The 57,671-nt window shown below is 57.8% G+C and carries 47 protein-coding genes, 3 tRNA genes and 2 rRNA genes (1 of these 52 running past the window's edge); 20 read left to right on the top strand and 32 right to left on the bottom strand.

Annotated features, from left to right (window positions below; genetic code table 11):
* Positions 1-1,269, top strand: partial view of an aminoacyl-tRNA deacylase and HDOD domain-containing protein gene (locus QZ534_RS11325; RefSeq protein ID WP_296934591.1) — the 3' portion only. Its footprint begins 96 nt before the window's first position; only the last 1,269 of its 1,365 coding nucleotides appear in the window; its start codon lies off the left edge, out of view; its stop codon occupies positions 1,267-1,269.
* A gap of 342 nt (positions 1,270-1,611) precedes the next feature.
* Here the strand turns inward: QZ534_RS11325 and QZ534_RS11320 are convergent, their stop codons facing one another.
* The 9 genes from QZ534_RS11320 to rpsU form a co-directional block, all read right to left on the bottom strand.
* On the bottom strand, positions 1,612-2,067 hold the full coding sequence (locus QZ534_RS11320; protein WP_296934590.1) for a DUF2489 domain-containing protein: 456 nt from the start codon (positions 2,065-2,067) through the stop codon (positions 1,612-1,614).
* Between the two features lie 18 nt (positions 2,068-2,085).
* On the bottom strand, positions 2,086-4,380 hold the full coding sequence (locus QZ534_RS11315; protein WP_296934589.1) for a molybdopterin-dependent oxidoreductase: 2,295 nt from the start codon (positions 4,378-4,380) through the stop codon (positions 2,086-2,088).
* Positions 4,381-4,536: 156 nt separating this feature from the next.
* Complete coding sequence (locus QZ534_RS11310; RefSeq protein ID WP_296934588.1) at positions 4,537-7,764, bottom strand: Ig-like domain-containing protein; 3,228 nt, start codon at positions 7,762-7,764, stop codon at positions 4,537-4,539.
* A gap of 12 nt (positions 7,765-7,776) precedes the next feature.
* Positions 7,777-9,114 carry an alkane uptake protein AupA gene (gene aupA / locus QZ534_RS11305; protein ID WP_296934587.1) on the bottom strand — a complete coding sequence of 446 codons (1,338 nt, stop codon included), beginning with the start codon at positions 9,112-9,114 and terminating at the stop codon, positions 7,777-7,779.
* A 289-nt stretch (positions 9,115-9,403) separates the two neighbouring features.
* Positions 9,404-10,003, bottom strand: a complete 600-nt coding sequence (locus QZ534_RS11300) for a PEP-CTERM sorting domain-containing protein (protein ID WP_296934586.1) — start codon at positions 10,001-10,003, stop codon at positions 9,404-9,406.
* 200 nt (positions 10,004-10,203) lie between these two features.
* Positions 10,204-10,280: transfer RNA gene (locus tag QZ534_RS11295), tRNA-Ile, on the bottom strand.
* A 96-nt stretch (positions 10,281-10,376) separates the two neighbouring features.
* Positions 10,377-12,221, bottom strand: a complete 1,845-nt coding sequence (gene rpoD, locus QZ534_RS11290) for an RNA polymerase sigma factor RpoD (protein ID WP_296934585.1) — start codon at positions 12,219-12,221, stop codon at positions 10,377-10,379.
* A gap of 119 nt (positions 12,222-12,340) precedes the next feature.
* Positions 12,341-14,068 (bottom strand): DNA primase, encoded by a 1,728-nt coding sequence (dnaG, locus tag QZ534_RS11285; protein ID WP_296934584.1) that lies wholly within the window; start codon positions 14,066-14,068, stop codon positions 12,341-12,343.
* 149 nt (positions 14,069-14,217) lie between these two features.
* Positions 14,218-14,433, bottom strand: a complete 216-nt coding sequence (rpsU, locus tag QZ534_RS11280) for a 30S ribosomal protein S21 (protein WP_007153483.1) — start codon at positions 14,431-14,433, stop codon at positions 14,218-14,220.
* A gap of 238 nt (positions 14,434-14,671) precedes the next feature.
* Here rpsU and tsaD point away from each other — a divergent pair, with 238 nt between their 5' ends.
* Positions 14,672-15,727 carry a tRNA (adenosine(37)-N6)-threonylcarbamoyltransferase complex transferase subunit TsaD gene (gene tsaD / locus QZ534_RS11275; RefSeq protein WP_296934583.1) on the top strand — a complete coding sequence of 352 codons (1,056 nt, stop codon included), beginning with the start codon at positions 14,672-14,674 and terminating at the stop codon, positions 15,725-15,727.
* Between the two features lie 3 nt (positions 15,728-15,730).
* Here tsaD and plsY read toward each other — a convergent pair whose 3' ends face one another.
* Complete coding sequence (gene plsY, locus QZ534_RS11270) at positions 15,731-16,321, bottom strand: glycerol-3-phosphate 1-O-acyltransferase PlsY (RefSeq protein ID WP_296934582.1); 591 nt, start codon at positions 16,319-16,321, stop codon at positions 15,731-15,733.
* A gap of 140 nt (positions 16,322-16,461) precedes the next feature.
* On the opposite strand from plsY, the gene folB reads away from it, so the two are divergent.
* Together folB and folK (QZ534_RS11260) are read left to right on the top strand one after the other, a co-directional pair.
* A complete protein-coding gene (gene folB, locus QZ534_RS11265) occupies positions 16,462-16,818 on the top strand; it encodes a dihydroneopterin aldolase (RefSeq protein ID WP_296934581.1) in 357 nt (118 codons plus the stop codon).
* On the top strand, positions 16,818-17,342 hold the full coding sequence (gene folK / locus QZ534_RS11260) for a 2-amino-4-hydroxy-6-hydroxymethyldihydropteridine diphosphokinase (protein ID WP_296934580.1): 525 nt from the start codon (positions 16,818-16,820) through the stop codon (positions 17,340-17,342). The genes folB and folK (QZ534_RS11260) overlap by 1 nt, the downstream gene beginning before the upstream one ends.
* On the opposite strand, the gene pgi is transcribed toward folK (QZ534_RS11260), so the two are convergent.
* The 10 genes from pgi to dksA all read right to left on the bottom strand — a co-directional run bounded on the left by pgi (position 17,325) and on the right by dksA (position 29,201).
* Positions 17,325-18,986 carry a glucose-6-phosphate isomerase gene (gene pgi / locus QZ534_RS11255; protein ID WP_296934579.1) on the bottom strand — a complete coding sequence of 554 codons (1,662 nt, stop codon included), beginning with the start codon at positions 18,984-18,986 and terminating at the stop codon, positions 17,325-17,327. The two genes, folK (QZ534_RS11260) and pgi, sit on opposite strands and share 18 nt — an antisense overlap.
* 22 nt (positions 18,987-19,008) lie before the next feature.
* Entirely contained in the window at positions 19,009-19,857 is an 849-nt protein-coding gene (panC, locus tag QZ534_RS11250; RefSeq protein WP_296934578.1) for a pantoate--beta-alanine ligase, read from the bottom strand.
* Positions 19,854-20,648 carry a 3-methyl-2-oxobutanoate hydroxymethyltransferase gene (gene panB / locus QZ534_RS11245; protein ID WP_296934577.1) on the bottom strand — a complete coding sequence of 265 codons (795 nt, stop codon included), beginning with the start codon at positions 20,646-20,648 and terminating at the stop codon, positions 19,854-19,856. Before panB ends, panC begins: the two co-directional genes overlap by 4 nt.
* A gap of 59 nt (positions 20,649-20,707) precedes the next feature.
* Positions 20,708-21,205, bottom strand: coding sequence for a 2-amino-4-hydroxy-6-hydroxymethyldihydropteridine diphosphokinase (gene folK, locus QZ534_RS11240; protein ID WP_296934576.1), 498 nt, complete (start codon positions 21,203-21,205; stop codon positions 20,708-20,710).
* Complete coding sequence (gene pcnB / locus QZ534_RS11235) at positions 21,202-22,569, bottom strand: polynucleotide adenylyltransferase PcnB (RefSeq protein ID WP_296934575.1); 1,368 nt, start codon at positions 22,567-22,569, stop codon at positions 21,202-21,204. The genes folK (QZ534_RS11240) and pcnB overlap by 4 nt, the downstream gene beginning before the upstream one ends.
* Before the next feature lie 666 nt (positions 22,570-23,235).
* On the bottom strand, positions 23,236-24,639 hold the full coding sequence (locus QZ534_RS11230; RefSeq protein ID WP_296934574.1) for a sigma-54 dependent transcriptional regulator: 1,404 nt from the start codon (positions 24,637-24,639) through the stop codon (positions 23,236-23,238).
* Positions 24,640-24,646: 7 nt separating this feature from the next.
* The gene (locus QZ534_RS11225) at positions 24,647-27,610 is read right to left on the bottom strand and encodes an ATP-binding protein (RefSeq protein ID WP_296934573.1); all 2,964 of its coding nucleotides are present in this window, start codon (positions 27,608-27,610) and stop codon (positions 24,647-24,649) included.
* The gene (locus tag QZ534_RS11220; protein WP_048497702.1) at positions 27,600-27,776 is read right to left on the bottom strand and encodes a hypothetical protein; all 177 of its coding nucleotides are present in this window, start codon (positions 27,774-27,776) and stop codon (positions 27,600-27,602) included. Before QZ534_RS11220 ends, QZ534_RS11225 begins: the two co-directional genes overlap by 11 nt.
* Before the next feature lie 50 nt (positions 27,777-27,826).
* Positions 27,827-28,699 (bottom strand): tRNA glutamyl-Q(34) synthetase GluQRS, encoded by an 873-nt coding sequence (gluQRS, locus tag QZ534_RS11215; protein ID WP_296934572.1) that lies wholly within the window; start codon positions 28,697-28,699, stop codon positions 27,827-27,829.
* 61 nt (positions 28,700-28,760) lie between these two features.
* The gene (gene dksA, locus QZ534_RS11210) at positions 28,761-29,201 is read right to left on the bottom strand and encodes an RNA polymerase-binding protein DksA (RefSeq protein ID WP_008173182.1); all 441 of its coding nucleotides are present in this window, start codon (positions 29,199-29,201) and stop codon (positions 28,761-28,763) included.
* Positions 29,202-29,380: 179 nt separating this feature from the next.
* Here dksA and sfsA point away from each other — a divergent pair, with 179 nt between their 5' ends.
* A complete protein-coding gene (sfsA, locus tag QZ534_RS11205) occupies positions 29,381-30,112 on the top strand; it encodes a DNA/RNA nuclease SfsA (protein WP_296934571.1) in 732 nt (243 codons plus the stop codon).
* Here sfsA and QZ534_RS11200 read toward each other — a convergent pair.
* From QZ534_RS11200 to QZ534_RS11190, 3 genes are read right to left on the bottom strand one after another with little or no spacing between them, the layout of a single operon-like run.
* Positions 30,096-30,467: a Rieske (2Fe-2S) protein gene (locus tag QZ534_RS11200; protein ID WP_296934570.1), complete on the bottom strand. Its 372-nt coding sequence runs from the start codon at positions 30,465-30,467 to the stop codon at positions 30,096-30,098. The genes sfsA and QZ534_RS11200 overlap by 17 nt on opposite strands.
* A complete protein-coding gene (locus tag QZ534_RS11195; protein ID WP_296934569.1) occupies positions 30,464-30,832 on the bottom strand; it encodes a pentapeptide repeat-containing protein in 369 nt (122 codons plus the stop codon). The genes QZ534_RS11200 and QZ534_RS11195 overlap by 4 nt, the downstream gene beginning before the upstream one ends.
* Before the next feature lie 41 nt (positions 30,833-30,873).
* Positions 30,874-32,460 (bottom strand): bifunctional aminoglycoside phosphotransferase/ATP-binding protein, encoded by a 1,587-nt coding sequence (locus tag QZ534_RS11190; protein ID WP_296934568.1) that lies wholly within the window; start codon positions 32,458-32,460, stop codon positions 30,874-30,876.
* Between the two features lie 121 nt (positions 32,461-32,581).
* On the opposite strand from QZ534_RS11190, the gene mrcB reads away from it, so the two are divergent.
* Both mrcB and QZ534_RS11180 read left to right on the top strand, forming a co-directional pair.
* Complete coding sequence (gene mrcB / locus QZ534_RS11185) at positions 32,582-34,912, top strand: penicillin-binding protein 1B (protein WP_366935819.1); 2,331 nt, start codon at positions 32,582-32,584, stop codon at positions 34,910-34,912.
* Positions 34,909-35,490 carry a tetratricopeptide repeat protein gene (locus tag QZ534_RS11180; RefSeq protein ID WP_296934566.1) on the top strand — a complete coding sequence of 194 codons (582 nt, stop codon included), beginning with the start codon at positions 34,909-34,911 and terminating at the stop codon, positions 35,488-35,490. The genes mrcB and QZ534_RS11180 overlap by 4 nt, the downstream gene beginning before the upstream one ends.
* A gap of 59 nt (positions 35,491-35,549) precedes the next feature.
* Here the strand turns inward: QZ534_RS11180 and QZ534_RS11175 are convergent, their stop codons facing one another.
* Positions 35,550-36,491 (bottom strand): DUF4382 domain-containing protein, encoded by a 942-nt coding sequence (locus QZ534_RS11175; protein WP_296934565.1) that lies wholly within the window; start codon positions 36,489-36,491, stop codon positions 35,550-35,552.
* A 224-nt stretch (positions 36,492-36,715) separates the two neighbouring features.
* Here QZ534_RS11175 and QZ534_RS11170 point away from each other — a divergent pair, with 224 nt between their 5' ends.
* The 4 genes from QZ534_RS11170 (at position 36,716) to QZ534_RS11155 (ending at position 39,752) form a co-directional block, all read left to right on the top strand.
* Positions 36,716-37,303, top strand: a complete 588-nt coding sequence (locus QZ534_RS11170) for an RNA polymerase sigma factor (protein ID WP_296934564.1) — start codon at positions 36,716-36,718, stop codon at positions 37,301-37,303.
* A 10-nt stretch (positions 37,304-37,313) separates the two neighbouring features.
* Positions 37,314-38,006, top strand: a complete 693-nt coding sequence (locus QZ534_RS11165) for an anti-sigma factor (protein WP_296934563.1) — start codon at positions 37,314-37,316, stop codon at positions 38,004-38,006.
* Positions 38,003-38,377 (top strand): hypothetical protein, encoded by a 375-nt coding sequence (locus QZ534_RS11160; protein ID WP_296934562.1) that lies wholly within the window; start codon positions 38,003-38,005, stop codon positions 38,375-38,377. The genes QZ534_RS11165 and QZ534_RS11160 overlap by 4 nt, the downstream gene beginning before the upstream one ends.
* Before the next feature lie 136 nt (positions 38,378-38,513).
* Complete coding sequence (locus QZ534_RS11155) at positions 38,514-39,752, top strand: tetratricopeptide repeat protein (protein WP_296934561.1); 1,239 nt, start codon at positions 38,514-38,516, stop codon at positions 39,750-39,752.
* Between the two features lie 35 nt (positions 39,753-39,787).
* On the opposite strand, the gene QZ534_RS11150 is transcribed toward QZ534_RS11155, so the two are convergent.
* The 6 genes from QZ534_RS11150 to QZ534_RS11125 all read right to left on the bottom strand — a co-directional run bounded on the left by QZ534_RS11150 (position 39,788) and on the right by QZ534_RS11125 (position 45,989).
* Positions 39,788-40,708, bottom strand: a complete 921-nt coding sequence (locus tag QZ534_RS11150) for a triacylglycerol lipase (protein WP_296934560.1) — start codon at positions 40,706-40,708, stop codon at positions 39,788-39,790.
* Positions 40,709-41,035: 327 nt separating this feature from the next.
* On the bottom strand, positions 41,036-42,316 hold the full coding sequence (gene hemL / locus QZ534_RS11145) for a glutamate-1-semialdehyde 2,1-aminomutase (RefSeq protein ID WP_296934559.1): 1,281 nt from the start codon (positions 42,314-42,316) through the stop codon (positions 41,036-41,038).
* A gap of 15 nt (positions 42,317-42,331) precedes the next feature.
* A complete protein-coding gene (gene thiE / locus QZ534_RS11140) occupies positions 42,332-43,000 on the bottom strand; it encodes a thiamine phosphate synthase (RefSeq protein WP_296934558.1) in 669 nt (222 codons plus the stop codon).
* A complete protein-coding gene (locus QZ534_RS11135; protein WP_296934607.1) occupies positions 42,988-43,746 on the bottom strand; it encodes a hydroxymethylpyrimidine/phosphomethylpyrimidine kinase in 759 nt (252 codons plus the stop codon). Before QZ534_RS11135 ends, thiE begins: the two co-directional genes overlap by 13 nt.
* Before the next feature lie 41 nt (positions 43,747-43,787).
* The gene (gene hemJ, locus QZ534_RS11130) at positions 43,788-44,210 is read right to left on the bottom strand and encodes a protoporphyrinogen oxidase HemJ (RefSeq protein WP_296934556.1); all 423 of its coding nucleotides are present in this window, start codon (positions 44,208-44,210) and stop codon (positions 43,788-43,790) included.
* Between the two features lie 3 nt (positions 44,211-44,213).
* A complete protein-coding gene (locus tag QZ534_RS11125; RefSeq protein ID WP_296934555.1) occupies positions 44,214-45,989 on the bottom strand; it encodes a chloride channel protein in 1,776 nt (591 codons plus the stop codon).
* Positions 45,990-46,143: 154 nt separating this feature from the next.
* Here QZ534_RS11125 and argC point away from each other — a divergent pair, with 154 nt between their 5' ends.
* The 4 genes from argC to erpA all read left to right on the top strand — a co-directional run bounded on the left by argC (position 46,144) and on the right by erpA (position 48,842).
* Positions 46,144-47,181, top strand: a complete 1,038-nt coding sequence (argC, locus tag QZ534_RS11120) for an N-acetyl-gamma-glutamyl-phosphate reductase (RefSeq protein WP_296934606.1) — start codon at positions 46,144-46,146, stop codon at positions 47,179-47,181.
* 16 nt (positions 47,182-47,197) lie between these two features.
* Positions 47,198-47,938, top strand: a complete 741-nt coding sequence (locus tag QZ534_RS11115; protein ID WP_296934553.1) for a DUF6776 family protein — start codon at positions 47,198-47,200, stop codon at positions 47,936-47,938.
* Position 47,939: 1 nt separating this feature from the next.
* Positions 47,940-48,425 carry a polymer-forming cytoskeletal protein gene (locus QZ534_RS11110; protein ID WP_296934551.1) on the top strand — a complete coding sequence of 162 codons (486 nt, stop codon included), beginning with the start codon at positions 47,940-47,942 and terminating at the stop codon, positions 48,423-48,425.
* A gap of 63 nt (positions 48,426-48,488) precedes the next feature.
* Complete coding sequence (gene erpA / locus QZ534_RS11105; protein WP_296934550.1) at positions 48,489-48,842, top strand: iron-sulfur cluster insertion protein ErpA; 354 nt, start codon at positions 48,489-48,491, stop codon at positions 48,840-48,842.
* A gap of 12 nt (positions 48,843-48,854) precedes the next feature.
* Here the strand turns inward: erpA and QZ534_RS11100 are convergent, their stop codons facing one another.
* Both QZ534_RS11100 and QZ534_RS11095 read right to left on the bottom strand, forming a co-directional pair.
* A complete protein-coding gene (locus tag QZ534_RS11100) occupies positions 48,855-49,952 on the bottom strand; it encodes an anhydro-N-acetylmuramic acid kinase (RefSeq protein ID WP_296934549.1) in 1,098 nt (365 codons plus the stop codon).
* 7 nt (positions 49,953-49,959) lie between these two features.
* Positions 49,960-51,369 (bottom strand): peptidoglycan DD-metalloendopeptidase family protein, encoded by a 1,410-nt coding sequence (locus QZ534_RS11095; protein ID WP_296934547.1) that lies wholly within the window; start codon positions 51,367-51,369, stop codon positions 49,960-49,962.
* Between the two features lie 304 nt (positions 51,370-51,673).
* On the opposite strand from QZ534_RS11095, the gene tyrS reads away from it, so the two are divergent.
* The 5 genes from tyrS to QZ534_RS11070 all read left to right on the top strand — a co-directional run.
* Positions 51,674-52,876: a tyrosine--tRNA ligase gene (tyrS, locus tag QZ534_RS11090; protein WP_296934545.1), complete on the top strand. Its 1,203-nt coding sequence runs from the start codon at positions 51,674-51,676 to the stop codon at positions 52,874-52,876.
* Positions 52,877-53,349: 473 nt separating this feature from the next.
* Positions 53,350-54,889, top strand: a 16S ribosomal RNA gene (locus QZ534_RS11085).
* 241 nt (positions 54,890-55,130) lie between these two features.
* A tRNA-Ile gene (locus tag QZ534_RS11080) sits at positions 55,131-55,207 on the top strand.
* A 131-nt stretch (positions 55,208-55,338) separates the two neighbouring features.
* Positions 55,339-55,414: transfer RNA gene (locus QZ534_RS11075), tRNA-Ala, on the top strand.
* 324 nt (positions 55,415-55,738) lie between these two features.
* A 23S ribosomal RNA gene (locus QZ534_RS11070) occupies positions 55,739-57,671 on the top strand; the annotation flags it as partial.

Below are 57,671 nucleotides of genomic sequence, written 5' to 3'. Positions count from 1 at the left end.
CGAATGGTGTTGCTCAGTGATGATCAAGGGAACCTCCAGGTAATCTGCCGCCGCGACGATCTGATTGACCTGGAACAGCTGAATAAGCAACTGGGCCGTGACCTGCGCCTGATGAAACGACGTGAACAGTTGCGGGTTCGGGAAAGGGCCGGCCTCAAGGCCCTTCCTGCATTGCCATCACTGACGGGTTGGCCAACCGTGGTTGACGACCGGGTGGACGACCTGGCAGCGGTTGCCCTGGAGCTGGGCGAGCAGAATCTGGCGATGGTGATGCCCGCCGAGGATTTCCGTGCCCTCACCGCCAAGGCTGATCGGCGTTCCTTCGCCGTTGCTCCGGAATCCATTAACGTTAATCTTGATGACCACGGCAGGGATCGGGATCAGTTCCATTCCGCCATCAAGAAATTCACCGGTCTGAGAATACAGCAGCGACTGGAAGACACCCTGGAGTTGCCGCCGCTGCCGGAAACCGCCCAGCGCATCATCCATCTGCGGGTTAATCCTAACGCCGTCATGGGGGACCTCGTGGATATTGTCGAGAGTGACCCCAGCCTCGCCGCGCAGGTTGTAAGCTGGGCGTCGTCCTCGTTTTATGCGGCGGCAGGCCAGGTAAAATCGGTGCACGACGCGGTTTCCCGGGTGCTCGGTTTCGACCTGGTCATGAACCTGGCTATGGGGCTTTCGCTTGGCCGGGCACTCAAGCAGCCCCAGGATCATCCGGAGGGCTATGTGGATTACTGGCAACAGGCAATCTGGCAGGCCCAGTCAGCGGGTATTCTGGCCAGCATGATGCCCCGGGGCGAGCGGCCCGTGTTCGGTCTTGCCTACCTTGGCGGACTGCTCCATAACTTTGGTCATCTTGTTCTGGCGCAGGTGTTTCCGCCCCATTTCAAGCTGGTTTGCCGTTCTCTGGAAGTGAATCCTGATATCGATTCCTCGGTCACCGAACACTATTTGCTGGGGATCACCCGGGAACAGATCGCGGCCCAGTTGATGGAAAATTGGGGGATGCCGGACGAAGTCACCCTGGCGATCCGCTATCAGAAGAATCCCTCCTACGATGGCAGTCACAGCGTTTATGCCCGGTTGCTATGGCTGGGACGCCAGCTGTTAACCGCCCGGGGCGTGGCTTTGGGAGCGGGGGAAGAAGTTAGCCAGGCGGTTTATGACGAGCTGGGGCTCAATCGGGAGCAAGTGGAGGAGCAGTTTGACGAGCTGGTTAACAGCAAGGACAGTGTCATGGCCATGGCCGGTATGATGAGCCAGTAACGGCCCATTTCTTTCGAAATTCCCAAAAAAAGCCGGCCCAAAGGCCGGCAAGCTCACCCGCTTTATTGCAGTGTCGTCCAAACTTATCAGGAGAAAACAACGTTAGGTGGCACCTTCCGCAGATGATAGGTGCGTCCCTGTTTTCAATTTAGACCCTGATGGAGAAAAGAAAAGTCAATAGTTGTAACCGGGAAGGAATGAGGCGAGCGTCAATTTTTAAAGCCGCCAGAACCGTTTGATTTTTTGAGCGAAAATATCTGTTTTACTACTATTCCCGTTACAAACTGTTACAAAAATAAGGTCTGACCAGTTGCACTATGCACTGGATTGCCGGCGCGATGCCTAAAAGGAATGGTGTCGGACAGCGGTTGCGGCTCGGCGAATCGCGTCGGCGTGCTTTTGCTCAACCTCAAACCGTTCCTTGTCCATTTTATCCACGAACTTCGTTTCTGTTGCCTGCCGTGCCCTGTGGGTGGGCATGTGCTGCAACTGGTCATGCACCTCCTGGAAGACTCTGAAAGGCGCCTGCTCCAGTAACTCCGGAGCAATGTGGTCCAGCAGGCCCTTGAGCCTCAGGCAGGCTTCCGAGTATTCGATCTGATCCTCTTCAACCGCCATGGCAATGACACGAACACTCTGGATCATGTCTTTCCTGCGGTTCGTCTGGAACTCCTCGACCTTGGCCTGACGTTTGCGGTTTTCCGAAAGCAACCCTATCTGACGCCGGATGAAAATCACCAGCAGAATGATGGCGATGAGACCGGCAATAATCAGACTCCACTGCAGCCACTGGGGCATTATCGGCTCCTCTTTGAATCAGGCCCGTTTGCGTTGGCGCTCCGGGCGCCAGACTTTGACAGTAACGGATTGCCCATTCAATACGGAAGTGCCAGAGAGCGGATCAATGTTGCTGTCGCTGAGCACGTCATTGATGCTGGCGCCAGCGTGGGCAGCCGCCACCGACTGGCCGGTTCCGTCCCGGTCGTGGCCCCAGCCATGGGGAATAGACACCACGCCCGGCATAATATCTTCGGTAATCTCGACCGGTAACACAATCTGTCGGGACTCAGATGTTATCTCGGCTGAGTCAGCGGCCTGCAGGCCCAGCCGGCTGGCATCCCTGGGGTGAATCATCAGGGTGCAGCGGTCCTTGCCCTTCACCAGCCGCTGACTGTTATGCATCCAGGAATTATTGCTGCGCACATGGCGTCTGCCAATCAGTTGCAGGTTGTCTTCGGTCGGCGCAGCCAGGGCATCGTGCAGTCTGCCGAGATCGTCAAGGTAACGTCTGGGCGCAAGGTTGATCTTGCCATCGCGCGTAAACAGGCGTTCTGGCAAGGACGGCTGGAGCGGCCCGAGATCGACCCCGTTCGGGTTGTCCTTGAGCGCACTCAGGGATAACCCTTTCGGCAGTTCCTGCCAGTGGCGGTTCAGCGGGCTGAGCCTGGCCAGTCCCCGAAGTGGGTGTCGCTTCGGCAGAATGTCTAGAACCAGATCAACGGCAGGCTGCAGCAATCCCCGGGCGCGCCCGGCATCGGCGCCATAGGGGCCTGAGCGCAGCAGCAGATCGAGAATGGGATCCGGTCCAATCTGCTTGAATGCGCGCCAGCCCAGTTCCGTGCGCAAGGGCAGTCGACCGCCTTTCCGGAGCTTTTCCAGCCGGTGGGCCAGCTCCAGTAAAATTTGCCAGTCATGCCGGGTATCCGGGCCGGCATCGAACAATGCGTCACTGTATTTGGCGACATTGCGCACCGCAAACATGCTGAAAATCAGATCGTAGTGGCTGCGTTCCAGTGCCGCTGTCGGTGGCAGAATGATATCGGCATGACGTGTGGTTTCGTTCAGGTAATAGTCCACCGAGACCATGAAATCGAGGCCACCCAGGGCCTCGTCCAGACGTTTCCCGTTGGGGCTGGAGAGCACCGGGTTGCCGGCAACGGTGACAAAGGCCCGTATCTGCCCTTCGCCAGGCGTCTGAATTTCATCGGCCATGGTGCTGGCCGGGTACTCGCCGGCAAATTCGGGTAAGCCTTTCACACGGCTCTGGCGCTTGCCGAAGTGGCCTTTCTGGCCTGCCATGGCACCCAGTTCGATCAGATCAATCGCCGGCTGCGAGAACAGCACGCCACCCGGCAGGTCCAGCTTGCCGGTCAGGATATTGAGGCAGTAGGCCAGCCATGTTGCGACGCCGCCAAACGTCTGGGTGCTGGTGCCCATTCTCGTGTAGAGCGCCGCCTTTCGTGTGGTGGCCAGTTGTCGGATGAGGGCGCGAATGTCCTCGGCGGAAATGCCGGTATGCTCGCTGACCGCTTCCGGGGTGAAACTGAGGGCGGCCAGACGCAGAAGGTCTGCGTCTTTCACCAGTCTTTCGGCCGGGCCGGGATCTACCAAACCCTCTTCGAACAACGTATGCACCATGGCCATCATCAGCAGGGCATCGCTTCCGGGCCGGATGAAGTGAAATTCGTCGGCCAGCTTCGCAGTCTCGGTACGGCGGGGGTCCACGACAACCATCTTGCCACCGCGCTGTTTCAGGGCCTTGAGTCGCCCCCGAAAGTCGGGAACGGTCATCAGGCTGCCATTGGACGCCATGGGGTTGGCGCCGATGCAGATAAACAGATCCGTGTGATCGATGTCCGGAATCGGAAACAGAACCTGGTGCCCGAACATCTCCAGGCTGGCCAGCATGTGGGGCAGTTGATCGTTAGAAGTTGCTGAAAAACGGTTCTGGGTCCCGATGGCCCGCAGCAGTGGCATGGTGGCAACCAGAGAGCCATGGTTGTGGACGTTCGGATTGCCCAGGTATACGCCGATGCTGTTGCGGCCGTGATCCTGACGGGTCTGGTGGAGTTTTTCGGCAACCAGATCAAACGCCTCGTCCCATTCCATTTCCTGCCAGCCGGCCCCGGTTTTCCGTATGGGCTTCTTCAACCGGTTCGGATCCTCGTGCAGATCCTGCAGCGCAACCGCCTTCGGACAGATATGCCCCCGGCTCAAGGGGTCGTTTTCATCGCCCTTGATGGAGGCGATCCTGCCGCCCTTCATTTCAATAGCGACACCGCACATGGCCTCGCAAAGGTGACAGGTACGATAGTGGGTGCCGTTTTCCATGAGGAGCTCTCCTGGCGATTTGTTGTTTGGCTATAGCGGTTTCAATGTGCAACCAGATTAGCAGTAAATGACTTGGATGGGTAAATAGGCCCCGGTTGGACCCGGTGCAAAAGGGGCCAACCCGAAGGCTGGCCCTTTGCAGAAGTTTCAGAGCTTTTACTGCTCTGCCGGGATCTCTTTGACCGGGTTGGAGATGAAGTTGAGGTAGACGCCCTGTTCGGGAATCTGTAGGGGCAGATCAATCGTCACAATTTCACCCCCAGGAACTCCCAGGGCTCGAGCCCGAACGTTAATGTCCACGAGATTCGAGTTGCGTTGCTCAATCTGCATGCGCCCGTCATCGAAAAAGGTAATATCGCCTTCAAGTTCAAGTACGAATTCCCGCCCGTACAGATCGTGGCGGCCACCCAACGGAATTTCCATGTCGGGTGCATCGAGCATCAGCTCGGCGCGGGTCTTGAATACTGGTTGGCCGTTATCACCTTCGGTTATCACCCCGGGTATCAGCCCAGAACGGCTGCAGCCCGGGCCCGAACACGCCGGGTCGTCTTTGGCATAGCGCATGCGGAGGACCTGGGTATTGGTAATGGACTCTTCTTGAAGTGGGATAAATCCAAAAACCCGAAGCTCTGTAAACACACTGATCGATGTGGTTGCCAATTGCGTGGGATACAGGTTCACCAGAATCCCCTCATCGCCGGTTGGTTCATACACGCCAGGGCCGACAACTTCTGTGTTCAGGGCATAGGTCTGATAGATGAACTTATCTTTCGGGCACCGCTCGCCGGTTTCGCAGCCAACCCGGGCATCGGCAGTACTGGCCACAATCACTGGTGGAGAAGCAGACGCCTCGTTATTGCGCACCCTCAGTTTGGTTGAATTGGCTGAAGCGGCCCATCCATCAGCATCGCTGCCTTCGTGCTCAAAAGGTTCGAGACAGTCCGGGTTGGTATTGGAGTTGCAATCCACAAGGAAATTGGCGTTGGTATCGCGGACTGGCAGGTTCCGAAGCGGCGTGAACACGCTGTCCAGTGGCTCGGTTCCGGTGAAATAAATGACCAAGTCATCTGGCCCGTTGTTGCCATCGCCGTCATCCAACCCTTCAAGCAGATCGGTTTTCAGGGCCAGGCCATCGGAATCGCAAATCGAGGTATAGGCTCCAGCCGTGCAGGTTCCGGCATCTTCAGAAGACTTGAGCGTATACCGGTAGTGCGCGCCGGCCTCCCAGGGCTGGTCCGGGTAAAAGCGTATCCGTTGGAGGTTTTTTTCGAGCCGGCCAGGCACCTCGTTTTCAATAACCGTAACGGAGCCATTTGGTTCCTGGCTTACTTTTTCAACGATAAACGTGTTGCCCGGAATGATGGAATTCAGGTCCATGGACTTCGAGAAGACCACGGTAATGGGGCGATCTGACGGCATGGTGCTGACTGGCAAAGTGTCGCCGATACCACCATCCGAATAACACTGGCCAAGTATGCCGGCGGAGAGGTCCAGCAGGCTGTGGTCGGTCTCGCACGGGTAACCCGGATAAGTGGTCAAGGCGAGTGCAGGGCGTCTGGTTACAGAGGAATCGCCGATGTTATTCAGTGAAAACTGCAGAGGGGCGGTGGTGGCCGGGTTGCCGGCCAGATCGGTCAAACCATCAATGAGGACTTCGTAGTCAACGCCATGGCGCAAACCATCGCCAGGATTAAGGATGACGGCAGTTCCGTCCAGTCTTGTCTCAAGTGTCTCGACAGGAACGCCATCGGCGATCAGAGATACCCCCTGATTTATCGAGTCCGGGGAAAGTGGCTCGTCAAAGAACAGAATCACCGGGTCGCCGGGCCGCTGCATGGACTGGCGCGTATCGGGAATGGCGTTGGCCGGGCCGGGCATCCAGCTGACCAGGTTTGGTGCGGTGCTGTCCAGTTCACGGAGCATTTCGGCATCCAGTACCGAGTCGGCATCGGTGGCAGCCTGCAAGTGGAATGCGATGGTTGAGTCGGTGTACTCCTGTCCAAGCAGGTTGGGTTCCACCATGCCGATGGCGTCGATGGTCAGCACACCATCCTGCACCAGGGCGATACCGCGCAGCTCCACCCCCATCAGGTCCTGTGACAGGGCCGCGTTGGGCTGGCCATTTTCGGTATTCATGGAGACATCCATAAACAGCGTGATGTGTCTTGGCGCGTTCAGGTCGTCGGTATAGGGGTTGGGGCTGAGATAGCCGGAGGCGTCTGACAGCATGGTGACCTTGATATTACCCGTTGTCTGGAGTTGGCCGGTGGCGGCATCCAGAACAGGAACTTCCCCGCCCACAAGAACATCAAGGCTTGTGCTGTTTAGCACGCTGCCGCGCGCAATGCGCAAAGGCAAGGCTTCATCGGTTTCGAAAGCCGGCGCATAGGCCAACTCGGCAAACAGGTCGCCGCTCTGCTGAGAGGGGCCTGCTTCACCTTGTAACACCGAGTTGAGCGTGACGCCGTTGATGATCTGGCCATTCAGAACCGATCGGGTCGCGTCTTCTTCTGTCGAGCCTGTGGCAAGCCCTGAATCAACGGCAGACTGCTGCAGTACGACGGTGGGGCCGGTTTCGCGGGGCGTGAACGTGATCTCCTGGCTGAACCGGTCGGCCTGTGGGGAAGTCAGGCTGGCCAGGTTATCGAGCTGCAGTGTGTAGGTCTGGTTGGTGTCCAGAACGTCGTTCTTACTGCCACACTCCCTTGGGTCCTCGACTACACAGGGGTCAACCGTTATCCGGTTGCCTTTTACCAGTACCGTCGCCGGTACTTCATCGCCGTTGCCATCAAGAAGCTTGATTGAACCGCCCAGAGCCTGCCACTCGGGGTGGACGGGATGGGTCATCGCCATCCGGAAGGTGGAGAAGTTCATCACCTCGAAGGGGCTGTTGTTTGCCGGAACCTGCCAGGCAATACCAAAAGCCTCCGCCGAGTTGGTTTTGCTTGCCGGCCCAGAGAAACTGCCCCGGGTCTCGAACTGTATGCCGGCGTCACCCACCGCGTTGGGTATGTCTATCTTCCGACCGCCCTCGGCCATCAGTGGCTCGTTGAAGGTTACCGTGTAGGCGCCGAGCTGGTCGAGCTCCGAGGTGGGTGACAACTTCAGGCTTTTGCCCCTGTCTACCCGGCTGATCGAGAAGGCCACGGTCTGGCCCTGGGATTCCACCAGGATCTTGTTTTGCAGGTCCGCATCCTCATCGGTTATGGCATGGCTGAATCGCAGAACGATGTCGGCTTTCGGGCTGACATCCGCCTGCCCGTCGGCGGGGTAGGAGTAAACCACCGAGCCGGGTGAAGTTGTCTCATTCATAGTCTGTTCGTCGCCGCCACAGGCGGCCAATAACAGGGCGGGAACCAGTGCCAGTATTTTGTAGTGTTTCATGGCATGCCCTCCTTAAAACTTCAGGGTGATGGAGCCGCTGACAACGTGCACGTCGCCGTCTGCCGTAACCGGGGTCTCGTTGCCATCAAAATCGACCAGCGTGAAATCCCGCTCCTGGAGCTGCTGGTACTGATAGCCAATATCCAGGCGCACAGGGTAGGCCAGCAGGCGGGTGCGGTCGTAAGTGGCGCTCAGTCCCAGGCCGACCACAATCTTGTCGGTGTCGAGATAATTAATCTCCGGATTGCGGGTGGACTTGAGCGGTGATTCCTCATAGGCAACACCGCCGCGCACGGAAAAGTTCTTGTTAAGAGCATACTCGGCGCCGATCCGTGGAATAAGCACGTCGTCGAACTGAATCCGGCTGCCCGCTGCCACGGACTGCTGATCTTTGATGGTGTCGGAGGAAAACTCGTTCTCCAGCTCTGACCAGTTCTGCTGCTCAACGCTGCCACCGATCCGCCAGTTTTCGCCCTTGTATTGCGCGCCAACACCGAAGGTTTCCGGCTGGAAGGAATCAATGGTAGAAACCGCCAGGCTCAGGCCCGGATCCGGAATGGTTTGGGTCACAATGATGTTGGAGTCCACAGATGTGGAGGCTGCCGACTTGGTGCGATAGGTGAATGCGGTTTCCCAACCGTCCAGGAAACAGCTGCTGTCAGGGCAAAAGGTGCTGCCCAGATCGATATTGGTGCCCAGAATGGTTTTCAGAGAGGGCTCGGCATTCACCGAGAGCCGCTCGCGGCTGGTCTCGCCACCGAGGGTAGAGACGGCATCAAGGTTCGCCTGGGCATCCAGGGTGACACGCACCGACGCACCAGCGGAGATACCACGCCAGATCGGGGTTGCGCCACCGATGTTCAGGAACAGGGGCTCTTTTCCGTATTGCAGGAACTGGCCGTTCTCCGTGGTCTGTGAATCGAACGCCAGCATTTCCTTGCCGTATTTCTCGACACCGGCAATAAACCCGAGATAGATCGGGTGCTTGAAGCGGGTCAGCGAACCCAGATTGGTCTTCATGCCGATCAGAACGTGTTGGCTCGGTGAATTGGCCAGGATATCGCCATTGGCATTCGGGTTGGCGGAACGAAGCTCCTGCTCGGCGTGCAGAATGCCAGCCGTCAGCTCTCCACGCTCATCTTTGGTGAGATAGGCTGGGTTGTAATAGGTGGCTGACACCTGATCGTTGAACATGGACAGTGACTGGGCTGTGGCAACATCCACTGGCATGACGCCGTAGGTGGTGCCGAGGTTGCCCATGCTTGCATTAACCGAAACAGAGAAACCGACAGAGGCGGTGGTGATCGCAAGGGAAAGAGCCCTTGACCGGGAACGGGAGGAAAAAGCCATTGATACACTCCATTACTTCGTTGTTTTTATATACGGGCCGCACTGGTTGTGAGCGCGGCTGGTATTTTCGTTCAGGAGGTAGTGTATTCGGCTGGTCTTTTGGGGACGTTGGCTTTTTTGACAGAAATCAATGTCTGCAAAACCACGTTTCCCCTAGTAATCGGTCGCGCGAAACTTAAGTTTGATTGCTACGGAGGAAAGAAGAGTGGTTCTGGCAATGATTGTTTGATGCAAAAAAGGCTCCTCATGGAGGAGCCTGGTATTACCTGTAAAGAAATCTGACAAATTTTCAGGCAGCTTTGCCCCTTCTCCGGGCTATTGTCATGCTGACGAGGCCAAGGCCGAGCAAAGCAATTGTGCCCGGTTCAGGTACGGTGATATCGCCTTTTTTTCCGTAGAGGTTAACGTGCGATAAGCCGTCACCTCTCGTTCTCACATCAGAGCCTTCTATAAAGGCCCATGCTCCCGAGCTAACGAGAGATTGGAGAGAAAATACAAACCATTCGTCTGGCTGGTTGCCTGTTCCAAATTTAAATCCAAGCGCCCCTTCCGAGTAATCGTTCCAGAAGCTGGCATCGAATTCCCAAGTGTTAGGGTCACTGCCGTAGCTCAGATTGTAGGGGTTTTTGGTGGGCTCGTCGGACTTGCTTGCAAGCTCATAATCGCTTCCGACGCCCGAAATAAAAAGACTGTTATTGGGGTTTTCGGGGTTGCCGTTGATATTTCCTACCCCAGATGCAAGACATGCCGATACCTTTTCATCGGATATCTGCATGTAATTGACCGTTGGATCGGTGTTGCAGGAAATCATGGCGCCTTGTGCACTGGTGCTAAACATCAAACCAGTTAATATGCTTCCCGCTGCAAGTTTCAATTTGTTGAACTTCATAACCTAATACTCCCGATGCCTTCCGTGCGTTATGCTTTTAAGATTAAGCAGGTTCTAGGCCAGGATAGGCAATGCCCTTATATTCAGTCGGTTGGATTATCGGAGCGGGACTGCTGAGGTGGTGTGTGTAAATTAAGTTGACGGTTTAAAGCGGCTAGCTTTAACTACTCAGTGGTTGGTTTTTCTACAATCGAGAAATATGGTGGGCCCAGCTGGACTCGAACCAGCGACCAAGGGATTATGAGTCCCCTGCTCTAACCAACTGAGCTATAGGCCCGTTCAGCGAATGCTGTTTTGAAAGGTGTTTCCTGGGGGGAAACAAAGCGGGCGCCATTATACCGGTGAGGTGTGGCGCCCGCTACTGTTGTGGTGCTTATCCGTTGCCCTGATCGTCGATAAAGCCGCGCAGGTGATCGGAGCGTGACGGGTGACGCAGTTTGCGCAGGGCCTTCGCTTCGATCTGACGGATTCGCTCCCGGGTTACGTCGAACTGTTTGCCGACTTCTTCCAGGGTGTGGTCGGTGTTCATCTCGATACCGAAGCGCATCCGCAATACCTTGGACTCGCGGGCGGTAAGGCCGGCCAGTACCGAGCGGGTGGCTTCGCGCAGGCCTTCGGCGGTGGCGGAATCCACCGGGGATAGGGCCTGGATATCTTCGATGAAGTCGCCCAGATGGCTGTCCTCGTCGTCGCCGATCGGCGTTTCCATGGAAATCGGCTCTTTGGCGATCTTCAATACCTTGCGGATCTTGTCCTCCGGCATTTCCATGCGCTCGCCCAGCTCTTCCGGCGTGGGCTCGCGGCCCATCTCCTGCAGCATCTGGCGGGAGATGCGGTTGAGCTTGTTGATGGTTTCGATCATGTGCACCGGAATACGGATGGTGCGGGCCTGGTCCGCGATGGAGCGGGTGATGGCCTGACGAATCCACCAGGTGGCGTAGGTCGAGAACTTGTAACCCCGACGGTATTCGAACTTGTCGACCGCCTTCATCAGTCCAATGTTGCCCTCCTGGATCAGGTCCAGGAACTGCAAACCGCGGTTGGTGTACTTCTTGGCAATGGAAATAACCAGACGCAGGTTGGCTTCAACCATTTCTTTCTTGGCACGGCGAGCCTTGGCTTCACCGATTGAGACGCGACGGTTGATTTCCTTGATGTCGGCAACGTCCAGGTCCACTTCGGTCTGCACGTTCTGGATGCGCTTCTGCAGGCGAACAATCTCGTCGACACGCTCGGCCATGGGCGCCGCGTAAGGCTTCTTGCTCTTGACGATCTTGTCGGCCCAATCCAGGTTGGTCTCGTTGCCCGGGAAAGACTTGATGAAGTCCTTGCGGGGCATTTTGCACTCGCGAACACAGATCTGCATGATCGCGCGCTCATTCTCGCGAACCAGATCGTTGGTGGAGCGAACCACGTTGACCAGCTCGTCAAACGCCTTGTTAGCGAGCTTGAAGGGCGCAAAAACCTGGCCCAGCTCGTTCAGAGCTTCCTGGGTTTTCTTGTCGGAACGGCCGTGCTTGGCCAGGGCCTTATTGGCGGCATCCAGCTTTTCGTTCAGCAGTTCGAAACGAAGACGGGTCTCTTCCGGATCCGGGCCGTTATCGGTTTCTTCTTCCGAGGAGTCGTCGTCATCGTCGGAAGAGGAATCGGAATCGTCGGAACTCTCGGTGGTGGTTTCCTCGCCCATGAAGGGCTCGGCGTCGTCGGGATCGAGGAAGCCCGTTACGATGTCGCTGATGCGGCCTTCGTTTTCGAGAATGCGGTCGTAAGCCTGGATTACCGTACCGGCAGTGCCCGGAAAGTGGGCAACAGCGGCCATCACATCGCGGATGCCTTCTTCGATGCGCTTGGCAATGACAATTTCGCCTTCGCGGGTCAGCAGCTCGACGGTACCCATTTCACGCATGTACATGCGCACAGGGTCCGTGGTGCGGCCGGCATCGGTTTCAACGGCGGCCAGAGCGGCGGCGGCTTCAGCGGCGGCGGCTTCGTCAGCAGTGGAGTCGCCCTCGGTCATCAGCAGGGTATCGGCGTCTGGTGTTTCTTCACACACCTGGATACCCATGTCGTTGATCATGCGAATAATGTCTTCGACCTGATCCGGGTCGGCGATGTCTTCCGGGAGGTGGTCGTTTACCTCGGCGTAAGTCAGGTAACCTTGTTCCTTGCCTCGTGCAATGAGGTCTTTCAAACGTGATTTTTGCGAATTGCCTGACATAGACACCCTGTGAACTCGCTTTTAGACGGAAAAAAGTTAAACAGCCATTATAGCTGTCGCTCGGTCGCTCTGCCACCGAATGGTTAGATGGTGATCAGTGCGTCAAGTTTCAAGTGCTGTTAGTCCCCGGTGCCACCACTCAGGGCTCTCAGCTCCTGTCGTTCCTCGCTTGTGAGGTTGGACAGGTTTCTCAATAGTGTGGCAAGCCGTTGCTGGCGGGATGCCTCTTCGTTCGGGCTCAGCAGCTCTCGGGCGGCGGCCAAGGTACTCTCCCGCGCGGGAATGTGCTCAATCCCGTCAAACAGGTGGTAAAACCGCTCACGAGCGGCTGAATCCAGTGCCAGCGTGCGGACCAGTGTTTTCCGGTCCCGAATGTCGCTTGCCAGGATCCACTCGGCAAAATTTCGGGCCTGATTGAACTGCCGGGAGCTGCTTGCCAGGTCGGTCACTTCGGTGGCCAGGTCCGGCGCTTCCAGCAGGGCAAGGCACAGAATACTGTCCTTGCTGAGCTTCACATCAATGCGATCCTCGGAAACCCGATCCCGTCGCTCGCCGTTCCATCGGCCTTTCTGACCCTGTTGGCGGTTCTGCCACTGGTTCCGGCCCCCGCATAGACGGAGCATTTCGTGCCACATGGCATCCCGGAGGGTGCTTCTGGGCATCTTGTTGAGCAGAGGTTCAACCCTGGCTCGCAGTTCGCCCCGGTGCTCTGGTAGTTGCAGGTCCAGCCCTTCGCTCTGCCGGTCAAACAGGTACCGTGACAGAGGTGTTGCCCCTTCTATGCGCTTCTGGAATGCCTCTGGCCCCTCCTTGCGCACAAGGGTGTCCGGGTCCTCGCCCTGGGGGAGCATCAGGAACTGAAGGTGCAGGCCGTCGGCCATCAGTTCCAGCGCGTTCTCCATGGCCCGGTCGGCGGCCCGGAAACCGGCCTGGTCCCCATCGAAGCAGAACACAATGTGCCTTACCTGCTTCAGTAGTGCCTGTAGGCTGTCCTGGTTCGTGGCCGTGCCCAGTGTCGCAACCGCATAGTGAATGCCGTGCTGGGCGAGGGCAATTACGTCCATGTAGCCTTCAACCACCAGCAGCTTGTCCAGCTGCCGGATGGCCTGCTTCGCTTCAAACAGACCGTAGATCTCTCGGCTCTTGTGAAATACATCCGACTCCGGAGAGTTGATGTATTTAGCCTTGTCGTCGCCAAGCGTGCGGCCACCGAAGGCAACGGTCCTTCCGCGAGTATTCCGAATCGGGAACATGACCCGGTTGCGGAACAGGTCCCGGGGCCTGCCGTATTTGTCGGAAACCGTGCCGGTTTCAATCAGCGGGCGCTGCAGGTCTTTGCTGGCGGCATCAAACAGTGCGGTACCGGTTGAGGGGGCATAGCCCACCTGGTACTGTTCAATGATGTCGTTATCCAGCCCTCGTTGTTGGAGGTAGTCCCGGGCGTAGGCGCCCTGCTGGCCCTTGAGTGATGACTGGTAGAAGCGGCTGGCGAAGTCCAGAGCGTCAGTTAATGTCCGCGCCTGCTGGATTTCCTGCTTTGCCGCCCGGTCATAGGGCACTTCGAGACCAACCCGCTTGGCCAGTTCTTCTACCGCCTCGGTAAAACCCAGGCCTTCAAACTCCCGGACAAAGCTGATCGCATCGCCATGAGCGCCGCAACCGAAACAGTGATAAAAGCCCTTGTCCGGCCGGACATTGAACGAGGGCGTTTTCTCGTCGTGGAACGGACAGCAGGCCTTGTAGTTGGCCCCGGCCTTCTTGAGCGTGATGCGTGAACCGATCAGTTCTGCCAGGTCGATACGATCCAGCAGGTTTTCAACAAACTGTTGAGGGATCAGTCCGCTCATGGGGGCTCCACATCAGGCCGTCATCGGAGTTGGCCAATAGCCAAAAATGCCGCCGAAGCCAGGCCTCGGCGGCATTTTTGAGTCGCTCTGTGCAGCCTGCGGCTGTACAGGCAATCAGTGCTTTGCAGTCAAGCGGCGTCAGATAAAACTTAGTACAGACGCTCGAACTTGCGCTGTTCCCGCTGAAGCTTCTTGAGATGACGCTTAACGGCAGCGGCTGCTTTGCGCTTACGAACAGCGGTCGGCTTCTCGTAGTGCTCACGACGACGTACTTCAGAAAGTACACCCGCTTTTTCGCAGGAACGCTTGAAGCGACGCAGTGCTACGTCAAACGGTTCATTCTCTTTCACTTTAACAGCTGGCATTCGAAAATCACCTACCTGATAGATTCGGTTTCAATTTTGCCCGGCTGGCGTAGCCAGACCGGTTCTCGATCCCTGGTCAGATTGGCTAAAACTCGACCAGTGCATATTTTAGGGCGGCAATGATAGCGCCTGCGTTATAGCAAGGTCAATGTTTGTTCGATGAATCTGCCAGAGGGTTTCGGGTTTCTGCTAAAATGCGCGTCGTTTTCATTTCTGCCAACCAATGTGGCCCGACATTATGCTGATTCTAGGTATCGAGACGTCCTGTGATGAGACTGGCGTGGCGCTGTATGACACCGAAGCGGGATTGCTGGGACATGCCCTGTTCAGTCAGATCGACATGCACGCCGATTACGGGGGGGTCGTGCCTGAGCTGGCGTCCCGGGATCACGTTCGAAAGCTGCTGCCCCTGTGCGATCAGGTATTGTCAGATGCGGGCAAGCGTCGAGCCGACATAGAGGGTATTGCCTACACTGCGGGGCCTGGGCTGGTGGGCGCCCTGATGGTGGGCGGCTCGGTGGCCCATGCCCTGGGCTTCGCCCTGGGTGTTCCTGTGTTGGGCGTGCACCACATGGAAGGGCACCTGCTGGCGCCCATGTTGGAAGACAACCCGCCCGGGTTTCCGTTCGTCGCATTGCTGGTCTCGGGTGGTCATACCCAACTGGTAAGGGTTGATGGCATTGGCGAGTATGAGATGCTCGGCGAATCGGTCGACGATGCCGCGGGCGAGGCCTTCGACAAGACCGCCAAGATGCTCGGTCTGGACTATCCCGGAGGCCCTCGGGTGGCGGCGCTGGCGGAAAAGGGTACCGAAGGCCGTTACCGGTTCCCGAGGCCAATGACTGACCGGCCAGGACTGGATTTTAGTTTCAGCGGCCTGAAAACCTTCACCCTCAACACCGTCAATGCCGCGCGTGAGGCAGGCGGGCTGGATGAGCAGACCCGTGCGGATATTGCCCTGGCGTTCGAAGCCGCCGTGGTCGATACACTCACCATCAAGTGCCGTCGGGCCCTGGAGCAGACAGGTTGCAAACGGCTGGTCATTGCCGGAGGGGTCAGCGCCAATAAAAGGCTGCGGGCGGGCCTGGAGAAAATGACCGGCAAGCTCAAGGCTCACGTATTCTACGCACGGCCGGAATTCTGTACGGATAACGGTGCAATGATTGCCTACGCCGGGGCCCAGCGCATGAAGGCCGGCCAGCAGGACGGTGAGCGGATTGTCGCGGTGCCCCGGTGGCCGATGAATACCTTGCCACCGATCAACGAACCGCGATCCACCGGTTTGGTGGACTGATTGTTAGAGCCCTGCTTCGCGTCCCTGGGCCAGTCGGATCAGGTTGTTCCGGTGGCGAACGACGATCAGCAGCGCGAGCAAACCGAACAGGGGCAGGGTTTCCGGTTCGAGGAAGGCGCTGATAAGCGGGCCGCTGATAATCGCCACCAGCGAGGCGAGGGCTGAAATGCGCCAGCGCCAGATCACCAACATCCAGATAGCCGCCATCATCAACGTTGTGACCGGTGCCAGGGCAAGGCCGGCCCCGAGCGCGGTTGCGACACCTTTTCCTCCTTTGAATCGATAGAAGATCGGAATCATGTGGCCGGTGACGGCGCACAGGGCAACAACGGCCTGCACCATTACCGAAAGGCCGGCGGCATGGGCCAGCCACACGGGCAGCCAGCCTTTGGCCGCATCCAGCGCCAGAGTCAACAGGGCTGGCGGCCAACCGCCTGTGCGGTAGACGTTGGTGGCACCGGGGTTTCCGGACCCCTGGGCCCGCGGATCTGGCAGTTTCCAGAGCTGGCACACCGGCAGCGCAAACAGCACCGAGCCTGCCACATACGCGGCGGCGCAGAGTAAAACCGTTAATACCGGGTCACTGGGAAGCATGCTGTGGGCTCGGAAGCAAAGACGACTATGGCCAATATGTGCGAAAATGCCCGCCCTGAAAACGCGGGCCAGCTTGCTCACAGTATCCGCTGGTTGTGCGTTATTCAATCACCAAAGAGTGGAAGAACCCGGGAGCACCCTTGGCAGACACCGTATTGATCGAAGGCCTTGTTGTGGAAACTGTGGTCGGAGTTTACGACTGGGAGCGGGAAGTCACCCAGAGCCTGGTGATTGATCTGGAAATGGCCTGGGATAACAGCGTGCCGGGCAAGACGGACGATGTGGCCGACGCCCTGGATTACGCCGCCGTCAGTGCCCGGGTCGAGTCCTGCCTGCAGGCGCTCAGACCGAAACTGCTCGAACACGGGGCGGAGGTCCTGGCGAAAACATTGCAGGATGAACTCGGCATCAAGTGGTTGCGACTGGCGATACGCAAGCCGGGAGCCGTACCCGCAGCACAGGCTGTGGGCGTGCGCATCGAAAGGGGAGCACGGTAATGGCAGTGGCCGTTCGGGTTTACATCAGCATTGGCAGCAATGTGGACAGGGAGCGTTACGTCACAGCCGCGCTTGATGCCCTGTCTGCGTGGTTTGGCGAGTTGACTATTTCCCCGGTCTACGACAGCGAGGCAGTCGGATTTGACGGGTCTCCCTTCCTGAACCTTGTAGTGGGCGTGGATACGTCCTTGTCGGTTGCTGAGCTCTCTCGGCGGTTCAAGCAACTTGAAGCCGATAACGGCCGTCGTCGGGATGTGCCGAAATTCAGCGCGCGGACCCTTGATCTCGATATTCTCACCTATGGTGATGCGGTCGGCCGGATAGAAGGCGTGGAGCTTCCCAGGGGGGAAATCCTGAAAAACGCCTTCGTGCTTCGGCCATTGGCCGATATTGCGCCGGAGACGGTGCATCCGGTGTGTGGCAAAACCTACGGTCAGTTATGGCGGGAATACAACACCGGCCAGAAGCTCTGGCCGGTGGAGTTCAGCTGGCAGGGCCGCCAGATTTCACACGCTGCCGGTTGAACGGAACAGCTCAATGAGGTGATCGGTCGAACTGTCACTGGCCTGGTTGCCGTCTTGCTCGCCGAGCAGGCGCGGCAGAATGCCTTTGCCCAGTTGCTTGCCCAGTTCCACCCCCCACTGGTCAAACGAATCCACATCCCAGATAACCCCCTGAACAAAGGTGCGGTGCTCGTACAGAGCAATCAGCGCGCCCACGGTCTCCGGGGTAACCTTCTCCATGGTCAGTGTGTTGCTTGGCTTGTTGCCAGGGATCACTTTGTGGGGGGCAAGCTGTTCAATCTCGCTTTGGTCCCTTCCCTCGGCTTTCAGCTCCGCCCTGGCTTCTTCCAGGGATTTGCCGGCCATCATGGCCCGGGACTGGCTCAGGCAGTTGGCGAACAGGTCGGCGTGGTGGGTGGCCACCGGGTTGTGGGTTTTCAGGGGGATGATGAAATCGGCCGGAATCAACCGGGTGCCCTGGTGGATCAGCTGGTGATAGGCGTGCTGGCCATTGGCGCCAACACCACCCCAGATGACCGGGCCGGATTGCCAGGCCAGGGCGTCGCCACCCTGGGTCACGCTCTTGCCATTACTTTCCATGTCCAGCTGTTGGAGGTGATCCGGAAGGCTGCGCAGGTAATGATCGTAGGGCAGGATCGCGTGGGTCTCGGCACCCCAGAAGTTGTTGTACCAGACGCCCAGCATCGCCATGACCACAGGCAGATTCTCCGCCAGGGGCGCCTCACGGAAGTGCTGGTCCATGGCATGGGCTCCGGCCAGCAGTGCCCGGAAGTTGGTCATGCCAACGCTAAAGGCAATGGGAAGCCCGATGGCAGACCAGAGCGAGTAACGCCCGCCCACCCAATCCCACATCGGGAAGACGTTGTCCGGATCAATGCCGAAGGCCCGGGCGGACGGTACGTTGGCGGTCACTGCCATGAAGTGCTGCGACACCGCCTGGTCATCGCCGCAGTGATCAAGAAACCATTGCCGCGCCACCTTGCTGTTTTCCAGGGTTTCCTGGGTTCGGAATGATTTCGACTGGATCAGAAACAGGGTGGTTTCCGGATGTACCTGGCGCAGCGTCTCGCAGATTTCGGTGCCATCGATGTTGGCCACGTAATGGCACCGAATGCCGGCCTGGGCGTAGGGCTGAAGGGCTTCGCCCACGAGCTTCGGGCCCAGGTAGGAGCCGCCGATACCGATGCTTACCACGTCGGTGAAAGGCTTGCCGGTGTACCCGGTGCGGCGCTGACCCAGAACATCGTTGACCAGCGTTTCCATGCGATTGAGGGTGTTCTGAACCTCAGCGATCACGTCCTCGCCGTCTACTGTGACTACCTCGGTTCCCGGATTGCGCAGTGCGGTGTGCAGGGCGGGGCGGTCCTCGGTGACGTTCACCCGCTCCCCTTGAAGTAACGCTTCCCGCCTGGCTTCAAGGTTGCAGCTGCTGGCCAGCGCCAGCAATGACTCCAGCACCTCATCCGTAATCCGGTTCTTGGAAAAGTCCAGTGATAGGCCGGCGCCTTCGATAAAGTAGCGCTTTGCCCGCCCGGGATCCTGCTCAAACAGATCCTTCATGAGAACCCCGTCGAGGCGTTCTCGCTGCTCCTTCAGTGTCTGCCATTCGGGTTTCGAGGTCAGTACTGCAGGATGTGCGGGCATCAGAGGTTCCTTTTCTGTTGGCTTATCGGGTCAGGGAAAGATTGTCGATCAGACGTGTTTTGCCCAGGAAGGCTGCCACAAGGATGGTAATGTCCCGATCCTCAGCTGTGGCCGGTTTGAGCGTCTGGCTGTTAACGATGTTGAAGTAATCCGGCCTGAGGCCTGCCTCCCCGAGACTTTTCTCAGCTTCGCTTTCCAGCGCCTGAAAGTCTGTACGACCATCGTTGATCTTGGCCGCCGTGGCCTGCAGGGTCTGGTGGACCGCCGGCGCAATCTGCCGTTCCTGTGGGGTCAGGTAGCCATTGCGTGAGCTTTTGGCCAGACCGTCGTCCTCTCTAACCGTGGGTGCGCCCACCACATCCACAGGGATCATCAGGTCCCGGACCATTTTGCGGATTACCGCGAGCTGCTGAAAATCCTTCTCGCCAAAGACGGCAAAGTCCGGCTGCACCATGTTGAATAGCATGGTGACCACCGTGGCCACGCCTTCGAAATGACCCGGGCGGCTGGCACCACAGTGGCCATCGCTGACATCCGGCACAACCACCTGGGTCTGCTTGGCCAGCCCCTCCGGGTAGATTTCTTCGGCGCCGGGTGCAAATACCAGGGTGTTTCCGGCCAAAGCAAGCTTGTCCTGATCTTCGGCCAGTGTTCTCGGGTAGGTTTCGAGGTCCTCGCCGGCGCCGAACTGCATCGGATTCACGAAGATGCTGGTCACCACGACGTCTGCCATTTCGGCCGCCTTGCGAACCAGCGAAATATGGCCTTCGTGCAGGTTGCCCATGGTGGGAACCAGGCCGATGGTTTTTCCCTGCTGGCGATAGCCTCGGAGGATGGTTCTCAGTTCTTTCAGGGAATGTACGGTTCTCATGCCTTGAACGTATGCTCCTCAGCGGGGAATGTGCGCTCGCCTACGGCTTTCACATAGGCCTTGAGGGCTTCCTGTACTGAATCTGTTTCAGCCAGGAAGTTCTTGACGAATCGTGGTTTGCGGCCGGTGGTAATGCCGAGCATGTCATGCAGGACAAGAATCTGGCCATCAGTGTCCGGGCCCGCGCCTATGCCAATAACCGGAGCTTTTACGGCCTGTGCGATACGTGCCGCCAGGGGCGCAGGCACGCATTCCAGAAGGATGACATCGGCGCCGGCGGCTTCCAGTTCGCAGGCGTGCTCGATCATCATTTCGGCCGCCTTTTCGTCACGGCCCTGGACCTTGTAGCCACCAAATTTATTGACGAACTGGGGCGTCAGGCCAAGGTGCGCACAGACGGGCACGGCCCGCTCTGTCAGGGCAGTAATGGTTTCCTTCATCCAGTCGGTGCCCTCGAGTTTTACCATGTGAGCGCCGGCGCGCATCAGTTCGGCAGCATTTTCCAGGGCAGACTCAACGGTGCCGTAACTCATGAAGGGCATGTCAGCCATGATCAGGGATCCGCGGTTTCCTTTGGCCACGCAGCTGACGTGATACACCATCTGGTCCATGGTCACCGGCAGGGTGCTGTCATGCCCCTGCAGAACCATCCCGAGGGAGTCGCCAATCAGGATAACGTGAACGCCCGCTTCGCTGACCACCTGGGAAAAGGTGGCGTCATAGGAGGTAAGGGCAGCGAAGGCTTCGCCCTTCTGCTTGAATTCACGCAGGGTATTGATGGTAACAGCCATAGAATCCTTGCCTTTTGGGTGGATGGGCCTGGGCGTGCCGGGGTATCGGCGCTGAAGTGTTAAGGGTAATCCGCCGGTGGAAGCTTGCGCAAGCCGTTGTCGGGGCATCGGCTGCGCAGTTCGGCAACGGCGGTTCCATCAGGCAGAGCCAGATCGGCCTTCAGGTCCAGCAGGGGCTGGAGCGCAAAGTCCCGGTTCCGTAATTCCCGATGGGGGACAGTGAGGCGCTCGTCTTCCAGTACCTGATCGCCGAAGATCAGTATGTCCAGGTCGAGGGTGCGTGGTCCCCAGTGTCGGAGTCGCTCCCGGCCGTGCTTGTGTTCAATGCGTTGCAGTTGGTCTAGCAGCTGGTGCGGCGTCAGGGACGTTCTCAGCCACACAGCGCCGTTCACGAAGTCCGGCTGGTCCTGGGGACCGACCGGGCGGCTGGCGTAAAAAGGGGATTGGGCTACCAGAACCGTGTCCGGCAGGGTGGCCAGGGCGGAGACGGCCCGGGCCAGTTGGGTCGCCGGCTCTTTCAGGTTGCTGCCAAGACCGATAAACGCGTCTGTCATCATTGCTGGGCGGGGCGTTTGACCGGTTTGCGGCGGCGACGACGTTTTTTGGGCGCATCGCTGCTCAGTTGTGACAGCATCCGCTCCTGGCCCCTCTCGTCCTCTTGCTGGAACTCAGTCCACCATTGGCCCAACCCGGGTTCTATCTCGCCAGACGCCTCGCGAACCAGCAGGAAATCGTAAGCGGCCCGGAACCTCGGGTGACTCATGGTCGCAAAGGCCCGCTTGCCCTGGCGGCGGGGCAGGCGCATCTGGAGCTCCCAGATTTCTTTCATGGGGCCGGAAAAGCGCTTGGGAATGGAGGTTGCCTGCACCTGACGACCAATCACCTTTCCGATGGCGCCGTGCAGGGCGGGCTGGACCGGGTCACCATTGTCCTGCCTGCGATGCCACTCTGCCTGCAACGCAGGCCAGAGCATGGCGGCAAACAGGAAGTAGGGTGTAACCGACTTGCCCTGGGCAATCCGGGCATCTGTGTTTCTCAGGGCCTGGCGGATGAGCTCGTCCGGCTCTCCGGCCTCAAGGGCCCGGACGGTCTCCGGAAACAAGGGTTCCAGCAGGTTGTAACGGGTCAGCAGGTCGTACGTCGCTTCACCGTGGCCCGCGGAAAACAGTTTGAGCACTTCATCAAACAGGCGCGCGGGAGGGATGTGGCTCAACAAGGGGGCCAGTTCACCAATAGGCGCTTCTGTTTCCGGCTCAATGTCGAAGCCGAGTTTGGCAGCAAACCGGATAGCCCTGAGCATACGCACCGGATCTTCCCGGTAGCGGGTCTCAGGATCGCCAATGAGGCGCAGCTGCCGGTTGCGAAGATCCTCGATGCCGTTGGCAAAATCGATGACGGTAAAGTCGCGGATGCAGTAGTAAAGCGCATTGACAGTGAAGTCCCGACGCAGGGCATCTTCTTCCTGGTTGCCATAAACGTTGTCCCGCAGCAGCAGGCCGTGTTCACTGGTTCTGCGATCGTCGTCATCGGTGTCGGTATCCGCTTCCGTTGCGTTGCCCCGGAAGGTCGTCACCTCAATCACCTCGCGGCCAAACACCACGTGGACAATGCGAAACCGGCGTCCGATCAGCCGGGAGTTGCGGAATAGGTCGTGAACTTCCTCCGGTGTGGCATTGGTGGCAATGTCGAAATCCTTGGGCTTTCCGCCCAGCAGGATATCCCTGACGCCACCGCCCACGAGGTAGGCTTCATAGCCCGATTTGTTCAGGCGATGCAGGACTTTCTTGGCAGGCTCGCTGATCACCGAGCGTGAGACGTTGTGTTGGTCCCGGGGAATTTCCCGTCGCTGGTAGGTGCGGGCTTTCTTTTTTCCGTTGCCGGGCATGAAGGAACGGAGTTTATCGACGAGTCGTTTTGGCATTGAAATCCGTGGTTGCGATGAGCAAAAACCGAGAGTTTAACGGTTTGAGCAGGATTTGCACACGTTTGCCGTGGATTACCGTTCCGGAGCCCAGAAAATCAAAAGGCGGATCCGTTCTCACGAATCCGCCCTCAAAGCGTTGACGATCTGCATTGTTTTTGTTTTTGCCGGGATTTTTCTTGGTTTTTGTACCCCACTGCATATCCCCATTAGGGGCATCTCAGCAGTGCAAACGGAAAGCTTTGAATACACAGAGCGGTCAGAGACATCGGGCGGGTCTGGGGTAGCTGCAGCGTCACCTCAGAGGTGATTCTTCTCTACATCTACAACTCGCACGTGCCGTGGGACCACTAAAAAGCAAAGTACCCAAAACACTCAGTTCGCTCACGTTCTGTTGTTGTTTTTGTTACCGAACGTTTCCCGCAGCTTTTTGTTCTTGTTGTTGGCGCTGCTTTGTCACTCTTGTTTTTGTTGTTGTGCGCCAAATAGGTTGCAGTCCGTGTGCCAGTTTTTAAATTTTCTTGATTAACAGCGTCTTACGATTTTGTAGGCCATAAGTGTTACCCCGTATTCAACCTAAGTGTTACTGAGGTCACGTTACTTCCGTGAGGAGTGTTACCGACAGGAACATGGGGTAACAACTGAGCCCGGGTTCACAGTATGGGCTCAGTTGCCTGAGGATTTTTTCCGCGGGATGCCGAGACGCTGACGCCGTTCCCAGAGAGATTTTCGGCTGATACCCAGTTTCTGGGCCAGCTCCGTTTCGCTCATGCGGTCCTGGTTCTCCAGGACGAAATGCTGGAAGTAGTCTTCAAGGGACAGGTCATTGGATGAATCCACCTCGCGGGTGCGAGTCTGCTCGTTGTTGCCCTCGACCAGGGTCTCGGGGATGTGTTCGTCGCCACCCTCGCTGTCGAGATCCAGCAGTGATGGCGTAATAACGTCGCCATCGCACAGGATAGTGGCGCGTTCGATGGCATTCTCCAGTTCCCTCACGTTGCCCGGCCAGCGATGGCGTTCGAGGGCACGCATGGCCTCCGGGCTGAGATTGAGATCGGGTTTGCCCATTCTCTCGCCCTGACGTTTCAGGAAACGGCGGGCAAGGCCCAGAATATCTCCCTGGCGCTCACGCAAGGGCGGGATGCGGATCTGCATGACGTTTAACCGGTAGTACAGGTCTTCACGGAATTCACCGGTGCGGGTCATGGCCTTCAGGTTGCGGTGAGTGGCGGCAATCATTCGCACGTTGACGGTACGGCTCTGGGTTGAGCCCACTTTCCGGATCTCGCTTTCCTGCAGCACCCTCAGCAGCCGGGCCTGGGCTTCAGCCGGCAGTTCGCCAATCTCGTCCAGAAACAGGCTGCCGCCATCTGCGGCCTCGATCAGGCCGGTCCTTGCCGATACCGCACCCGTGAAGGCGCCTTTCTCATGGCCGAACAATTCCGATTCAATCAGGCTTTCGGGGATGGCCGCGCAGTTCACTGAAATCAGCGGCTTGGCGGCGCGGGGGCTGAGCAGATGCAGGGCGCGGGCGGCCAGTTCTTTACCGGTACCGGATTCGCCCTGAATCAGCACAGTGGTTTCTGTCGGAGCCACTTTGCGGATCAGGGTGAAGACCCTTTGCATCGGCTCACACTGGCCGAACATGATGTTCGCCGGATCACTACTCTCGGGCGCTTCCGCCGTTGGTGCGGAGTCATCACCTGCGTTTCGGGCAGAGGGCTGCCGTGCCAGGATGTTCTCCACTGCGGCCAGCATTTCATCATGGTCAAACGGTTTGGCGATGTACTCAACAGCGCCCATTTTCATGGAATCCACCGCTGATCGCAGGCTGGCATAGCTGGTCATGATCAGCACCGGTGTATTGGGGGCACGGTTGATCAGTTCGGTACCGGCTGCACCGGGCAGGCGCAGATCGGAAATGATCAGGTCAAACTGATCCGGTTCGTGGTTCTGTTCGGCTTCCTCAACGGAGGCCGCATCGGCGACTTCATAGCCGGCATGCAGCAGCAGTTTGCGCACTGCCGAGCGAATAATGTCTTCGTCTTCCACGATCAGAATGCGAGGCATAAGAGTCTCAAGACCTTTGGTTCTGGCTGATGGCAATGGTGTCGGTTTCCGGTTCGTAGGCTGGCAATCTCAGCCTCACGCAGGTTCCCCGGCCGGTGTCGGCACTCGCTGGGCTGTCCACCTGGATGTTGCCATAGTGCTCTTCAATAATGCTGTACACCAGTGACAGGCCAAGACCGGTTCCCTGATTGGGGGCCTTGGTGGTGTAAAACGGCTCGAAGATATGATCGAGCTGGTCCCCGGGGATGCCGGAGCCTTCATCAACCACTTCGATAATAGCGGAGTAGCCATCGCCCTTTCCACTGACCCGGATGCTGCCGCCTTCCGGTGAGGCATCGCGGGCGTTTGCGAGCAGGTTAACAAACACCTGGACCAGGCGCTGCTCATCTCCCAGTACCTGCAAGGAGGGTGGGCAGTCATTGACGTAGTGAATGCCCAGGCCCTTGTCACTCAGGGAAAGCAGGTTGATCGACTCTTCGACGCAGCGGTGTATCGAGACTGGCTCATACCGGTTGGCCTGGGCATGATTACCGGTTCGGGCAAAGTTCATCAGCGACTGCAGGATGGTGGAGATACGTCGAGTCTGCTGCTGGATCTGGTCTGCCGTGTCGAGAATATCCGGGTTATCGGTTTCCAGTTTCAGGTTCTGGGCCAGCGATGAAATGCCGGTCACCGGGTTCCCGATCTCGTGGGCGACACCGGCCGCCAGCCGGCCCACCGAAGCCAGGCGCTCACTGTGCATCAGTTCGTCTTCCAGCAGCCGGGTTTCGGTCTGGTCTTCCACCAGGATGATGCTGCCGCCCTCAGTGTGGTCCGGCCCGCTCAGGGCTGCTTTATGAAGATTCAGCCAGTGGGGTTTGCCACGCAGATCCAGCCGGTGTTTGTATCGATGCAGGTCGGGCCCGCGGTTGAAATCCTCGAGCAGCAAGTGCCAGTGCTCGGGCAGGGCCATCAGTCTGGCGCCGACCACATCATCGGCAGTAATTCCGGTGAGTTGTTCCATGGCGTGGTTCCACATCAGGATTTCACCGTCTTCGCCCACGGAGCAGGCGGGAATGGGCAGGTTCTGCAGGGTCTGGCGATAATGCCGGCGCAGGTTGTCCAGCTCACCGGCAAGGCCGGTCAGCCGGTTCTGGTAGTCGCCGAGGGCGCGCTCGACATAGCGAATGTCCTGGGCTGTGCCCCCCTGGGCCATGGGTTTGAAGCCGAGATGGCGTTTGACCATATCCCGGGCGACAGATGGGCCGAGCAGGCCGGACAGGTTTATTTCCACCTGGTCCCGCAGTCGCCTGAGCTGGTAGGGCCGGTACTCCACATTGGGCAGCTTCAGCTGACCCAGTGCCCGCTCCACTTCCCGCCGTGCGACGCCATAGCCCAGGGGCTCTGCCAGTTGCCGGACAAAGTCGGTGGAGGAGGTGGCCAGCAGCTCACGGCGTTGCGGCCGGGAAAGGGCACCCAGCGAGCAGGCCTGGGCTGCGCTGTTCTCTTCGCTGGTACTGGTGCTGAGGATGGAAATCAGCGCGAACACGGTAATGTTGGCGGTCAGACTGACGAACGTGAAGATATGCCAGTTGGTGTAATCCGGTATCAGGGGCGCATCGAGCCAGGCCAGCAAGTTGGCCGTGTGTGAGAACGGAAGGACCAGGGTAACCACCCAGATGGTCAAACCAACAATCAGGCCAGCAATCAGCCCACGGCGGTTGCCCTCCGGCCAGTAAATCACCCCCAGGGCGCCCGGCAGCAGTTGCAATGTGCCCGACAGGGAAATAGCCCCGAGAATGGACAGGTCCAGGTTCTTGCCAACGGCCTCGTGAAACAGCAGCGCCAGGAAAATGATCACGGCGATGAGCAGTCGTTTGATCCATTGCAGCCAGCGGTAGATATCGCCCTGGTCTTTCGGGGTTTTCAGTGGCAATACCACGTGGTTCAGGGCCATGCCCGCCAGCGCCAGGGTGCTGACGATCATCAGGCCACTGGCCGCGGACAGACCGGCAATGTACATGAACAGCGTCAGTGCAGGGCTCTCCAGCGCCTGGGCAGCCCCGATGGCAAAGAATCCGGGCCCCGTGGTGACTTCCAATGCCTGGCCGCCCCAGAGGATCAGGGGTACTGGCAGGCCCAGGAGCAACAGATACAGCGGCAGGCCCCAGCTGGCTTTGGCCAGTGCCTTGGGTGAGGGGTTTTCGCTGAAGGTCATGTGGTACATGTGCGGCAGCACCAGAGCTGCGGCAAAGGACATCAGCATCAGTGCCCGCCAGCTGCCGTCGTCAATGCTCAGGGTCATGGTGGTGGCTGGCGAGGTGCGGTTATCCAGCCAGCGCTCAAGCCCGTTCATGCCGTCAAAGACGCCGAACAGGATCACACCACCAAGCACCAGCAGGGCCGCCAGCTTGACCAGAGAATCAAAGGCAATGGCCAGCACCAGACCCTGGTGGTTCTCGGAATTCTGGTCACGGCGTGCCCCGAACAGCATGGCAAACAGAACGACAATCATGCTGAACATCACACTGATCAGCTTGGGGGAGGTGTCCGGCGCCAGGATGCTGGCGGATGTGGCGACCGCCTGGATCTGCATGCTCAGCAGGGCCAGAATGGCGCCGCCGGAGCACAGGGTGACTAGGGTCCCCGCCCACTGGCTCCGGTATCGATAAGCGAACAAATCGGCCAGGGAAGTCAGCTGGTAGGCCCGGCCGATCCTCATCACCGGGTTCAGAAGCACCGGTGCCAGCAAAAAGGCACCACTGATGCCAAGGTAGTAAGCAAGGAAGCCGTAGCCGGACTCGGCGGCCATGCCAACGGCGCCGTAGACGGCCCAGATGCCGGCGTAAACGCCAAGGCTGAGTACGTACACCAGGGGGTGGCGCACCCAGCGCCTGGGCACCATGCCTCGCTCGGTAAACCAGGCAATGCCGAACAGCAGAATCAGGTACAGCAGGCTGGCGAGCAGCAGGCCGGAGGCACTAAAACTCATTGGGGTCCCGCCGCCATTCCAGCCAGAAACCGATGGCAATCAGCCCGGCCCAGATAATGTAGGGGCTGTACCAGACGTTTCCCGGCGAAGTCCACCAGTCAAGGATGTTGGGCGAAAAGATGTAGATGGCCAGTACCAACAGGAAGACCAGACGGTAGATATACATCAGGCATGCTATCCGCGCTGAGGTGTGAGAAAGGCTTTATACCATGTCCCTCACCGGGATGTCAGGTGGATGGCGCCCCGCTGCCAGTTCTCCCGGCCCCATTCCAGCAGAGAGTCCAGCGAGCCGGTTGCCAGGTCGGCGGGCGGATTCTGGCCGAGGGCAACCAGCGCCCGGTACAGGTTGTCGACAGGTTCTTCGTCATCAAGAGCCGGCGCATGGGTCTGTTTGCTGAGTTTCTGGCCCTGTTCATTCAGTATGACCGGGATATGCAACCATTTTGGGGGGCGTGCACCCAGGGCCCGGTAAATTTGCTGCTGTTGTGCCGTCATGTCCAGCAGGTCGGAGCCTCGCACCACGTCCGTGATGCCCTGGTCTATGTCGTCGACCACCACGGCGAGCTGATAGGCGTAGAAGCCCTCCTTGCGGAGGATGACCGGATCATCAATCTCTGCTTTCACGTTCTGATGTTGTGGCCCCAGCAACAGATCCTGCCAGTGGCAATCCTCGTCCTCGAGGGCAAAGCGGATAGCGTATGGGCGATCGCTGTCTATTGATTTGCGACTGCGGCAGTGGTTGGGGTGGCGCCCTCCATTGGCCTGCAACTCCTTGCGTGAACATTGGCAGCGATAGGCATTGCCGTTTTCGAGTAGCTTGTCGATGGCGTGCTGATAGGCATCGTGACGTCTGGATTGGAATCGCACCGGCTCGTCAGGAAACAGTCCGTGGGCGTCCAAGTTGGCAAGAATCTGCCCGGTAGCTTCCGGCGGTTCTCTCAGAGGGTCTAGGTCTTCAATGCGGATAAACCACTGGCCACCATGGCGACGGGCTTCCAGGTAGCTGGCAAGCGCGGTAACCAGTGAGCCGAAATGCAGCGGGCCTGTCGGGGAGGGCGCAAAACGGCCCCGATACGAAGGATTGTTCATAGCGGCCAGTCAGCCGGCGGGGCAGGAATCGCCCACGACCGGCAGCTGTTGAATAGTCGGCTCAGATGCCGGTCTGGCGTTCGCGAATCTCTGCCAGAGTTTTGCAATCGATGCACAGGGTTGCAGTCGGGCGTGCTTCCAGACGGCGAATGCCGATTTCCACACCGCACTGATCGCAGAAGCCGTAGTCGTCCTTGTCGATGCGGTCGATGGTCTGGTCAATCTTCTTGATCAGCTTTCGCTCCCGGTCGCGGGTGCGCAGCTCCAGGCTGAACTCTTCTTCCTGGGTTGCGCGATCGCTGGGATCCGCGTAATTTGCGGCGTCTTCCTGCATGTGGTGCATGGTGCGGTCGACTTCTTCCATCAGCTCCTGCTTCCATTGCAGCAGCAGATCCTTGAAGTGCTGGAGCATTTCCGCACTCATGTACTCTTCACCCTTCTTCATTTCATAGGGGGTGAAGTTGGTAAAACGTTCGCGTGGTTGTTCTGCAGTAGTTGCCATTGAACCCGGCCTCTTGTTTGTACTTCACAAGAACGCTTTGCTTCCCTCCGCGTGAGCCCCCGTGGCTGTGCGGTTATACCCTGGATGAAGCATTCGTCCTGAAACGGGAATTTGCGGAAAATAGCAGATTAGTCACGGGGGTGCCAGCCTTGTGACATCGACTTTTGTACGGAGATCACATGAAGTTTCCAGAACCCCTCGTTGAAGGCCGGCTTATCCGCCGCTACAAACGCTTCCTGGCAGACGTGCGGCTGCCGGATGGCTCGGAGGTAACCGCCCATTGTCCGAACACCGGCTCCATGCTGGGCTGCCAGCCTGAAGATGCCCGGGTCTGGCTCAGCCGAAGTGACAACCCCAAGCGCAAGCTTCAGTACACCTGGGAATTGGTGGAAACGTCACCCGGGCAGCTGGCCTGTGTGAATACCGCCAGGCCGAATAGCCAGGCCCGGGAAGCGGTACTGGCCGGCACCGTCGTTGAGCTGGCCGGTTATCCGGAGTGCCGTGCCGAGGTGAAATACGGCGCGGAGAAAAGCCGGATTGACCTGCTGCTGTCTGGCCACGAGTCCGCGGCCGATGCCTGGGTCGAGGTCAAGAATGTCACGCTGGCAGAAGGTGGCCAGGGTTTTTTCCCGGATGCGGTAACCGAGCGCGGCCAGAAACACCTCCGTGAATTGATGGCCCAGGTCCAGCAGGGTGATCGGGCAGTGCTGTTTTTCGTGGTCAATCACACCGGCATTCAAACAGTGCGCCCGGCCGACCACATCGACCGCAAATACGGGGAGTTGCTGCGCGAAGCCTGTGATGCGGGTGTAGAAGTCATTGCCTACCGGGCCGACTTGAGCGAGAGCGACGGTACCCCCACCGGAGTGCTGACACTGACCGAATCGGTACCGGTTATTCTGGAAGTCTGATTTCGATCTGACCGTCCCGCTCACGCAGATCCAGTTGGGTGAGTGCATCGCCCTGGCAGGGGCCGGCAATGCACTCGCCGTCGGCCGGCTTGAACAGGGCGCCGTGGGTCGAACACTGGATGAACAGGTTGTCGGAATCCATGAACCGGCCGGGCATCCAGTTCAATTCAATGCCCAGATGAGGGCAGATATTCAGGTAGGCACGGGGTGTGCCGCCATCCAGGAACAGGAAGCCGGTCAACGGCATGCCTTCCGGCTCCCGGGCCTTCTCCCGGAGCCGGAATTCCACGAACTGGCCGGGTGTCAGTTCGGATGCAGGGCAGACAGGCTGCCAGGCGTTCGCGTTATTACTCATTTCGGCAATATGGCGTAGCGCATGCGGGTGCCGTGGTTCAGGGACATGACGATCTCATCAGCGTCCAGGCGGTGCGGGAAATAGCAGCCGGAAATCTTGGCGCTGGCGATGCTGGAGCCTTCCATCCTGGATTTCGAAAAGTCCACACCCCGGAGGTCGGCACCGCGGAAGTAGGCATGGCGGAAATCCAGCCCCTTGGCGTCCATCCCTCTCAGATCCAGGCCCCGGAAATCGCCATGGGCGAAACTGGGGAGCTCTGTGAGTTTTGCCTTTTCGGCATTGAATGCCTGCATATCCTCGCTACGCAGAATATCGTAGAGCGGGTGGCTGATCTGGTGTACTTCGTGTTCGCTTTTATCGTCCATAACTGAACCTCGCGCTCGCCCAAAGGCGCCTGATGTTATTATTATCCGGCTGTGCCGCCGGGGATGCCCAGGTGTTGCCTGATACGGTCGGCCACGGCTTCCGCCACATGCTCCTGATCAGTGTGCAGATGGACGGTGTGGCTCTTTTCCTCCGCGGTCAACGGTTCAAACCAGGTTTGCTGGGCGTCGAGCAGTTCCTCGGTGGCCTCGGAGGCATCTCCCTTGCGGTTGCGGATCCACTCCCGGCGCAGATCCTCCGGCGCCTCGCAGTGGATAAGTGCAAAGGGTACACCCTGATCTTCAGCTACGGATGCCAGCAACGATCGCTCTTTCTGTTTCAGGCTGGCGGCGTCCACAATCACCGGGAAACCGGCTGCCAGAACGTGACTGGCAAGCTCTGCCAGCCGCTGATAGGTCTTCTCTGTTGCTTCCTCGGTGTACAGGTTGCCACCGGTCGGTGAGCGCGAGCTTTCCAGCGGAGCCAGCCCATGCAGGCGCTTGCGTTCGACATCGGACCGCAGGCGTATCAGCCCCAGCTCGTTTGCCATGGCGGCGCTGACGCAGGTCTTGCCGCTGGCGGACAGGCCGGTGGTTGCCAGCAGATAGTGGTTGGGAATGGAACCGTAATCCTCGGCCAACTGGGCATAGCCGCGATACCGCTGCATCAGGTCGGCTTTTTCGGCATCCGAGATTCCAGGGTTGCCCATGGTGAACAGGGCAATCTTGGCGCGGACCATGGCGCGGTAGGCCTTGTAAAGTGGCAACAACGGCAGCGCTTCGAAGTCGTCCCGATATTCCAGATAAGTATTGAGCACCTGATTGGCCAGAGCGCTTTCCCCGCGAGACTCCAGATCCATCAATAGGAAAGCGAGGTCGTTGATAACATCAATCCAGCGAAACGGCTCGTTGAATTCAATGCAGTCGAAAACGGTGACTTCGCCCTCGAAGCGGGTGATATTTGCCAGATGGAGATCGCCGTGGCATTCCCGGACCATACCGTTGGCCCGGCGGTGGGCAATCAGCTCCCGGTGCCGCTCGAAGGTGGATTCGGTCCAGGCTTGGAGGTTGTCCAGCTGCAAAAGCAAATCCGACTCGTCGATCAGCGGACGGATCTGGTCGAAGTTCTCCTGCATGGCGGCAAACACGGCTTCCGGGGTGCCCAGTGGTTTGTCGTTCGGCACGGGCGGCAGCTGGTCGTGGAAGGCGGCGACCTGACGGGCAAGATCGGTCAGCAGTTCGGGTGCCAGATCCCCCTGTTCCTGCAGCCGGTCGAAAAGCTGGTCTTGGCCGAACTGGCGCATCTTGATGGCGTATTCGAAGGCTTCGCCCTCGCCACCGAGAACAGGAGCTTCCGGCGTCCCGGTAATAGGCACCACCTCCAGATACAGGTTTGGCGCCAGCCGTCGGTTGAGTCGCAACTCCTCCTCGCAGAAATGTTTACGGCGATCGAGAGTGGAGAAATTCAAGAAACCGAAATCCATGGGCTTCTTGATCTTGTAGGCGTAGTCGCCGGTCAGGATCACCTGTGAGATGTGAGTTTCGATAACCTGAAAGCCATCGACAGGATGGTTATACAGGTCTGGATTCTGCATCGACAGAATCAGATTGCCCGGGGATGTCTCACTCACAGTGTTCTCCTTGCGTTCCCTGAACCCATTGATTTTTCTTGCCCTATCATAACGGGCAGATTACAGAAATAACACACGGATGGCCTGCCTTCCGTACCGCTCCCTTCGTTATAATCCCGCCATGAAAAAATCCAAAGCATCCTCCAGCCCAGGGCGAAAGCCCTCCAGACGTTCTTCGAGCAACGGTCGTCGGCCGTGGTTCTGGCGTTTCATGTTCCGGTTATGTGCCATCGGTCTCGTTTTGCTGGCCGGGTGGATGGTTTATCTCGATGCCGTGGTGACCTCCCGTTTCGAGGGGCGCCGCTTTGAAGTGCCGTCCCGAGTCTATGCCCGCCCGCTGGAGCTTTTCGATGGTGCCAGCGTCAGTGCCGGTGCTCTCGAACGGGAGCTGAGCCTCTCCGGTTTCCGCAAAGGCGACGGCAAAAAATCCGGCAGTTACCAGCGCAGTGGCAATCGCTTCGTCATCAGTACCCGGGGCTTTTCGTTCCCGGACGGCGATGAGCCCCGGCGCCGGATCTCCTTGTCGATATCGGGTGATCGGGTTCAGGGCTTTTCGGTGATTGAAGGCGACAACGCCCCGATCGTGCGACTGGAGCCAGCGCAGATTGGCGGTATCTACCCAGCGCATAAGGAAGATCGGGTGCTGGTCCAGCTGGACGAAGTGCCGGCCCTTCTACCCACCACCCTGATGGCGGTGGAAGATCGCAATTTCTACGATCATTTCGGTATTGCGCCTCTGTCCATTGGCCGGGCCATGCTGGCCAACATCCAGGCCGGGCGCATCGTTCAGGGTGGCAGCACGCTGACCCAGCAGCTGGTGAAGAACTTCTTCCTGACTCGTGAGCAGACGCTGGTGAGAAAGGCCAACGAAGCCCTGATGTCGGTGCTCCTGGAGTTGCACTATGAAAAGGACGATATCCTCGAAACCTACCTGAACGAGGTCTACCTCGGACAAGCCGGTACGCGCAGCATTCATGGTTTCGGCCTGGCCAGCCAGTTCTATTTTGGAGAATCCCTCAAGGATCTGGATGTGCACCAGATCGCGTTGCTGGTGGGCATGGTCAAAGGCCCCAGTTACTACAATCCGCGCCGCCACCCGGAGCGCGCAACCGAGCGGCGGAATCTGGTGATTTCTGAAATGGAACAGGCCGGCCTCATTGAGCCGGGCCGGGCGGCCAGGGCACGTGGATTGCCGTTGGGTGTCAGTGAGCGCCCGTCCTATTCCGAGAACCGCTACCCTGCTTACATCGATCTGGTCCGGCGACACCTTGCCCGCGATTACAAGGAAGAGGATCTGCGCAGTGAAGGTTTGCGGATTTTCACGACCCTGAACCCGGCGATCCAGTACGCGGCAGAGTATGCGGTAACCGATACCCTTCCGAGGTTGGGTGGCGGCCAGAGTGCCGAGGCTCTGGAAGCGACTCTGGTAGTAACCGCAAAGGATTCCGGAGAAGTGCTGGCACTTGTGGGTGGCCGGGATCCGCAATTTGCCGGGTTCAATCGGGCACTGGATGCCAACCGTCCCATCGGGTCGTTGATCAAGCCGTTTATCTATCTGTCGGCGCTTCAGGAGCCGGAGAGGTATACGTTGACCACGCCAGTACTCGACAAGAGCTTCACCCTGGAGTTCGACGATGGCAAACGCTGGCAGCCGAAGAATTACGACGGCGAGGAGCGGGGCGAAGTGCCCTTGCACATGGCCCTGTCACGCTCCTATAACCTGCCGGCCGTTCGTGTCGGGCTGGATATCGGGGTGGATCGGGTCCGGGAGACTTTGACGGCGTTCGGCGTCGATACGCCGATTTCCCGTTACCCATCGATGCTTCTGGGTTCGGTTTCCATGAGTCCGGTGACCGTGGCACAGATCTATCAGGGGCTGGCGACATCTGGCTTCAACACCCCGCTGCGAACCATCCGGGAAGTAACGGATGCCGGCGGTGAGGCGTTATCCCGTTACAGTCTGGAAGTGGAGCAGGTTGCCGATCCCGCCGCCGTGCACCTGGTGCAATACGCCATGCAGGAAACCATGCAGGAAGGGACGGGGCGATCTGCGTACTACACCGTGCCTGAAGAGCTGAGCCTTGCCGGCAAGACCGGCACCACCGACGATGGCCGGGACTCCTGGTTTGCAGGGTTCAGTGGCGACCTTCTGGCGGTGGCCTGGGTTGGGCGCGATGATAACGGGCCCACCTCCCTGACCGGGGCAAGTGGCGCCCTGCCTGTGTGGTCAAGGTTCATGGCGCAGGTTCCCCAGCACGGCTTTTCGCCGGTGGTGCCCGATGGAGTCAATTATCACTGGGTGAATTCACAGCGGCAGGCATTGACGGACGAATATTGCGATAATGCACGACTGCTGCCGTACATTGCCGGCAGTGAACCCACGCAGACAATTTCGTGCTCCGGAAATCTCGAACGTCGTATCCGGGGCTGGTTTGAAGGACTGTTTCAATGATTGACCGACTTTCGTTCAGGGCCGCCCTGATTACTGCGCTTCTGTCTCTGGCCGGCTGTGCTTCCGGCCCCGGCGGAGGAATCTACGTGCCCGTGGGAGGTGAGCCAGCCGAAGCGCCTGAACCACCCAGTACCCGTACGGATTCCGAAGAAAGTGAGGCGCCGGTATGGCGCAAAAGTGAACAGCCGGAAGCGACGCAGGAAACCCGGGAACCTTCCGGTTCTGCTTCGCCGAGCTATAGGGAAACCGGGGATGGCCTCTCGCCGGCGGCGCTCAGCCTGGTGCGTGAGGCCGACCAGTTGTTGGCGCAGGGCAACGTATCCGGGGCAATCGCCCGTCTGGAGCGGGCGCAGCGGATTGCGCCGCGATCTGCCGAAGTGTATTTCAAACTGTCTGAAGCCTATGTGGCGGGTGATCAGCTGGGCTCAGCGGAACAGTTCACTTTGAAGGGCTTGTCGCTGGCGGGCAGTGATACCCGGCTGCAGCGAGCGGGTTGGCTGTTGCTGGCGGATATCCGTCGGGCTCGCGGGAATGTGGCGGGTGCGGATCAGGCGGAGGCGAGGGCCGCCGCCCTGTAACACTATTTTGCCCGCCAGGCGGTCGCCGTTGTCGGGCGGCCGCCTGAGGTGGGAGAGGCTTATTCGACGAGAGGGATCAACTCGGCTTCGGTCGTCTCGTTGGCAATGACCTCAAGGGTCTGGGTACCTTCGAACTCGATGTCGTCATCCTGCTCGTTGTTGTCGTCCTGGCAGCTGTAACTTATGGTGTAGTTACCTTCCGGCAGGAATGCTGCCGTGTAGCTGTAGAGGCTTGAGTCATCGTCGAGCTCAACCGGCACAATCATGAGAGGATTGCCTTCCTCATGGTTTACGTTCAGATCCGAAATTTCAGTATTCTCACCGGAGAAGACGTAGACAGCGCCCTCGTACTGACAGTCAGCCAGAGTTTCATCCGCCATACGAGTGGAAGTGATCTGGGCGACGTCCACCTGACCGCTGATAGAGCCAACCTCAAGGTTGTTGACCAGTCTCAGGGACGGTTTCAGCATGTAGTCCGCCAGTGCATTGCCCTGTGGGTTAACAATGGACTTGCGCACGTCGAAGTCGATGGTGAAATTTGTAGTTGTGTCTGCGGCTACGAGGAAATCACCCTTCAGCTTGAGGCCACTTTGCTCGCCTGACGGTACGGCCAGTGAGTATTCGCTGTCAGCTGTGGATTCGAGCTTCACGAAGGAGTTGTCCGTGTCGACAATCAGCCTCAGCTCAGTATAGGTGCCGGCAGGGACCTCTTTGTCCGTGATCAATGGTTCGCTCAGGCCACCCTGAAGATCCAAAAGATTTACTTGTTCGAAGCCTTCAAGAGGAAATTCCACCCACTGACCATTCTCCGGTTTCAAACGAATTTCCGTGAACGCAATGGTGACGTTGCTCAGATCCATGGCCGGCGCGTCGGTAATGCCAAAGGAGACCGTACCCGTTCCTGAAGATGCTGAAGTGTCACTGTCCCCGCCACTGCCGCCACAGGCCGTCATGCCCGCAGCGAGGGTCGAAATGGCAAGTAATTGGACCGAACGTTTCATATAAACCTCCAAGGTTTATTTGCTGGAATCATAGCGAAGCAATATCGCTACCTGACTCCTCTCTCACGCTGCGGCGCAGGGCAGAGTTCCGGAAAATTTGTTAACGTTCTCTAATGTGCGGTCAATCATTTAATGGTCAGATCGGGAACCCGGCAAATGCATCGGCCCGGCGATTTGGTATAGACTGCGCCGCTGGCATGAACCCACGTAGGTAAACAACGGCTTTGGCAATCTTTCCTTTTAAGCCCTCGAAATCCCGGCGGTTTGAAGCCCTGGTGCAACCCCATCTCGACGCCATGTACCGGTTTGCCTACCGCTTGGCCGGCCAGCAACAGGATGCTGAGGATCTGGTTCAGGACGTTGTGGTAAAGCTCTACCCAAGGCTTGAGGAGCTGGAAAGCGTTGACCAGTTGCGGCCCTGGCTGAACCGGGTTGTATACAGACAGTTTATTGACCAGGTTCGGCGCAAGAACCGTCAGGGTGATCGCCCGTTAACGGAGCTGATCGGCACGGAAGGCCAGGCGGACTGGCTGGACAGCCTCGAATCGGATAGCGTTGGCCCGGATTTGCAACTGGAGCAGTCTCGCCTGGGGCCGGCGTTGGATCAGGTAATGATGACCCTGACACCTGATCAGCGGACCCTTTTGTTGCTTCATGATGTTGACGGTTGGCGCCAGGAGGACATCGCGGAGGTGCTTGATATTCCCCTGGGGACCGTAAAATCGCGGCTACACCGATGTCGGGCGGCCCTGCGAAAGAAATTGCAGCGGGAGCTGGAACCAACCGAGCCGGCTGGACGTGTGGGGAAGTGAGGTGAAGACAATGTCCTGCAACGAAATCCGGGTGGATCTGCCCGCCTACATGAACAACGAGCTTTCCGCGCCTGCCCGTGACCGGGTGGAGGCGCATATTGCCGCGTGCCCGGCATGCAGTGAGTGGCTTGCTTCTGAACGTGTTCTTAACCGGGCGTTGCAGGAGCAGTTCAGCATTCCGGCGCCTTCCCCTGATTTCCACAATAGTGTGTTGTCTTCCGTTCGGGGCGCGGGCAGTCCGAGGTCCGGATGGAGCCACGGGGCGCTAGGTGGCGCCATTGCGGCAGCGCTCGCGCTGGGCATTGGTCTTGGTGTCTTTCTGCAGCCGGGTGGAGTTACTGACAGCGCAGAAACTGCCGTTGCGGTATCGGAAAGTGCTACTGAAGAGCCGGCAATCGGAGTTGCCGAACCGGTCGAAAAGCTCGTGCGCCTTGCCTTCCATTCCGGCGAAGCCCTGGAAAATGTGACGCTGACTCTGGAACTTCCGCCCAATGTCGAGGTGGCCTCCTGGCCGGGGCAGCACCAGCTTAGCTGGCAGGTTAGCCTTGATGCGGGCGAGAACGTACTGTCGTTGCCATTGAAATTGCTTTTCCCGGGTACTGGAGAGTTGGTGGCTCGACTGGATACCGGAGATCGCCAGAAAACCTTTCGGGCCCCGATTCCCGAATACCCTCAGCGCCCGGTCGAGGATCCCGAATCATGACAGGTGACAGGCTTGTATTGAAAGCAACACTACTTGGATTACTGTTGTTCGGGTTTGGAATCCCGGCGACAACACTGGCTAATGATGATCTGGATGTTACCATGCGTATGGTAACTGACGACGCAGAGCTCACCGATTCAGTGGTGCGGGAAATCGAGTTGCCCCGCGCTGTCGAAAGACCCGAAAATCCAGGCAAATCTGGTTCCCGGGGTCTGGATGCGGCGAGTGAAGCCCGAGAAAGGGGGCGCGAGTTTGGTGAGTCCATGTCTGAAAAAGCCAGGCAGTCCCGGGAATTGATCAAGGGCAAGCCTGAGTTGCCGGAGCGGCCGGAACGCCCAGAGCTGCCGGATGCACCAGGGCTGGATCGCTGAAGCCGGATACTAACCGGTCCTCCGCTGCGTGGATTAATCCGGAGAGACCTGTTTGCTGGTATTTTGGCGCGCCCTGTATCTGAGTTTATTGTTATTGCCCACAGAGAGTCTCCTGGCGGCTGAAACGGAAGCCGGTATGGAGGATTTTCGTGCCGGCATCGAAGCCTTCGAAGCGGGTAACCTGAACGTTGCCAGACAGCGCTTCCAGAGTGCTGTTGATGCTGGTCTGGAATCGTCTTCTCTCTTCTACAATCTCGGCGTTGTCTGCTATCAGTTGGGCGATTATGCTGCCGCCGAAGCTGCCTTTCGCAAATTGCTGGACGGCTCCAATGGCGCTCTTGCAGGTTATAATCTCGGCCTGGTTGCGCTTGCCAGGGAGGAGCCTCTGGACGCCCGTTACTGGTTCGAGCAGGCCTCGGCCAAGAGCGCCCCGGCCAAGATCCGGACGTTGGCCCTGGCCCAGTTGGATAAACTCGATAGCGGTGTTCCGCCGTCGGCCAGCGAATCTCTCGTTCGCGGCTATCTGGGCATTTCCGGTGGTTATGATTCAAATATTGCAGGCTTGCCCGAGGATACAGTGTCCAGCGAGGGTGGGGGCTTCCTCGAAGCATTGGCCGCTGGAACATACGAACGGCCGGTCGATACCCGATCCCAGCTCACTCTCGACGCAGCCGTCTATTCTCGCGAACACCCGTCCCACGAAGAATACGATACTCAGGTCATACAGGGTCGCATAGGCTGGTCTGAAACCAGGGTTGCCGGGGAGCGTGGTGCATTAGTGTCGTTGGTAAAATCCTGGTTCGACAATGAATCCCTTGAAACCCGATACGGTATTGAAGGTTTTTATCGTTGGCGGACGTGTTTGCCAGGGTTTGCCCCGGACCAGTGCGGAATATCCCTGGCGGCGGCGACGGTGAACGGTGGCTCTGGGTTTGAGGCCTATGATGGCCAATGGTATCGGGCACGCGTTCACGCAAGGAAGTACATAGAGGGCTGGCAGTTCGACGGTGAATACTCGCTGGAAATCAATGACCGGCGGGATCTGCAAACTGCCGATGAATTCGTCAGTGTTTCTCCTACCCACCACACCCTGGAGTTTGCCGGTCGCTACCGCTGGCACCCTGACCTGGTTCTTGGCGCAACCGCCACGGTTCGCCACAGTCGATACCAGGATGCCCATCAGGTGGTCTCTACCTCTGGTGAGAGTGGTCGCAGGGAGGATAACCGTCTGGAAGTCGGATTGCTGGTGGAAAAAAACCTGGACAGCCGTTGGCTGGTCCGTGGCGAGTGGCTGGTTCGGGATAACGGTAGCAGTCTGTCGCAGTATGATTATCAGCGTCAGACGCTGATGTTGACCCTGGAAGGGGCCTTCTAGCTCTGCAACGCAAAGCCAGAAGGCGGGCTACCCAATTACAGTCCGGCGTTCCTCAAACGATTGGCGTGTTGTTTGAAAACCGCCTTCGGGTCCGTCTCGAACAGGCTGTGTAGCCCCAGGGCCTGATTCACTTCATCCAGATGGTTCATGAAGTAATTGTCCCGGATAACCTTGCCAAACCGGCTGCTGCAGCGGCCCACCAGGCCGTCGTTCTGGCTGAAGCCAAAAGCGAGGCTGGTGGTCCCCAGAAGGGCGTCGGACGGATCCAGCACGTTCGTCAGAACCCCCGTGCCGCCCCAGGAGTAGAAGCGGACACCGTTTGCCGAGTAGGCACCTTCACCGCAGGCGGTGGTTGGAATCCCGGCAGGGGCAAAGTTGTTGAACTGGGCGCTGCCCTGGGTGGTGAGGGATTGCAGGCTGGAACGCAGATCCTGGTTGTAACCGCCACCGGACAGCAGGTCGATCAGCCCGCCCAGTGCGTTGCCCAGACTGGCTGCCATGCTTTCGGCCGGGGAGCCGTAGATAAGGTCGGCGACCGGCGAGCCTTTATGGGGCGAGCCAACGGACGTTACCGAGGCAACCAGATCCGGCCGTACCCTGGCAATATAACGGGCCGTGGGGCCGCCATGGCTGTGGCCAATCAGATTGACCTTGCCGTGCACCGCAGCGATGGCCTGTACCTGCGGCAGCAGGGCTTCACCACGAGCGATGGTGCTGTCCAGGGCCGGCACCTGGGTAGTGTAGACGTCGGCGCCGTATTTGCGCAGATCCTCCGCGACCCCGTACCAGTAATCCACGCCGGCAATGGAGTCAAAGCCGAACATGCCGTGCACCAGCACAACCGGGTAACGGGTATCCGTGTAGTTTGAAGGGGTAGAGTCCCACCACCAGGCGGCGGAGGGGGCGGACCAGGCCACAGTGAGGGCCAGGGCCAGTGCTTGGATCCAGAGTTTCATTGTCGTTCCTACAGTTTGATGTTGTGTTTGTTATTCAAACTGCGGCTCAACCTAACGGGTTGCTCCAGAGACTGTCTTCTCGTACTGCATCTGCAACGTGGCAGATCGAGTGCTTCCGTGCGCTGACTTCATTCTTGTGCTTGTTAGATTGCTGCCGTCAGAGCATCTCGGTAGAGATTAGATCAACATTTGATCAAGCGGGGTGGTAAGTCAACGGCGCAATAGGCCAGGTGGGTGTGTTCGCCATAGAAATGTGACGCCCGTCACTTGGATGGCCCCGCAGGACATGTTGCGACCTGCGGGGTCTTGATGGGGGAGGCGGAAATGTCAGAGCGTGGCCATGACCTTTTTTGCTGCCGCTATGGTGTCGGCAATATCCTTATCTGACAGTGCCGCCGTGGTGAAGCCGGCCTCAAAGGCAGAGGGGGCCAGATAGACGCCTTCCTTCAACATGCCCTGGAAGAACTTCTTGAAGCGCTCGACATCGCAGGCCATTACCTGGTCAAAACGGGTGACAGAGCTTTCCTCGGTGAAGAAAAACCCGAACATCGCGCCGGCACTCTGCACCGTCAGCGGGATGCCGGCGGCATCGGCGGCTTCTTTCAGGCCATCGCGAACGGCATTGGTTTTCTCGGTGAGCCGGTCGTGGAAACCGGGTTCGGAGATCGCATTCAGCGTGGTCAGGCCGGCACACATGGCCAGCGGGTTGCCGCTCAGCGTGCCTGCCTGATAGACCGGGCCGAGTGGCGAAATGTGCTCCATGATTTCCCGTTTGCCGCCAAAGGCGCCCACCGGGAGGCCGCCACCGATCACCTTGCCAAGTGCTGTGAGGTCCGGGGTAACGCCGTAGAGGCCCTGCGCACCGCCGAGGGACACCCGGAACCCGGTCATCACCTCGTCGAAGATCAGCACGGTGCCGTGCTCGTCGCATACTTCCCGCAACCCTTCGAGGAAGCCAGGAACCGGCGGAATGCAGTTCATGTTCCCGGCCACCGGCTCAACGATAATGGCCGCGATCTGGTCACCCATCTCCCGGAAGCATTCCCGAACGCTGTCCATGTCGTTGTAGGTCAGCGTGATGGTGTGCTCGGCGAGGCTGGCGGGGATGCCCGGGGAGTTCGGTACACCCAGGGTGAGCGCACCGGAGCCGGCCTTCACCAGCAGTGAATCCACATGGCCGTGGTAACAGCCCTCAAATTTGACGATCTTGTCGCGGCCGGTGTAGCCCCGGGCGAGTCGAACGGTGCTCATGGTGGCCTCGGTGCCGGAATTCACCATGCGTACCAGGTCGATAGAGGGCACCAGTTCGCACACCTTCTTGGCCATTTCGGTCTCGAGGGCTGTGGGTGCGCCATAGCCAACGCCGAGATCAACCTGTGCGTGCAGGGCATCCTTGATCCGCTGGTCACCGTGGCCAAGAATCATGGGGCCCCAGGAACCGATGTAGTCGATGTAGCGCTGGTCGTCTTCGTCGTACAGGTAGGCGCCCTGGGCGTGCTTGAAGAAAATGGGCGTACCACCGACACCGCGAAACGCCCGGACCGGAGAATTCACGCCACCGGGGATGTATTTCTGGGCCTGCTCGAACAGGGTTTCGGAGTGCGTCATGGATCTGGGCTCCTGTTATTCGGGAATTGAAAAAAGTGGATGATGGCTTGCGAACAAACGCTCAAAAGCTTTGGCTCGCAGCTCAATCTCGTCGGCAGTACCGCCAAACAGGCCACCGACCACGGCAAGCATGTTGGCTCCGGCGCGGATCAGTGGTTCAGCGTTTTCTGCAGTGACGCCGCCAATGGCAGTCAGTGGGCGCCCGAAATGCTTCGCTTCGGTTAACACGCTTGGGGCTGCCGCCGGTGCTCCGGGTTTGGTCGAGGACGTATAAAAGCGCCCGAAGGCCAGATAGTCGGCGCCTGCTTCCAGCCCTGCGCGCGCCAAAGCCAGATCGGCGTGGCACGTTATGCCGATAATCGCCTCATCGCCGAGAAGCTCGCGGGCAGCTGCCAGTGAGCCGTCCGTTTGCCCCATATGGACTCCGGCAGCGCCCACACGTTTTGCCAGATCGGGGTCATCGTTGATCAGCAACGGCACGCCGGCGTTCCGGCAAACAGCTTGCAAGTCATTTGCCTGGGCGAGCCTCTCGGCCATCGGCGCGTGTTTCTCGCGATATTGTACCATGACCGCGCCGCCCCGAAGTGCCGCCTCAACCGACTCGACCAGTGTTTCTGGCGGGGTGAGAACGCTGTCGGTGATGGCATAGAGGCCTGGGCGAAGCCCTTTGCTCATCGTTCCCACAGAATGCCTCGATCCGGGACCGGCTGGCCTTTGCCAACCTCCAGCGCGTGCAGTATGGCGCGATGCACGTAGTTCTGGGCCTGGGAGATGGCGGCGCGTGGCGACAGACCGGAGGCCCGGCCCGCAGCAATGGCGGCAGCGAGCGTACAGCCGGTACCGTGATACTCGCCGCCGATGCGCTCAACCTCCCAGCGCATGGGTTCGGGGGCGTGGTTGTAGAGGGTGTTGATAATGTGAACACCAGTGCCGTGGCCCCCGGTGGCCAGAACCGATTCACATCCGCTTTCCAGCAGGTTTTTGGCGGCCTGATCCGGGTCATCGTTGCCCCCGAGCATCGTCAGTTCGATACCGTTTGGCGTGATCATTTCTGCCAGGGGAAACAGCTTTTCTTTCATGGCGCTAAGCAGCTCGTCATCGGCCAGGTCACCGCCACCTGCGGCCTTGATCACCGGGTCGGTAATCACCGGTATGCCGGGATGCTCACGGATGAACTCCACCAGCACATCCACCACCGCAGCATTGCCCAGGGCACCGGTTTTGATGGCGTGGAAGGGAGTATCTTCAGCAAGGCACCGGAGTTGCTGGCGAATCAGGTCGGCCGACACCGGTTCGGCGCCATACACGTTGCGGGTATCCTGAACGGTGAGGCAGGAGAGAACCGGCAAGGGATGGCAGCCCAGAGAGGTGACTGCCTGAATGTCGGCCTGAATACCGGCGCCGCCGGAGGGGTCGAGGCCGGAGAGAATAAGAACCTGGGGTCGGGTAAAACGTTTAATGACTCAGCTCCTCAAAACGGTTTGACAACTGCCAGGATAACAACGGCCAGCAGGATCAGGACTGGCAGCTCATTGAACCAGCGGTAAAACACGTGGCTTCTGGTGTTCAGGTCGTCCCGGAAAACCTTTACAAGGTGCCCGCAATAAAAGTGGTAGACAATCAGAATGGCCACCAGTAACAGCTTGGCATGCATCCAGCCCTGACTGAAATAGCCTGAGACATTGTAACTGATCAGCCAGACACCGAAGACAACGGTTGCGATCATCGACGGCGTGGTAATGCCGCGGTAGAGCTTGCGTTCCATGATCTTGAAGCGCTCACGACCGGGCTCATCCTCGCAGGCGGCATGGTAGACGAACAGTCTGGGCAGATAGAAAATGCCGGCGAACCAGCACACCAGTGAAATAATATGGAAGGCTTTCACCCAAAGCATTCGTCAGCTCCGTCGGTATTGGTAATAACTCTCGATATCGGCTTTCAGCACAACGCCATAAACCCGCTGGATCATGGGCGCCACGTGACGTTGTACGTAAAGAGCCTCGGCATTGGTTGCATCGAACTCGTTCAAGGCTTCCTCCAGGGTGGCCTGGTACTGTACCGGGGCGACGTCACGACGGTTGGCGGGAATGTCCATCAGGTCAATGGACTCCGGTGGATCGATCTCTTCTTCGGCCACCAGCTTTTCTGTGTCCTCCAGGTATCTGGCCAGGTCCACCGCCGGCAACAAGGCAGTGGGTCCGTTGCTGCCCTCAACGACCAACCACTTTGGTTCCGATTTCAGAACCTTGCGGGCTTCTTCGACCGTCAGGTGTCGCTCGGTTCGGAGTATGCTGCGGTCCATGATTGCACCAACGGATACCCGGCGCAGGGCCTGAATTACCGGAGAGTTCTGGTAGCTCAGCCCCTGGTTCTTGAGAATGGTCAGAAACAGAGACCTCTTGCCGAACGCCTCGCTGGTGACCAGGCTTGAGATGGTAATGATCAGCATGCCAGGAAGGATGATGTTGGGGTTTCGCGTGAGCTCCATCAACGCCATCAGGGCAGCCAGTGGCGCCTGAAGCACGGCGCCCATCATGGCCCCCATGCCGAGCATGGCATAAAAGCCGACCGAAGATGCGTATTCGGGCAAAATCTGTGCGCCGATCAGGCCCATGGCACCGCCCAGGGTTGCCCCCATGAACAGCGTGGGGCCAATGACGCCGCTTGGCATGCCCAGGCCGATGGAAAGCGAGGTGATTACCAGCTTGGCAGCGCCTGCGCCCAGCAATAGCCAGAAACCCATCTCACCGTTAATGGTCTCGTTGACGGTGTCGTACCCGATGCCCATGGTTTCCGGGATGAAAATGGCGAATGGAACCATCAGTAGGCCCGCAATGGTGATACGCAGCAGCACCGGACGGTGATGGTGCTTGCCCATGGTGTCGACCAGCTGGATAAACAGCGCCGCAGCGATGCCGATAATCACGGCAATGGCCAGTATCCAGGGGATCTCCGCCAACGAATTCATGGTCAGCGCCGGCACGCTGAAGGCCGGTTCCGCCCCATACACTGCCTGGGTGACAATCGCTGCGCTCACCGCCGCGAGGATGATTGGCGTGAAACCGGCAATGGTGTATTCCATCATCACCACTTCCATGGCGAAAATAACCCCGGAGATCGGCGTGTTGAACGACGCTGAAATGGCCGCTGCACAGCCGCAGGCCACGAGTGTCCGGATGCTGTTGTTCGGCAGGCGCATCCATTGTCCCATCAGGCTCGAAAAGGCCGCGCCCAGGTGCACTGCGGGCCCCTCACGACCTGCCGACTGGCCACTGACCACGGTGGCCACTCCCGAGATAAACTGCACAATCGCACTGCGTATGGAGATATAGCCCTGGTGGTAGTTCAGACGCTCCATAACGTGAACGATCCCGACCTTGCGGTCGTGGGTGGCCAGGCGATGCATCAGCAAGCCCAGGCCGAGGGCCCCGGCGAGCGGGAGAAGCCCCCGGGTCAGCAGGTCCAGTTCCTCGAAGGATTCAGAGCCACCCCCGGGCAGGAAATGCTCGAGCGGCCACTCAATGGCCAGGCGGAACACCAGGATGACGCCGCCAGTGATCAACCCGGATAGAAGACCGAGCACGGCCAGTTGCGGCAAGGCATCAACACCGGACAGTCGGCGCCGGAAAACAGGAATCAGATGCTCGGTAACCTGGTGCCAGATTTTCTGCATGAGGCCAGAGGTCCGGTGGATTTGAGTGGACTGTCAGAAGGATTCTGACAACATTGTAACGGTCGCCCTGAGGGCTGCAATAAGTCATTGGTTTATCATGGTAGACTACGGCGTTAAAGCACTTAATTCTGATACGACGTCGCTGGAGAGAATGGTGATTAAAGTAGGCATCGTTGGTGGCACCGGCTACACCGGTGTGGAACTGCTGAGAATCCTCGCGGTTCACCCTGAAGTTTCGGTCAGTTGCATTACCTCCAGGTCTGAGGCGGGCATGCCGGTAGCGGATATGTACCCGAATTTGCGTGGCCACTACGACCTGGCCTTTTCGGAGCCAGACGTAGCCGTGCTTGGAGCGTGTGATCTGGTGTTCTTCGCTACGCCCCACGGTGTAGCCATGAGAATGGTCCCGGAACTTATGTCGGCCGGCGTACGTGTGGTGGATCTGTCTGCCGATTTCCGGCTGAAAGACCTTGATGTCTGGGCCAACTGGTATGGCATGGCCCATGAAAGCCCGGAGTGGGCGGAGAAGGCCGTTTACGGGCTGCCAGAGGTGGTGCGTGATCAAATCCGTACCGCTCAACTGGTTGCCAACCCCGGTTGCTATCCCACAGCGGTTCAGTTGGGGTTCCTCCCCTTGCTGGAGAAGGGGCTGGTGGATCCAAAGCGTCTGATCGCAGATGCCAAATCCGGTGCCAGTGGCGCCGGGCGGCAGGGCAAGATCGGCATGCTTCACGGTGAGATTGGTGAAAGCTTCAAGGCTTACGGTGCTTCGGGCCATCGCCATCTGCCGGAGATTCGCCAGGGATTGTGCGGCGCTGCTGGCGGGGATGTGGGTGTGACTTTTGTCCCCCATCTTATTCCGATGATTCGCGGCATCGAGGCCACACTTTACGCCGAACTGAAAGATACGGCGGATTTTAATCGGTTGCAGGCGTTGTTTGAGGAGCGTTTTGTCGACGAGCCTTTCGTCGACGTAATGCCCTTTGGCAGCCACCCTGAGACCCGAAGTGTTCGCGGGGCAAACCAATGCCGCATGGCACTGCACAGGCAGGAACAGAGCAACATTGTGATTGTCTCGTCCGTTATCGATAACCTGGTGAAAGGTGCGGCGGGGCAGGCGGTTCAGAATATGAACATCATGTTTGGTCTGAAAGAAACCATGGGGCTTGAGGCCCCGGCGCTTTTGCCTTGATAGCCAAGGGTAGATTGTGAGCGAACAGCGAAAGCCGGCTGAGGAGTATGTGGTCATCCGGCACAGGCCGGGTTATCGCCTGCGCAGAACGGCCATCCTTCTGATCTTTACTGTGGTCGCTGCGATTGCAGGGTACGCCGCAGGCCTGGCTCAGAGTGGTTTCCGTTTCTCCAGCGCTGAGGAGTCAAACCAGGTGCTGGAGGACGAGGTCGAGAAGTTGCGGGATGATTATCGCAAGGCCCGGCAACAGCTGATCAACCTGGAACGAGGGCGTGTTATTGATGAGCAGGCACTGAACCAGGCGCGAAAAACCATTGTCGACCTGGAAACCCGGATTGTGTCGCTGCAATCGGACCTCACGTTCTATAAAAACATCATGGCGCCGTCGGAAACCAGCAAGGGTCTTCAGGTTGACAGTTTCACACTGGTTCCGGCCCGTAACCGGGACAGCTACGACTTCAAGTTGGTGCTGACACAGGTCGGCAATAACAAGAGCTACATTTCCGGTCTGGTGGCAGTCAATGTCATTGGTTTGCGTGATGAAGAGAAAGAGGTCATCGCTTTGCGTGATCTTTCGGAGGATATAGCCGATCTCGGTGTGAAGTTCCGTTTCCGGTACTTCCAGGATGTTGAAGGTTCCCTGAAATTGCCGGAAGAATTTGAGCCCCTTGAGATCCAGGTGGTAGCCCAGGCGGAGGGAAGAAAATCCTCGCAAGCCGAGCGCACCTTTAACTGGGATGAATTAACGGAGAACTGACATGCTTGGCAAGAAAAAGCAGAAGCCGCGCCGGCCCACGGGCCATTTTGATACGCTGATATCTTCCCGGACGACGGTGGAGGGCGATGTGCATTTCAGCGGCGGGCTTCACGTGGATGGCCGTATTCGCGGCAAGGTAGTTGCCGATGAAGGCACCGACGCGGTACTTCGGGTCTCGGAAGTGGGCGAAGTGACCGGCGATATCAACGCGCCTCACGTCATCATTAACGGTACTGTGAATGGCGACGTCTACGCATCGGCGCATCTTGAACTGGCGGAAAAAGCCTCAATTAATGGCAGCGTTTACTACAACCTGATCGAGATGGCGATGGGTGCCTCCGTGAACGGAAATCTGGTACATCAACGGGAGCCCGTCGGCCTGCTGTCACAGGATGCCAAATCCTCTGTATCCGGGCCCAAGCAGGAATCTGCGGATGATCAGGCCTCGGAATCCGAGGTTTCAGCCGATGGTGGAAAGTCCGAATAGTTGATTGTTTTAGTCGGGAATACCATAATCGCCTGAGTTGTTCATGATAATCCGGAGGCGAACTTGAGCGCAGTTCAGCAACAAATAGCCACACCGCTGTTCTTCAGTGACAGTGCCGTTGCCAAAGTACGTGAGTTGATCGAGGAAGAAGAAAACCCCGAGCTCAAACTCCGTGTCTTTGTTACGGGCGGGGGCTGTTCCGGATTTCAATACGGCTTCTCATTTGATGAAAATCAGGATGAGGAAGACACCGTGATTGAGCGTGATGGTGTCTTTCTTCTGGTTGATCCGATGAGCTACCAATATCTGGTGGGTGCCACCATCGATTACCAGGAAGGCCTTCAGGGATCGCAGTTTGTGGTGCAAAACCCAAATGCAAGCTCCACATGCGGGTGTGGCAGTTCCTTCTCTATTTGATTCGGAAAGAGTTCAGGCTGGGTATATGGCACCCAGAATGCGAGGGCCGACCGCGCCGGTAACGTCAGGCAGGTTCCCGGGTTTCCCTTCAAGCGCCTGCTTGGCCAGCCAGGCAAATGCCACAGGTTCCACCACTTGAGGATCCACGCCCAGCTCCGAAGTTAGTGAGATTCGGGCATCTGGCAATGCCTTGCCGAGTTCCTCCATCAACAGCGGATTTCGTGCGCCGCCGCCGCATACATAAACCCGAAGGTCAGCGGTCGCGGGCAACTGATTAACGACGCTGGTAACGGTCAGTTGCAGCAGGGTCCTCTGAATATCTTCTGCTGGAACGCCGGGGTGACGGCTTACCAGTGTTCTGACCCAATCAAGATTGAACCGCTCTTTGCCCGTGCTTTTCGGAGGCACCTTGGAGAAGTATGCGTCGGAAAGCATGTCATCAAGCAGCTCCTGGCTGACTGAACCCTCTTTGGCCCAGTGGCCATCGCTGTCGAATGGAAGGCCGGTCTGGTCCAGGCACCAGGCATCCATCAGTGCATTTGCGGGGCCCGTGTCGAAACCGGTTGCCGGGAGGTCTGGTGTTGCAGGCAGCCAGGTGATGTTGGCAATGCCCCCGAGGTTAAGGATGCAACGGTTCTCGGAATCCGAGCTGAAAAAGGCTTTATGAAAGGCTGGAACCAGCGGCGCCCCCTGTCCTCCTGCGGCCATATCCCTTCGTCGGAAATCTGCGATTGTCGAAATGCCGGTAGATTCGGCAAGTAAGGAAGGGTTGCCGATCTGGATTGAGAAAGGGGCTTTCCCGGAGGGTTGGTGCCGAATCGTTTGTCCGTGGCTGCCAATGCCGCGAATCCTCGCCGGGTCAAAACCGGACTTTTTAATAACCTCTTGCGCCGCTTCGGAAAACAGCGTGCCTACAAGGGTGTCCAGCTCACCGAGTTCGTCGGGTTCGGCCTGATTCTGGCTGGCGGCAAGCAGGCGATGACGGATCTGGTCGGGGTAGGGCGTGGTATGTGATGCGTGGATCTTTACGGTGCTGTTCTGGAAGGACACCAGCACGGCATCAATGCCATCCATGCTGGTGCCCGACATCAACCCTATCCAGGCTTCCATTCTGCGTTCAGTCGTCTGAAGCCAGTGCGAGTTGCTGGTAGCTCTCGCGGAAAACGTCAAACTGGGCGATTCGTTGTTCGGTGAACTTCTTGAATCGAGCCATTTCAGAGGACGGAATCGGCTTGGCATCCGGCAACTTGACAGTGCGTGAGTTGCGCGGCGACCCGTTCAGCCTGAACTCATAGTGCAGGTGCGGGCCAGTAACCATGCCAGAGGAGCCGACGTGGCCGATCGTCTGGCCCTGCTTGACCCGTGTGCCGTTCTTGATGCCTTTGCCCAGGCGGCTCATATGCGCATAAAGAGTGGTGATGTTGTCACCATGCTGGAGGATAACGGTTCGCCCGTAACCACCTTTCCAGCCGGCAAATTTAACCCGCCCTGAACCTGCTGCCTTGATGGGCGTTCCGGGAGGTGCCGCGTAGTCGGTGCCCTCGTGTGGACGGACAACGTCCAGCACCGGATGTCGGCGCTGCAGATTAAAGGGAGAGGAAACACGGGCATTAATCGGGGTCCGCAGGAACGCCTTACGCATGCTTTTGCCGTCCGGCGCGTAGTAATCGGCATCGCCATTGCTGTCGGTGTAGAGCAGGGCGAGGTTTTCTTCGCCACGGTTAACAAATCGGGCAGACAGGATTCGACCGGTATCGAACTTCTCGCCGTCCAGGTACAGTTCCTCGTAAACCACTTCGAACTGGTCGCCTTTCCGAACATCGTAAACAAAGTCGATGTCCCAGCCGAAAATGCCGGCCAGCTCCATGGTCAGACGATCGTTGAGTCCGGCTTCCCGTGCAGCCAGATAAAGAGAGCCGTCAATGGTGCCTGATGCGAAAGCCGGCCGTGCTTCGGGCTTGCGAACTTCTGTTTCGCCGGTAAAGTTCTCCCCGTCTTTGGTGATCTTCAGGGTTTCAAGAAGGTTCCTCTGCAAGTCAATGGCGGCAAGCGTGCCGTCTTCGGTTGTCGCAAAACGAATGGTCTCACCGGCGTAAAGGCGCTGGAGCTTTTCGGCCTCGCCTTCGCCGTGAATTACTGAGAGCATAATGCCGTCATTGAAACCGGCCTTCTTGAACAGGGAAGAAAGAGTGTCACCGGACTTGATTGCGAAGGCTTCCCAGTTTAGCTCGGGCTCCTTGGGGGCGGCGGGTAATTCCGGCGCAGCAAGGCTCGCCTGCTGGCTGGCTTCTGTCGCAACCTCTGATATGGACACTTCCGGCTGGGTTTCTGTGACAGGGGCGGCCGGGTCTGTTGCCTGTGCTGTCGAGGCGCCTGTTTCTGAAGCGGTGCCCTGCTCCAGATCCAGAGCGTAAGACATCCGTTTGGCTTCAACGTTGCTGCTGGGGCTCATAAGAACGGCAGCGGTGACAACAACAGTAGCCGCGGCAGCAATGGTAATGTGAGTCTTGGGAAACATTTTTAGCACGTATCGCACCCGTTTTAATCGGCATTCCGGCAGCTTGTGCTACCTAATTAAAGCTGTTGTTCAAGTATAGTCCAACAGATTACCGTATAAAATGCATGCGGGACAGCGTGGAACATTACGGTTGCTGTTCCATCCTCCGGATTTCTTTCGACAGCGTTGTTATAATACGCCGCCCTGCAAACTCGGTGTTGGTCAAATTCTGGTCAGCCTACTTTAGCAGGGGAACAGGTAACTCACAGATTTCTTTTGTTGAACTCTGTAACTGACAGAATCCTTTCAAGATCAAAGCGGGGACGTGTTGTTCATGGCATCCATTGATGAAGCGTTGGCGATAATCAAGCGAGGCGTAGACGAACTTATTCCGGAAGATGAGCTTGTCGCGAAGCTAAAGGAAGGTCGTCCGCTCCGGATCAAGGCGGGTTTCGATCCCACGGCGCCGGATCTTCATCTTGGCCACACCGTCCTTATTAACAAGCTCCGGCAATTCCAGGATCTTGGCCATGAGGTGATGTTTCTGATTGGTGACTTCACCGGGATGATTGGTGATCCGACGGGCAAGAGTGCGACGCGTCCTCCTTTAACTGAGCAGCAGGTTGCCGAGAACGCAGTTAGCTATAAAGAGCAGGTGTTCAAAATCCTGGATCCGGAAAAGACGCGGGTCATGTTCAATTCCGATTGGATGAGCAAGATGAGCGCCGCCGACATGATCAAGCTGGCAGGGCAGTACACCGTTGCCCGCATGCTGGAGCGGGATGATTTCACCAAGCGCTACCGGGCTGAGCAGGCGATTGCGATTCACGAGTTCCTCTACCCGTTGGTTCAAGGGTATGACTCTGTTGCCATGGAAGCCGATGTTGAGTTGGGAGGCACCGATCAAAAGTTCAACCTCCTCATGGGTCGTATTCTGCAGAAGCATTACGGCCAGTCGCCCCAGGTCATCCTCACCATGCCCATTCTGGAAGGGCTCGATGGTGTCCAGAAGATGTCCAAGTCTCTGGGTAACTATGTGGGCGTGAATGACTCGCCAGGTGAGATGTACACCAAGCTGCTTTCCATGCCGGATGATCTTCTGTGGCGCTACTTTGAGTTACTGAGTTTCCGGCCGCTCGCCGAAGTGGAAGAGTTCCGCAAGGCTGTTGAGGGTGGTGCCAACCCCCAGGATTATAAAAAGCTGCTCGCGGAAGAGATTATTACCCGCTTCCACGATGAGGAGGCGGCCAGAACGGCCCATAAGTCTGCTGGTAATCGTGTCGCCCTGGGCGAGATTCCTGACAACGTGCCGACCGTTGAGGTGCCTCTGGAAGGGCAGTCTGAAATTCCGATGGCGTCTGTGCTTCGCCTGGCGGGCCTGGTAAAGAATGGTGCGGCAGCCCGGGATGTTCTGGGGCGTGGTGCGGTCTTTGTGGATGGTCAGAAATTCGAAGGCGATCGGATGTTTGCAGAGGGGGATGATTGTGTCATCCAGGCGGGTAAGAAGAAGATTGCCCGTGTTTTGATTACTGCGTGATCGATCTTGGGCGATTTTGAGTTTTTTTCAGAATCGCCGTTGACACCCTCGGGCAGGTCTGTAGAATGCGCATCTCTTTCGAGGGGAGCACCGCTGAGGCGGCTCAGAAATCGAAAGATAACTGCTTGAAAGCGCTGAAGAAAATGAGTTTCAAAATTCTTCGGAAAGCAGTTGACAGGCAGGCGATTCACTGTAGAATGCGCGCCTCGAAACAAGCAGTAAGCCGGGTCATTTTTCGGCGCTTTCCGGAGACGGAAAACATCGAAAAATAAACGGTTGACAAGGCGGCGGAACGATGTAGAATACGCGGCCTTGATTGAGCAACAGCTCAAACGCTCTTTAAAAAGTTAACCAAGTAATTCGTGTGGGCGCTGGCCGAGGTATTTCGGATACGAAATATCAGGACAGTGACTCGTCGAAATTGAGTTTTGTCTTGAGCATGATTTTGGGATCTTCGGATCTCAGTATGATTTAAACTGAAGAGTTTGATCATGGCTCAGATTGAACGCTGGCGGCAGGCTTAACACATGCAAGTCGAGCGGTAACAGGGGGTGCTTGCACCCCGCTGACGAGCGGCGGACGGGTGAGTAATGCATAGGAAACTGCCCAGTAGTGGGGGATAGCCCGGGGAAACCCGGATTAATACCGCGTACGCCCTTCGGGGGAAAGCAGGGGATCTTCGGACCTTGCGCTATTGGATGTGCCTATGTCGGATTAGCTAGTTGGTGGGGTAAAGGCCTACCAAGGCGACGATCCGTAGCTGGTCTGAGAGGATGATCAGCCACATCGGGACTGAGACACGGCCCGAACTCCTACGGGAGGCAGCAGTGGGGAATATTGGACAATGGGGGCAACCCTGATCCAGCCATGCCGCGTGTGTGAAGAAGGCTTTCGGGTTGTAAAGCACTTTCAGTAGGGAGGAAAACCTTATGGCTAATACCCATGAGCCTTGACGTTACCTACAGAAGAAGCACCGGCTAACTCCGTGCCAGCAGCCGCGGTAATACGGAGGGTGCAAGCGTTAATCGGAATTACTGGGCGTAAAGCGCGCGTAGGTGGTTTGATAAGCGAGATGTGAAAGCCCCGGGCTTAACCTGGGAACGGCATTTCGAACTGTCAGGCTAGAGTATGGTAGAGGAGTGTGGAATTTCCTGTGTAGCGGTGAAATGCGTAGATATAGGAAGGAACACCAGTGGCGAAGGCGGCACTCTGGACCAATACTGACACTGAGGTGCGAAAGCGTGGGGAGCAAACAGGATTAGATACCCTGGTAGTCCACGCCGTAAACGATGTCTACTAGCCGTTGGGACTCTTGAAGTCTTAGTGGCGCAGCTAACGCACTAAGTAGACCGCCTGGGGAGTACGGCCGCAAGGTTAAAACTCAAATGAATTGACGGGGGCCCGCACAAGCGGTGGAGCATGTGGTTTAATTCGACGCAACGCGAAGAACCTTACCTGGCCTTGACATGCAGAGAACTTTCCAGAGATGGATTGGTGCCTTCGGGAACTCTGACACAGGTGCTGCATGGCCGTCGTCAGCTCGTGTCGTGAGATGTTGGGTTAAGTCCCGTAACGAGCGCAACCCCTATCCCTAGTTGCTAGCAGTTCGGCTGAGAACTCTAGGGAGACTGCCGGTGACAAACCGGAGGAAGGTGGGGATGACGTCAGGTCATCATGGCCCTTACGGCCAGGGCTACACACGTGCTACAATGGCGCGCACAGAGGGCTGCAAACCCGCGAGGGGGAGCCAATCTCACAAAACGCGTCGTAGTCCGGATCGCAGTCTGCAACTCGACTGCGTGAAGTCGGAATCGCTAGTAATCGTGAATCAGAATGTCACGGTGAATACGTTCCCGGGCCTTGTACACACCGCCCGTCACACCATGGGAGTGGATTGCACCAGAAGTGGTTAGTCTAACCTTCGGGAGGACGATCACCACGGTGTGGTTCATGACTGGGGTGAAGTCGTAACAAGGTAGCCGTAGGGGAACCTGCGGCTGGATCACCTCCTTAAACGAAGCCGAATGCTTCGGTCAGAGTCCACACGAATTACTTGGTTGGCTGAATAAAGAGAGCAAAAGGGTCTTTGCAGGCCCGATGACTGCGGCGCTTTAAGGTGAAGCAGGCATTAGCGCTGTAGATTGTGACAGCTGACAAGGCGCAGGCTGAGTGAGCGAGGGAGCGTACAGACGTACGTGACCGAGTGAGCGAAGGCTGCAACGCAGCTCAGATGGCACAAGATGCAGTGAAAATTGGGTCTGTAGCTCAGGTGGTTAGAGCGCACCCCTGATAAGGGTGAGGTCGGTGGTTCAAGTCCACCCAGACCCACCAAAATCGCTCAGCTCGTCGTTGCTTCCAGGCTCACGTGCTAGTCGCACGCTACACCTGAAAGCGCCTAGATCTGAACGATTTTCCGAGTGCGGCGTACGCTGAGTTGCCGTCTTGGTGAGTGGCTTAAAGACGGGGCCATAGCTCAGCTGGGAGAGCGCCTGCCTTGCACGCAGGAGGTCGGCGGTTCGATCCCGCCTGGCTCCACCAAAAGCCTGAACGATCGATGCTTTAACTGACTAACTCCGGTTAGCAGTGTGCAGAAACAAGTGTTTCAACTTGATGAACAAGTTCGAAGCCCTTCTTTCTGATCACTGGGTCAGATTTGCTCTTTAACAAATTGGACGAGATAGAACACGACTTACTGATTCCATTATCTCCGGAATCAGTGGTCAAAGTGATAGCGATTTCAAGCGTTATCCGGTGTTGTCGTTGAAGTGGTTGTTATATCGCTTCAAGGAACTGTCTCCACTTATTGATGCCCTGGTTTACCAGGTTATCGATGGATGGAACACAGTTGTCTTGGGGTTATATAGTCAAGCAACTAAGCGCATACGGTGGATGCCTTGGCAGTCAGAGGCGATGAAAGACGTGGAAGCCTGCGATAAGGCTCGGGGAGCTGGCAAACAAGCTGTGATCCGGGCATTTCTGAATGGGGAAACCCACCGACTTTCGGGTCGGTACCTTACACTGAATCCATAGGTGTAAGGGGCGAACCGGGGGAACTGAAACATCTAAGTACCCCGAGGAAAAGAAATCAACCGAGATTCCCTAAGTAGCGGCGAGCGAACGGGGACTAGCCCTTAAGCTAGACAACTGGTAGGAGAAGGCTCTGGAAAGTGCCGCCATAGTGGGTGATAGCCCCGTATCCGAAACCTGAGTCTGGTGAAATCGAGTAGGACGGGACACGTGATATCCTGTCTGAACATGGGGGGACCATCCTCCAAGGCTAAATACTCCTGACTGACCGATAGTGAACCAGTACCGTGAGGGAAAGGCGAAAAGAACCCCTGTGAGGGGAGTGAAATAGATCCTGAAACCGTATGCGTACAAGCAGTCGGAGCGGACTTGTTCCGTGACGGCGTACCTTTTGTATAATGGGTCAGCGACTTATGTTCAGTGGCGAGGTTAACCGTTTAGGGGAGCCGTAGGGAAACCGAGTCTGAATAGGGCGATTTAGTCGCTGGGCATAGACCCGAAACCGGGCGATCTATCCATGAGCAGGTTGAAGGTGCCGTAACAGGCACTGGAGGACCGAACCCACTGTCGTTGAAAAGCCAGGGGATGACTTGTGGATCGGAGTGAAAGGCTAATCAAGCCCGGAGATAGCTGGTTCTCCCCGAAAGCTATTTAGGTAGCGCCTCGGACGAATACCACAGGGGGTAGAGCACTGTTTCGGCTAGGGGGTCATCCCGACTTACCAACCCGATGCAAACTCCGAATACCTGTGAGTACTATCCGGGAGACACACGGCGGGTGCTAACGTCCGTCGTGAAGAGGGAAACAACCCAGACCGCCAGCTAAGGTCCCCAAGTACCAGTTAAGTGGGAAACGATGTGGGAAGGCTCAGACAGCTAGGAGGTTGGCTTAGAAGCAGCCACCCTTTAAAGAAAGCGTAATAGCTCACTAGTCGAGTCGGCCTGCGCGGAAGATGTAACGGGGCTCAAACTGGTCACCGAAGCTGCGGCTGCATACGTTGTATGCGGGGTAGGGGAGCGTTCTGTAAGCCTGCGAAGGTGTGTTGAGAAGCATGCTGGAGGTATCAGAAGTGCGAATGCTGACATGAGTAACGACAATGCGGGTGAAAAACCCGCACGCCGGAAGACCAAGGGTTCCTGCGCAACGCTAATCGGCGCAGGGTGAGTCGGCCCCTAAGGCGAGACCGAAAGGTGTAGTCGATGGGAAACGGGTTAATATTCCCGTACCTTGGATAGCTGCGATGGAGAGACGGAGAAGGCTAGGTGAGCCGGGCGACGGTTGTCCCGGTTTAAGCGAGTAGGGAGTGGACTTAGGCAAATCCGGGTCCACAATCTCGAGACGCGACGACGACTGCTCATAGAGCGGGAAGTCATTGATGCCATGCTTCCAGGAAAATCTTCTAAGCTTCAGGCTATTCGGGACCGTACCCCAAACCGACACAGGTGGTCAGGTAGAGAATACCAAGGCGCTTGAGAGAACTCGGGTAAAGGAACTAGGCAAAATGGTGCCGTAACTTCGGGAGAAGGCACGCTGGCAGTAAGTGAAGCCCCTGCGGGTGGAGCTGAGACCAGTCGAAGATACCAGGCCCCTGCGACTGTTTATTAAAAACACAGCACTGTGCAAACACGAAAGTGGACGTATACGGTGTGACGCCTGCCCGGTGCCGGAAGGTTAATTGATGGGGTTAGTCCTCGGACGAAGCTCTTGATCGAAGCCCCGGTAAACGGCGGCCGTAACTATAACGGTCCTAAGGTAGCGAAATTCCTTG

The sequence above is a fragment of the uncultured Marinobacter sp. genome (assembly GCF_913055835.1).
GTDB lineage: Bacteria > Pseudomonadota > Gammaproteobacteria > Pseudomonadales > Oleiphilaceae > Marinobacter.
This window is presented reverse-complemented; position numbering and strand designations above follow the sequence as displayed.

Excerpts from the sequence above, each read along its gene's own strand:
- QZ534_RS11320 (WP_296934590.1), bottom strand. The coding sequence starts at position 2,067 with ATGCCCCAGTGGCTGCAGTGGAGTCTGATTATTGCCGGTCTCATCGCC.
- QZ534_RS11315 (WP_296934589.1), bottom strand. The coding sequence starts at position 4,380 with ATGGAAAACGGCACCCACTATCGTACCTGTCACCTTTGCGAGGCCATG.
- QZ534_RS11310 (WP_296934588.1), bottom strand. The coding sequence starts at position 7,764 with ATGAAACACTACAAAATACTGGCACTGGTTCCCGCCCTGTTATTGGCC.
- aupA (WP_296934587.1), bottom strand. The coding sequence starts at position 9,114 with ATGGCTTTTTCCTCCCGTTCCCGGTCAAGGGCTCTTTCCCTTGCGATC.
- QZ534_RS11300 (WP_296934586.1), bottom strand. The coding sequence starts at position 10,003 with ATGAAGTTCAACAAATTGAAACTTGCAGCGGGAAGCATATTAACTGGT.
- rpoD (WP_296934585.1), bottom strand. The coding sequence starts at position 12,221 with ATGTCAGGCAATTCGCAAAAATCACGTTTGAAAGACCTCATTGCACGA.
- dnaG (WP_296934584.1), bottom strand. The coding sequence starts at position 14,068 with ATGAGCGGACTGATCCCTCAACAGTTTGTTGAAAACCTGCTGGATCGT.
- rpsU (WP_007153483.1), bottom strand. The coding sequence starts at position 14,433 with ATGCCAGCTGTTAAAGTGAAAGAGAATGAACCGTTTGACGTAGCACTG.
- tsaD (WP_296934583.1), top strand. The coding sequence starts at position 14,672 with ATGCTGATTCTAGGTATCGAGACGTCCTGTGATGAGACTGGCGTGGCG.
- plsY (WP_296934582.1), bottom strand. The coding sequence starts at position 16,321 with ATGCTTCCCAGTGACCCGGTATTAACGGTTTTACTCTGCGCCGCCGCG.
- folK (WP_296934580.1), top strand. The coding sequence starts at position 16,818 with ATGGCAGTGGCCGTTCGGGTTTACATCAGCATTGGCAGCAATGTGGAC.
- pgi (WP_296934579.1), bottom strand. The coding sequence starts at position 18,986 with ATGCCCGCACATCCTGCAGTACTGACCTCGAAACCCGAATGGCAGACA.
- panC (WP_296934578.1), bottom strand. The coding sequence starts at position 19,857 with ATGAGAACCGTACATTCCCTGAAAGAACTGAGAACCATCCTCCGAGGC.
- panB (WP_296934577.1), bottom strand. The coding sequence starts at position 20,648 with ATGGCTGTTACCATCAATACCCTGCGTGAATTCAAGCAGAAGGGCGAA.
- folK (WP_296934576.1), bottom strand. The coding sequence starts at position 21,205 with ATGATGACAGACGCGTTTATCGGTCTTGGCAGCAACCTGAAAGAGCCG.
- pcnB (WP_296934575.1), bottom strand. The coding sequence starts at position 22,569 with ATGCCAAAACGACTCGTCGATAAACTCCGTTCCTTCATGCCCGGCAAC.
- QZ534_RS11230 (WP_296934574.1), bottom strand. The coding sequence starts at position 24,639 with ATGCCTCGCATTCTGATCGTGGAAGACGAAGACATTATTCGCTCGGCA.
- QZ534_RS11225 (WP_296934573.1), bottom strand. The coding sequence starts at position 27,610 with ATGAGTTTTAGTGCCTCCGGCCTGCTGCTCGCCAGCCTGCTGTACCTG.
- QZ534_RS11220 (WP_048497702.1), bottom strand. The coding sequence starts at position 27,776 with ATGTATATCTACCGTCTGGTCTTCCTGTTGGTACTGGCCATCTACATC.
- gluQRS (WP_296934572.1), bottom strand. The coding sequence starts at position 28,699 with ATGAACAATCCTTCGTATCGGGGCCGTTTTGCGCCCTCCCCGACAGGC.
- dksA (WP_008173182.1), bottom strand. The coding sequence starts at position 29,201 with ATGGCAACTACTGCAGAACAACCACGCGAACGTTTTACCAACTTCACC.
- sfsA (WP_296934571.1), top strand. The coding sequence starts at position 29,381 with ATGAAGTTTCCAGAACCCCTCGTTGAAGGCCGGCTTATCCGCCGCTAC.
- QZ534_RS11200 (WP_296934570.1), bottom strand. The coding sequence starts at position 30,467 with ATGAGTAATAACGCGAACGCCTGGCAGCCTGTCTGCCCTGCATCCGAA.
- QZ534_RS11195 (WP_296934569.1), bottom strand. The coding sequence starts at position 30,832 with ATGGACGATAAAAGCGAACACGAAGTACACCAGATCAGCCACCCGCTC.
- mrcB (WP_366935819.1), top strand. The coding sequence starts at position 32,582 with ATGAAAAAATCCAAAGCATCCTCCAGCCCAGGGCGAAAGCCCTCCAGA.
- QZ534_RS11180 (WP_296934566.1), top strand. The coding sequence starts at position 34,909 with ATGATTGACCGACTTTCGTTCAGGGCCGCCCTGATTACTGCGCTTCTG.
- QZ534_RS11175 (WP_296934565.1), bottom strand. The coding sequence starts at position 36,491 with ATGAAACGTTCGGTCCAATTACTTGCCATTTCGACCCTCGCTGCGGGC.
- QZ534_RS11165 (WP_296934563.1), top strand. The coding sequence starts at position 37,314 with ATGTCCTGCAACGAAATCCGGGTGGATCTGCCCGCCTACATGAACAAC.
- QZ534_RS11160 (WP_296934562.1), top strand. The coding sequence starts at position 38,003 with ATGACAGGTGACAGGCTTGTATTGAAAGCAACACTACTTGGATTACTG.
- QZ534_RS11155 (WP_296934561.1), top strand. The coding sequence starts at position 38,514 with ATGGAGGATTTTCGTGCCGGCATCGAAGCCTTCGAAGCGGGTAACCTG.
- QZ534_RS11150 (WP_296934560.1), bottom strand. The coding sequence starts at position 40,708 with ATGAAACTCTGGATCCAAGCACTGGCCCTGGCCCTCACTGTGGCCTGG.
- hemL (WP_296934559.1), bottom strand. The coding sequence starts at position 42,316 with ATGACGCACTCCGAAACCCTGTTCGAGCAGGCCCAGAAATACATCCCC.
- hemJ (WP_296934556.1), bottom strand. The coding sequence starts at position 44,210 with ATGCTTTGGGTGAAAGCCTTCCATATTATTTCACTGGTGTGCTGGTTC.
- QZ534_RS11125 (WP_296934555.1), bottom strand. The coding sequence starts at position 45,989 with ATGCAGAAAATCTGGCACCAGGTTACCGAGCATCTGATTCCTGTTTTC.
- QZ534_RS11110 (WP_296934551.1), top strand. The coding sequence starts at position 47,940 with ATGCTTGGCAAGAAAAAGCAGAAGCCGCGCCGGCCCACGGGCCATTTT.
- QZ534_RS11100 (WP_296934549.1), bottom strand. The coding sequence starts at position 49,952 with ATGGAAGCCTGGATAGGGTTGATGTCGGGCACCAGCATGGATGGCATT.
- tyrS (WP_296934545.1), top strand. The coding sequence starts at position 51,674 with ATGGCATCCATTGATGAAGCGTTGGCGATAATCAAGCGAGGCGTAGAC.